Below are 56284 nucleotides of genomic sequence, written 5' to 3'. Positions count from 1 at the left end.
TCCGCATGGTAGCGAAAGCGGCGTTCGCGAAATGTCTTTTCATCTCTTTCCCCTCCAAACCTTGAAAAGAACCGGCCGCACCATCGCGCTCGAAGTGCGCCGTCACGGCTTTCCGGAAAAAGCTGCCCCGCGCCGCGAAGGAATATCCGCAGCGTCAAGCAACCCCGACGTAATCTCATGCTGTGAAGGTCGGCCTCCTGTCCGCTCCACAGGCAGGCAAGATTTCCTAGTCCGGTCACCACGTCAACGCGTCAGCAGCAGGCAAAACCATCAAGCATGATAGAAACGGGCGCACGCGATATGATGTAATCTATCAAACCATCAAAGGCTTTCAGGAACCCAGAGATGGGCAGGAAGGAAACGCTGTCCCGGCGTCTCCGCCATGCCATGTTCGATAGTGTGAACCATGGTTGCGATGAGATCGGCGCACAATTCGCGTAGCGGGGTCTGGAACACGCCGCTGATGCTGCCTTCCAGCAGTGCCTGGCGGGACACGGGGGTCAGTTCGTTGACAAGGCAGACAATGGGTTCCTGCCGCTTTTCGTGTTGAAGCGCCTCGATCACCCCTTCCATGCCGCCGCCCACGCAATAGATGCCGACGAGATCCCTGTGCTTGGCAATAGAGTCCATCACGAGCTCATAGGTTACGCGTCGCGTTTCCAGCGTGATCAGGGCATCCATAACCTCAAATTCCGGCGCATATTCACGCATGTAGCTGCGAAAACCGGTTTCGCGCAGCGAATGACCATGAAACCGGTGACCACCAAGCAGCAGAAGCACCTTGCCCTTGCTGCGCGCCAGTCGTGAGATCATCCACGCCGCTGTGCGTCCCACCTTCATGCTGTTGACACCGAGATAAGCTTCCCGCACGCCCTGGGCAAAATCGGAAAGCAGCGAGAATGTCGGAATGCCCTTGATCTTCAATGCCTCGACGGCGGCCGTGACATCGTGGTGGTCCGGCCCGGTAGCGGCCACCGCCTGTACCCGGCCCTTCATGCCCATAAGCAGCGCCGCAAGCTCCGCCGGCTCACCGGATTGCGCAAATTCGATGCGCAGATTGACGTGGCGATCCCGGATGTTGCGCGCCGCAAGCTCCAGCTCATCGGCAAAGGTCTGATAAAAGGCATGCCGCTCCTTGCGCAGAATGATGCCAAGGCCATAGGAAGGCATATCCGCCAGCATACGCTGACGAATGATGTTGGTGGCATGAAAGCCGATCTTCTCCGCGGCCTCGAACACACGCCGCGAGGTTTCCTCCCGCACCGGCAGGCGGCCGTTCAGCACCCGGTCGACCGTGGCGACGCTGACGCCGGCGGCCTTTGCAACATCGGTAATGGTCGGACGTTTCATGCGGGTGCCCCGTAGACGGAAAGATTCCTGTCATATCTCGCAAAACATGTCACGGATTATGATGGAATCCAACATGTGCAGAGGGATAAGAGCGTGGAGTACTTTATCAGGGAATAATCGACCGGGGCCTGCATCGCAGGGCCGGCTTGCTTGGCCCAGCACGCCTCCTCCCCTCATCTCTGTGCTTGTCACAGAGACTCAGCCAGCCCAAGTCTTTGGGCTGAGGGATTGTTTTGCCGCGCAGACGCGTATCGGCTGGATTCCTGTGACAAGCACAGGAATGAGGGGGCTGGGATGTGTCAGAGCGAAAAAATCACCTGCCGAGTAACCTGAATGGCCACTGTCACACCAAGGAAGATGCGGCAGCGGGCATTCGTACCGGTTTACGGCGGCATTAGCACCGTTATCACGATACTGAAGCCGCTATCCCGTCAGACCCGCTCCAGCGCGACGGCGATACCCTGCCCGACGCCGATACACATGGTGGCGAGCGCCAGCCGCTTGCCCTTCAAGGAAAGTTCGAGCGCCGCCGTGCCGGCGATCCGAGCACCGGACATGCCGAGCGGATGGCCGAGCGCGATGGCACCGCCATTCGCATTTACCCGCGCATCGTCATCGGCAATGCCGAGCTGGCGCAGCGTCGCGAGGCCCTGGCTCGCGAAAGCCTCGTTCAGCTCGATCACATCGAGCTGTTCCTGCTTCAGCCCGAGCCGCGCCAAAAGCTTGGCGGAGGCCGGAGCCGGGCCGATGCCCATGACGCGCGGCGGCACGCCGGCAGCGGCGCCACCGAGGATACGGGCGATGGGAGTGAGGCCATATTTCTTCGCAGCCTCGGCTGACGCGATGATAAGCGCGGCCGCGCCATCATTGACGCCAGACGCATTGCCCGCCGTTACCGTAGCGCCCTCGCGCTTGTTCACCGGCTTCAGCTTAGCCAGTGCTTCGAGGCTTGTGGCCCGGGGATGTTCATCCTTCGAGACGACAAGTGGATCGCCCTTGCGCTGGGGGATCGTTACCGAAACGATCTCCCTGTCGAGACGGCCATTGGCCTGCGCATCCGCCGCCTTCTGCTGACTGCGTACGGCGAAGGCATCCTGATCCTCGCGCGAGACCTGATAATCGACCGCGACATTGTCACCGGTTTCCGGCATGGAATCGACGCCATATTGCGCCTTCATCAGCGGGTTGACGAAACGCCAGCCGATGGTGGTGTCGTAGATTTCGGCATTGCGCGAAAAAGCGCTCTCCGCCTTGGGCAGAACGAAGGGCGCTCGGCTCATGCTTTCGACGCCGCCGGCAATCATCAGCTCCGCCTCGCCCGATTTGACGGCCCGGGCGGCAGCAATGACGGCATCCATGCCGGAACCGCACAAACGATTGATGGTCGTTCCGGTTACCGACACCGGCAGGCCGGCGAGCAGCAACGACATGCGCGCCACGTTGCGGTTATCCTCACCCGCCTGATTGGCGCAGCCGAAGATCACATCCTCGACGGCTTCCCAGTCGATGGAAGGATTGCGTTCCATCAGCGCCTTCAGCGGCACCGCGCCGAGGTCATCCGCCCTTACGGAAGAAAGCGCACCGCCGAAACGGCCAATGGGTGTGCGGATGTAATCGCAGATATAGGCTTCGGTCATCGGTGTTTCCTCAAAGTTCCGGTGCAACGAGATCAGCAACCGTGCCATCCACATGAAGCGGCGCGCCGGTCATGGCCTGTAGCTCTTCAAACGTCATTGCCGGCAGTTTTTCACGCAGCACGAAGCGGCCATCAACCACGTCAATCACCGCGTGGCTGGTATAGATGCGGGTGATGCAGCCTACGCCGGTCAGCGGGAAGGCGCATTTCTCAACCAGCTTCGGCTCGCCATTCTTGGTCACATGTTCGGTAATGACGAAGACCTGCTTGGCGCCATGAACAAGATCCATGGCCCCACCGACGGCTGGCACACCCCTGGAGCCGACGCGCCAATTGGCGAGATCGCCATTCTGCGCCACCTGATAGGCCCCGAGGATCGCCACATCCAGATGTCCGCCACGCACCATGGCGAAGCTGTCGGCATGGTGGAAGAAGGCGGCGCCCGGTTTCAGCGTCACGGCCTTCTTGCCGGCATTGATGAGGTTCCAGTCCTCCTCGCCTTCCGGCGGCGCTTCGCCGAAATTCAGGATGCCATTTTCGGTATGGAAGATCGCCTGACGGCCGGGTGGCTGATAGCGCGCCACCATTTCGGGAAAACCGATGCCGAGATTGACGTAGGCGCCATCTTCGATGTCCTGTGCCGCGCGCCATGCGATCTGGGCGTTGGAAAGCTTGATGTCTTCGCGGGTGTCGATGGTCGTGGTCATGCGTAGGCTACTCCCGCGCGAATGAGGACTTCTTCCTGTTGCGGATCGGAAATTTCCACGACGCCGTTCACGAAAATACCCGGCGTCACGACATGCTCCGGATCGATCTCGCCGGCGGCGACGATCTTCGAGACCTGCGCAATGGTGGTTTTCGCGGCCATGCACATCAGCGGGTTAAAATTGCGCCCGGCCTTGTTGTAGGTGAGGTTGCCATAGGTGTCGCCAAGCTCGGCCTTGACGATGGCAAAATCGGCCTTCAGCCAGCGCTCCTGCACGTAGGAGCGGCCGTCGAATTCCGCGATTACCTTGCCTTCTGCCAGTTCCGTGCCGAAACCTGTCGGGGTGTAGAAGGCCGGAATACCGGAACCGCCAGCGCGAATGCGCTCGGCAAGCGTGCCCTGCGGCACCAGCTCCAGTTCGATTTCGCCGGCCAGATAGCGATCGGTGAAGGCGCGCGGATCCGAAGAGCGCGGGAAGGAGCAGATCATCTTCTTGACCATGCCCGCATCGATCATCGCGGCGATGCCGATGCGGCCGTTGCCGGCATTGTTGTTGATGACGGTAAGGTCCTTCGGTCCCTTGTCGATCAGTGCGTGGATCAGCTCGATCGGCGCGCCGGAGCCGCCAAAACCGCCGATCATGATCGTCGCACCATCGCCGATGCCAGCAAGCGCCTCTTCCGCGCTCTTGATTGTCTTGTCCATTCTCAAAACCTCCATCCAGCCGAGCGGATGGACCGGCAGGGCTGCTTGGCCATGAGGTAAAGCTGAAATTGCCTCGACGGCAAGGATTTTGTGCGTTATATGATTTTTGTTCGTATATCGCACAAATGGAGCCTAGCCATGGCCGTCAGTGAAAGAGACATGATGGGCGGTCTCGCCAAGGGATTGCGCGTAATCGAAGCCTTCAGCGCCGAGCGGCCGCGGCTTTCCATCTCCGATGCCGCCGAGATCGCCGGACTGGACCGCGCCACCACACGCCGCTGCCTGCTCACGCTATCGGAACTTGGTTATGCCGCCTATGACGGCAAATTCTTTACCGTCACGCCGAAGGTGCTGCGGCTCGGCACCGGCTGCCTCGCCACCATGCCGCTGCCGAAAATCGTACAACCGCTCATCGACCATCTCTCTGAGGAGATCGGCCAGAGCACCTCCGTCTCTATCCTGGACGAAACCGAAATCGTTTATGTCGCCCGCGCCGCCCAGCAGCGGGTTATGTCCATTGCGCTGATGCCGGGGTCGCGCCTGCCCGCCTATTGCACCTCGATGGGCCGTGTTCTTCTTTCCGCTCAGCCGCCCGAACGCCAGCGCGACATTCTCGAAGCCTCCCGGCTGGTTGCCCGTACGGAAAAGACCATCACCGATATTCAGGCCCTGCTCTCCGAAATCGAGGTGACCGGCCATCGCGGTTATGCGTTGATCGATCAGGAAGTCGAAATCGGCCTTCGCTCCATCGCCGTGCCGCTGAAAAGCGTGCGTGGCCAAACGGTTGCCGCGCTGAATGTCGGGCTCGCCGCCTCGGTCGCTTCGATGGATGATCTGGTGGAGCGATATTTGCCCGCACTTCTGTCCGTTCAGCGGGAACTGGCGAGAATGCTGGTCTGAAGCGGCATCTGCCGCACGCCGGTATCGCCCATCCTGCGCTGCTCGGCGAGCCGCCAGGCGCGCGGCGTCATGCCGGTTTCCCGCCTGAAGAAGCGGTTGAAATAAGCGGGATCGGCAAATCCAAGACCCTCCGCGATCATCTGTACGCTGGAAACGGTGAAGACCAGTTCCTGCTGGGCGATCTCGATCTGGCGCTTGGCAATCAGCCGCTGCAGGCTGAGCCCGGAAACGGAACGGACAAGCCGGTTGAGGTGCGTTTCCGAAAGGCCGAGCTTCCTCGCATAAAAACCGGCTTTCTGCGGCTCGCGGATATGGCGGGCGATCAGCGACAGCAACCGTTCGAAACGCTGCTCCGCCAGGCCCTCACCGCTTGTTTCCAGAAGCGGCCGCGCCGCCCGTGAAAGAAGCGCTACGACGGTCGCAAGCTGGCCTTCTATCATCGCGTCGCGACCGATCTCACGGGCCTCATATTCCGCGGAAATCCGTTCGAACCCGCTGCGCACTCCTTCTCCATCGGCAAAATCCTGCAAGGGCAGAAGCACCGGTTGGGAGAAATTCCGCAGCAGAAGCGCCTGCACCGATGCCGGCAGCGCGCCCTGCAGCATAGTGACGATCACGCCGCCGATATCGCGGGAAAAACGGAAGCCGTGTTCGAAACCGGGTGGCACGATGATGGCGACCGGCGGGCGGATCGGCTCGATGCGGCCATCCAGCAAGGCATCGCCCTCGCCGCCAAAAATGTACAAGATTTGCAAAAAAGCAGAATGGCGATGCAGGCCGATTTCAAAGCGATGCAGGCTGCTCCGCGAAAAAAGCGTTTCGCAATGGAAGCGAAAATCGCTGCCCTGCGCGGCTTCCTCACCATAGAGCCCTTCATTGGCAGTCACACGCATCTCATCCCCCTCCTGGACCCGATGGTCGGATTGTGCAATTTACGGACCGGAAAGTCCATTGAGCTTCCGGCAACGCTTGGTCAATTTCTTGACCGGAGACAAGTTCGGGAGGAAACAATGCGTACACAGGTCGTCATCATCGGCTCCGGTCCATCGGGGCTGTTGCTTGGCCAGCTTCTGGCGAAAGCCGGTGTCGAGACCGTCATTCTCGACCGCGTCAGCAAGGAATACATTCTCGGCCGCGTCCGCGCCGGCGTACTGGAAGAAGGCACGGTACAGCTCATGGAAAAGGCCGGCGCGGATAAGCGCCTGCGCCGCGAGGGTCTGCCGCATGACGGTTTTTCGCTGACCTTCGACGGTCGCGACCATCGTATCGATCTATTCGATCTGACCGGCGGCAAGCGTGTGACCGTCTATGGCCAAACGGAAGTGACCCATGACCTGATGGATGTGCGCGAAGCGGCCGGCCTCTCGACCATCTACGATGCATCTGATGTCGAGCCGCATGATTTCGATGGCGAAAGCCCTTATGTAACCTATCAGAAAGATGGCGTAACCCACCGGATCGATTGCGATTTCATTGCCGGCTGCGATGGTTTTCACGGGGTGAGCCGAAAATCCGTGCCGCAAGGCGCGATCAGGGAATTCGAGAAGGTCTACCCCTTCGGCTGGCTCGGCATTCTGGCCGAAGTGCCGCCGGTCAACCACGAACTCATCTACGCCAATCATCCGCGCGGTTTTGCGCTCTGCTCCATGCGCTCGCACACGCGCAGCCGTTATTACATTCAATGTTCGCTCGAGGACCGGCCTGAAGACTGGAGCGATGAACGTTTCTGGGATGAAATCCGCCGTCGCCTGCCGGAAAACCATGCGGATGCAATGGTGACCGGCCCCTCCTTTGAAAAATCGATCGCGCCGCTCCGTTCCTTTGTCAGTGAACCAATGCGGTTCGGACGGCTGTTTTTAGCGGGGGATGCCGCCCATATCGTGCCGCCAACGGGTGCCAAGGGCCTGAACCTTGCCGCCAGCGACGTACATTATCTGAGCGAGGCGCTGATCGAGTTTTATCGCGACAGGTCTGAGGCCGGCATCGACGCCTATTCGCAGAAGGCGCTTTCCCGCGTGTGGAAGGCGGTGCGCTTCTCCTGGTGGATGACGACGATGATGCATCGTTTTCCCGATACGGGGGATTTCGGCCAGCGCATTCAGGAGGCGGAACTGGATTATCTCGTCCAATCGCGCGCCGCTTCCACCGCGCTTGCGGAAAATTACGTAGGGCTTCCGTATTAGGGCTGCCCCAGACACGCGGCTTTTATCCCTACCGTTTCCACACCCGTCACCCCGGACCTGATCCGGGGTCCAGCTCGATCAAGTCATTGATCGCAAAAAGGACTCTTTTCACGGCGCAGACGCGCCGTGGCTGGATTCCGGCTCAAGGCCGGAATGACGGAGGAGAGGTTCTCAGACTTTTCCGACCCTCACCCTCATCTCAAGAACCAGCCTCCGCCCTCCCATCCAGCAACTCGCCCGCCGCCTCACGTATGGCCTGCATCAACAGCGAAAGCGGCAGCGAGGGCTGTGTATCGGCCCGCACCGTCAGTCCCACCGGGCCGCTGGTATCGCCGGTCTCGACCGGCAGAATTTCGAGGATGCCATCGGCCACATCCGCCGCCACCACACCCTCCGAGATGATCCAGATCGCGTCGCTGGTGCGCAGAAAGGCGCGACCGAAGGCGTCGGATACGGTTTCGATGCGGATCGGCAGGGCCGGAACGCCGTTGGCGATCAAAAACTGTTCCACGACAGGACCGATGACGGACTGTCGTGTGGGCATCAGCACCGGATATTCATGCAGGTGATCGAACACTGAAACACCGGGCGTCAGAAGCGGGTGGCCAGCCCGCACCACGAAGCGCACCCTTTCCGAATAGAGATGCTCGAAGGAAAACCCGGCCATCTTCTGCGGCGCCGCGAGACGGCCGACGACGAGATCGAGATCGCCGACCCGCAGCTGCTCCAGCAGAACAGCGTTTTCGCCCGTCACGATCTTCACCGGGCTGCCGGTCTTTTCCGCCAGAAAACCGGCCATCGCCTTCGGCATGATGCGGACCGAAACCGTGGGCAGAGCACCCACCCGCACCGGGGGACCGGCGCGCGCCGCCTCCTGCGAAACCGAATCGACCGCCTGTCGCAACGCCGTCATCGTCGCGCCGGCGTGGCGCAGGAAAACCTCGCCGTAGCGGCTGATGCGAATGCCGCGACCCTCGCGGTCGAATAGCGAGACACCCAGAATCTCTTCGAGTTCGCGGATCGTTTTTGTCACCGCCGGCTGGCTGACATGCAGGATTTCGGCGGCGCGGATAACGCTTTTCTGCCGCGCAACCTCCACGAAGGTCTGCAGGTGGCGGAACTTGATACGCTGGTCGACCATCGCTCGTATAATCCAGTGGTTATGATTTTCATCGATAATGTCATTTTACTTAACCGGAACCCGCTTGCAATATCCCCGGCAGGAGGAGCCATCATGCATTTTCTGCGCTGCGGCGAGACCGTGATCCATTATCGCGTCAAGGGATTGGACAGCGGCAAGCCGGTCATCGCCTTCATCAATTCGCTCGGTACGGATTTCCGCATCTGGGATGCGGTGATCGAGGTGCTTGGCGATGACTATGCCTACGTGCTGCACGACAAGCGTGGCCACGGGCTTTCCGATATCGGTCGCCCACCCTATTCGATCGACGACCATGCCGGTGACCTGATCGCGCTGCTCGATCATCTCGGCGTGAAAAGTGCCGTCATCTGGGGACTGTCCGTCGGCGGCCTGATTGCCCAGGGGCTTTATGCCCGCCGGCCCGATCTCGTCCGCGCACTCGTGCTCAGCAATACCGCTCACAAGATCGGCACGGCCGACATGTGGAACGCCCGCATCGACAAAATCTCTGCCGATGGCCTCGGCTCGCTGGTCGATCCCGTCATGGAGCGCTGGTTCACGCCCGCCTTCCGCACGCCTGACAATGCCGCCTATGCCGGCGCACGCAACATGCTGTCGCAACAGCCGGAAGCCGGTTACAGCGGCACTTGCGCCGCCATCCGCGACGCGGATTTTACCGCGGCCGCCGGGCGCATTGCCGTGCCGACCCTTTGTGTCGTGGGCGATCAGGACGGCTCGACACCGCCGGAACTCGTAAAATCGCTGGCGGACCTCATTCCCGCAAGCCGCTTTGTAACAATCGCCGGCTGCGGCCACATTCCCTGCCTTGAACAGCCACTCGCCTACGCGCAGGCCGCGTGCATTTTTCTCAAGACCTTGCCGGAGCATTGACCGATGGCGGACCAGAACAACAAGAACGAACGTTTCGAACAGGGCATGAAGACCCGTCGCTCCGTGCTGGGAGATGCCCATGTGGACCGCGCCCAGACCGTGACGACGGGCTTCGACCAGCCTTTTCAACAGCTCATTACCGAAGGCGCCTGGGGCACCGTCTGGTCCGGCAATCAATGGACGAAACGCGAGCGCTCGATGGTCACCATCGCCCTTCTTGCGGCGCTGGGCCAGGACGAAGAACTTGCCATGCATGTGCGCGCCACCGTCAATACCGGCGCAACCGAGGCGGATATTCGCGAGGCGCTGATGCACGTGGCGATCTATGCCGGCGTGCCTGCCGCCAATCATGCTTTCAAGATTGCCAAGCTTGCCCTGGCCAGCATGAAAGCCGATAGTTCCCTTGATAAAACTGGCGATGGGGAGGAGACGAAATGAGCAACCAGCCACCAGAAACCGGGCCTTTCTTCGCGCGCAACCGCGATATTCACCCGCTGGCCTATGCGCCCGGCTACAAGACCTCGATCCTGCGCTCGCCGCAACGCGCCCTGATTTCGCTTGAAGGAACCAAGAGCGAGATCACCGGTCCCGTTTTTGGCCATGGCATGCTGAATCCGCTGGATAACGATCTCATCCTCAACTATGCCCGCCCCGGTGAAATGCCTGTTGGACCGCGTATTCTCGTTCATGGCCGGGTGCTGGACGAGCGCGGTCGCGGCGTCGGCGGCGCGCTGGTGGAATTCTGGCAGGCCAATGCCGGCGGTCGCTACCGCCACAAGAAGGAAAGCTACCTCGCCGCCATCGATCCGAATTTCGGCGGCGTCGGCCGCACGATCACCGACGAGAACGGCTATTACTGGTTCAAGACCATCCAGCCGGGCGCCTATCCCTGGCCGAACGGCGTCAATGACTGGCGGCCGGCCCATATCCATTTCTCCATCTTCGGTCACGGTTTCGCGCAGCGCCTCATCACCCAGATGTATTTCGAGGGCGATCCGCTGATCTGGAAATGTCCGATCGTCAAAACCATTCCGGACGAGGATGCGATACGGCGACTGATCGCGCCGCTGGACATGAATGCGACGCTGCCGATGGACATGCTGGCCTATAAGTTCGATATCGTGCTGCGCGGCCGCCGCTCCACCCTTTTCGAAAACCGCATGGAGGGCAACTGATCATGGTTCAGCCGCTCAACTATTTCAAGGAAACCGCCTCACAGACGGCAGGGCCCTATGTGCATATCGGCTGCACACCAAATTTCGTCGGCATCGAAGGCGTGTTCGAGAAGGATCTCGGTTCCGGCCCGCTTTATAACGACAAGGCCCGCGGCGAGCGCATCAGCGTGCGCGGCACGGTCTATGACGGCGCCGGCATGCCGCTTAAGGATGCGCTGATCGAGATATGGCAAGCCGATACCGACGGCTATTACAACAGCCCGAGCGAAACGCGCGGCAAGGCCGATCCGAATTTCATCGGCTGGGGCCGCTCGCCCGGTGACATGGATACGGGCGAATTCGTCTTCGAAACCATCAAGCCCGGCTCGGTGCCGTTCCGCGACGGTCGGCCGATGGCGCCGCACATCACCTTCTGGATCGTCGCGCGTGGCATCAATATCGGCCTGCAGACCCGTATGTATTTCCCGGAAGAACAGGAGGCCAATGCCGCCGATCCCGTTCTCGCCCGCATCGAGCAGAAAAGCCGCATCGCCACGCTTGTCGCCAAAAAGGAAGAAGGCAACGTTTATCGTTTCGATATCCGTCTGCAGGGCGAAGGCGAAACCGTGTTTTTCGATATCTGACGCATATCGCGCAAAAGTGTGCAGCGGTTTTGCGACAACGATATGCGCAAAAGAAAGCGAGACGGACGATGAGCCTTTCCCCCTTCGAGCACCCTTTCCTCTCAGGCCTTTTCGGCGACAGCGAAATCGTCGAGCTGTTTTCGGCAAGGGCGGATATCGACGCCATGATCCGTTTCGAAGCGGCGCTGGCGGAGGCGGAGGCGGAGGCTGGCATCCTTGCGGATGAGGTGGCACAAGCGATTGTCTCAGGCCTGTCGGACTTTGCCGCCGACATCACCGCCCTTCGCCACGGCGTCGCAAAGGACGGCGTTGTGGTTCCCGAACTCATCCGGCAGATGCGGGCGGCGGTCGCCGGCAAGGCAGCGGACAAGGTGCATTTCGGCGCGACCAGCCAGGATGTCATCGATACCAGCCTGATGCTGCGGCTGAAAATGGCGGCGGAAATCATCGCCATGCGGCTCGGGCGTCTCGTCGATACGCTGGGAGATCTCGCCTCCCGCGACGGCCATAATCCGTTGACGGGCTATACCCGCATGCAGGCCGCGATCGGCATCACGGTCGCCGATCGGGCGGCAAGCTGGATTTCACCGCTGGAGCGCCATCTGCTGCGGCTCCAGAGCTTCGCGCAGACCGGTTTCGCCCTGCAATTCGGCGGCGCGGCCGGCACGCTCGAAAAGCTCGGTGACAATGCCGCAGCCGTGCGCATCGATCTGGCAAGGCGCCTCGGCCTTGCGGATCGGCCACAATGGCAAAGCCAGCGCGACGGCATCGCCGAATTTTCCGGTCTGCTTTCGCTGATCACGGGCACGCTCGGCAAGTTCGGGCAGGACATCGCGCTCATGGCCGAACTCGGCACGGAAATCCGCCTCTCCGGAGGCGGCGGTTCCTCGGCCATGCCGCACAAACAAAACCCGGTCAATGCCGAAACGCTGGTGACGCTCGCGCGCTTCAATGCCGTGCACATATCGGCGTTGCACCAGTCGCTTGTGCACGAACAGGAAAGGTCCGGTGCGGGCTGGATGCTGGAATGGCTGTCGCTCCCACAAATGGTGACGGCAACGGGAGCTTCGCTGTTGATCGCCGAGCGGTTGGCGGGGCAGATAGACAGGTTGGGCGCAGGCGACAACGAGCCTCAGGACGATCGGCATCTTCCATAGACCAGGGCTTCAAGGGACTGCCAGACGGGCGGCCGGTGGCGACATGGTGACGTGCGGAAAGCGCTTGCGCTCCTTTGCATTAGCCATTGATAAAAAAGACTTTATCGGGAATTTCAAAAAATAAAAAAACCGCGGTAACGCCACTTTTTAACCGGACATGGCGCTTGACACAAAAATGAACTAACTGGTACAAACATTAAGATTAACGAGACGCCGCCGGCAAGGGTTCGAAGCCCGCAGCGGCAAAAATCGACAAATGGAGGGCTTTGGCGCCGCACGGTTCCAGAGCGATGCGGACAAGGCGCAAAGCCTGTCCGGGCCCGAAGGGGTTGGGAGGAAGAATGTCTTACAGTCTCGATTTCTCAGCGGTCATAGACCGGCTGCCCGAGCTGCTTTTAGCCTGTCTGGCGACGATCGGCCTTGCCATTGCCGGCATGTCGCTTGCCACCGTCATCGGGGTTCTCGGGGTTGTCGCCCGACGCTCGCGTTTCAGGCTGCTGCGCGGCATCGTCATCGGCTTTGTGGAAGCCATCCGCAATACGCCGTTTCTGGTGCAGATATTCTTCATCTTCTTCGCCCTGCCGCAGATCGGCATCAAGCTCAATCCCACCGTCACCGCCATCATTGCGCTGGCCCTGAACGGTGGCGCCTACGCCATTGAAATCATTCGAGGCGGGGTCGATTCCATCCCCAAGGGCCAGGTGGAAGCGGGCCTCGCGCTCGGCCTGCACCGGGCGCAGATCTTCCGCCATATCATCCTGAAGCCGGCGTTGCGCGCGGTCTATCCGTCACTCACCAGCCAGTTCATCATGCTGACGCTGACGACGTCGGTCTGCACTTCGATCGCCGCTTATGAGCTGACTTCGGTCGCGCAGAAGATCGAGGCGGATACGTTCAGGTCCTTCGAGGTCTATTTCTCGATCACGCTGCTTTATCTCGTCATTTCCTCGCTGATGATGGCCGTCTTCTCGCTCATCTCCCGCCTTTCCTTCAGCTATCCGGTCAAGTGAGGAGAAAAGACAATGGCATCCATCGGTCCCAACGAACTCTTCTTCCTGCTGCAGGGCCTGAAATGGACCCTTGCGCTGACCATCATCGGCTTTATCGGCGGCGGCATTTTCGGCCTTTGCGTGGCGCTCGCCCGCGTTGCGGACAGCCCGGCAATCCAGCGGGCAAGCACGGCCTACATCGCCATCTTCCAGGGCACGCCGCTCCTGATGCAGCTTTTCGTCGTTTATTACGGCGTGGCGCTCGCCGGCCTCAATGTCGATGCCTGGATCGCCGTTGCCATCGCCTTCACGCTGCATGCCAGCGCCTTTCTGGGTGAAATCTGGCGCGGCGGCATCCAGGCTGTGCCGAAGGGCCAGACGGAAGCGGCCAATGCGCTCGGCCTGCATTACGTCTCACGCATGAAGGATGTGATCCTGCCGCAGGCGCTCAAGATTTCACTGCCGGCCACCATCGGTTTCCTCGTGCAGCTCATCAAGGGCACCTCGCTTGCGGCGATCGTGGGTTTCGTCGAGCTCTCCCGCGCCGGACAGATCGTCTCCAACCAGACGTTCCGCCCGCTCACCGTCTTCGCCCTCGTCGGCATCATCTATTTCCTGATCTGCTGGCCGCTCTCCCTGTGGGGCGCCGGCGTCGAAAAGCGGCTGCAGGCCGCGTCCCGTTAAACGTCAAAACCATCTCATCAGCTTTGTAAGGAGGAGCAAAAGATGAAAACCACCAGCATGAAATTCTCGCGTCGCGCCCTGCTCGCGCTCGCCGCGGCAACGGTTGCGCTGCCTTTCGTGACACCGGGCGATGCTTTCGCCGGGACCGTTGAAGAGGCAAAGGCCAAGGGCAAGGTCGTCATCGGCATTCAGGGTGACAATTCGCCCTGGGGCTTCGTGAATTCCAGCGGCGTGCAGGATGGTCTCGATGCCGATATCGGCAAGGCCTTCGCGGACTATCTCGGCGTGAAGGCCGAGTTCGTGCCGCTCGCCGTCGCAAACCGCATCCCGGCGCTGCTGACCGGCAAGGTCGACGTGCTCTTCGCCACCATGGCCATGACCGCCGAGCGCGCCAAGAGCATCCAGTATTCGAAGCCCTATGTCGGCAACGTGTTTTCCGTCTATGCCCCCAAGGACAAGAAGATCGCCGGTTACGATGATCTGACCGGCATCAATGTCGGCGTGCCGAAGTCGAGCGCCATGGACACGGCGATTACTGCCGGTGCCGGCTCCAAAGCCAATATCCTGCGCTTCGATGACGACGCCGCCAATATTCAGGCGCTGATATCGGGCCAGGTCGAAGCCGTGGGCGGCAACATGTTCTACGGCGACCGGCTGAACAAGGCCGCCGAGGGCAAGTACGAATCAAAGTTCGAACTGACGACCATGTATAACGGCGCCGGCACCCGCCCGGGCGAGAAGGACTGGAACGAAACCGTCAACGCCTTCCTCGACAAGATCAAGTCGGATGGTCAGCTCGCCAAGATTTACGACAAATGGATGAAGCGCGAAGTGCCGGCCTTCCCGGACAGCCTTCCCGACATCCCCTTCACCGTGAAGTAATCTGGAGGTTTCCATGCCGCAATCCGCCGCCGCACAGGTTCCGCTTATCGCCCTTGAAGGGGTCGGAAAGTGGTATGGAGCCTACCACGCGCTTAAAAATGTCAACATGACGGTTCGCAAGGGCGAGAAGATCGTTCTTTGCGGCCCGTCCGGTTCGGGCAAATCCACCCTCATTCGCTGCATCAACCATCTGGAGGAAATCCAGGAAGGCAAGATTACGGTGGAGGGAACCATGCTTTCGGATTCCAGCCGTGCCATAGATGCGGTTCGGCGCGAAGTGGGCATGGTGTTCCAGAGCTTCAATCTCTTCCCGCACAAGACCATCATGGAAAACTGCACGCTGGCGCCCATGCGGGTGAAAGGCCTGTCGAAGGCCGATGCGGAGGCGACGGCACGCAAATATCTGGAGCGCGTGCGCATTCTCAACCAGGCCGACAAGTACCCCGCCCAGCTTTCCGGCGGCCAGCAGCAGCGCGCGGCGATTGCGCGGGCGCTGTGTATGGAACCGAAGGCGATGCTGTTCGACGAACCGACCTCGGCCCTCGATCCGGAAATGGTGAAGGAAGTGCTCGACACCATGATCGGTCTTGCCCGCGACGGCATGACGATGATCTGCGTGACGCATGAAATGGGTTTCGCCCGGCAGGTGGCCGACCGCGTGGTCTTCATGTCGGAAGGCGAGATCATCGAGGAAGGCCCCCCGGAGGAATTCTTCCGCGATCCCAAGCACCAGCGTACCCGCACGTTCCTTGGCGAAATTCTCGCCCATCATTGAGGTCCGCGCTCCGCGGGGAACTCTTGGCGACCTCCCCCGCAGAGACAGCGTCATCCCCGGGACAGGCCCGGGGATCCATGGAGCCAGCGGATGACAGATCCCCGGGATCAGGCCCGAGGATGACGACGGCGAGGTTTCAACACCTCGCCAGCAACCCGAAGGCAGGCGATGCCCGCCGCCGAACAGATGAACGACCCGAGATCATGACAGACAAAACCGCATTCAAGGTCGGCCTGATAGGCGCCGATATCCAGCTATCCAAGTCACCCGCGCTGCATATGCGCGAGGGAGCAGCCCATGGTCTCGACTATTCTTATGAGCTGGTGGATGTCTCCGCCCGCAAATTGCCCTTAAGCGCCCTTCCCGATCTGCTCGATGAGCTGGAGGCGCGCGGTTTTGCCGGCACCAATATCACCCATCCGTTCAAACAGGCCGTCATCGCGCATCTGCACGAACTTTCTGACGACGCCCGCATGCTTGGAGCGGTCAATACCGTCGTCTTCCGCGACGGCCGCCGCATTGGCCATAACACGGACTGGTACGGCTTTTACGAAAGCTTCGTGCGCGGCCTGCCGGATGCAAAGCGTGATCGGGCGCTGCTGGTCGGCGCAGGCGGCGCCGGCGTTGCTGTCGCCCATGCCGCCCTGAAGCTCGATATTATGAGACTCGATATTTTCGATCGCGATTTGCCCCGGGCCGAGCGCCTGGCGAGCGAACTCAACGACCGGTTCGGAGAAGGGCGCGCCTTTGCCGTTGGCGACCCGGCCGCTTCCCTGCCCTTTGCCGATGGCCTGATCCACGCCACGCCAATGGGCATGCCCGCCCATCCCGGCATGCCGGTTTCGGCCGACCTGATCGAACAACGACACTGGGTGGCCGACATCGTCTACATGCCGCTCGTGACCGAGTTGCTGGCGACGGCGGCGAAAAAGGGCTGTCGCACCCTGCCCGGCGGCGGCATGACGGTATTTCAGGCCGTTGGCGCATTCCGCCTCTTCTGCGGCCGCGAGCCGGACGCTGCGCGCATGACCGCACATTTCACCGAGCTGTGCATGGCGGAGGGGGTGGCATGAGCCTTTTCACAATCCTCAACGGCCCGAACCTCAACCTGCTCGGCCAGCGCCAGCCGGAAATCTACGGCTATGAAACGCTCGCCGATATCGAGTCCCGTTGCCGCGGGATCGCAGAAACCGCCGGCCACGAACTGTTTTTTGCCCAGAGCAACCGGGAATATGAGCTGATCGACTGGGTTCACGAAGCCCGCGGCAAATCCGCAGGCATCGTCATCAATCCCGGCGCCTTTACCCATACGTCGGTGGCCATCCTCGATGCGCTCAATGCCTTTGAGGGGCCGGTGATCGAAGTCCACATTTCCAACATCCACAAACGCGAGGTCTTCCGGCACCACTCCTATGTCTCGACCCGCGCCGAAGGCGTGATCGCCGGCCTCGGCATCGAAGGTTATGACGTGGCGCTGCGCCACCTCATCGGCCGTCTTTCGCGCTCGTCGTGATATGGGCGGGCGTCAGCACATAACGCAGCACCATGTCGCTGACATGCCGCGACAATGTCTGCTGTCCCGCATCGGTGAACAGGCTGTCGCCGAAGATGAACGAGAACGTCGTGACGTTCGAAACGTTGAAAAAGGACAGCGCGCTGATCTGCCAGTGCAATTCCAGCGCATCGATGCCCTCGCGGAAGACGCCGCTCTGCTGGCCTCGCAGCAGCACGCTTTCCAGCGCATCGATGGCCGGACGGTTGAGCTGGCGGATCGTTTCGGAGGACTGCATGTGCCGGCCGTGATGGATGTTCTCGATCATCACCATGCGAATGAAAGCGGGATTGCGCCGGTGGTGATCGAAGGTGAACCGACAGAGCTTGTCGAGCGCCGCAGCCGGTTCCAGATCATCGAGCTCCAGATCGCTCTCGCCGCCGCGAACCTTGGCATAAGCCTCCTCCAGAACGCGCTGGTAAAGGCTCTCCTTGTCGGTGAAATAATAATAGATCATGCGCTTGGACGTGCGCGTGCGCGCCGCTATTTCATCGATGCGGGCGCCGGAGAGGCCATTTTGCGAAAACTCTTCCATGGCCACCGAAAGAATGTCGCGGCGAACCCCTTCCGGATCACGCTTCGCCTGCCGGCTTTCTCGGGTCGCGTTCAAAGTCGCAGTTTTGGTCATCATCCATTCCATCGGTGGGGCGGCGGCCTGCGGTCACGCCCTGCTTATTAACCAATCAGTACATAAGGCTGAAAAGGAAGGCAATATGGCGAGCTATGACACAGCAGGACACGGCATGCCAATGCGCACATCCATTGCAACCGTATCGATCAGTGGCGAATTCCCCGAAAAGCTGGCGGCGATCGCCAAGGCCGGCTTTTCCGGCGTGGAGATTTTCGAAAACGATTTCCTGACCTATGACGCCTCCCCGCGCGAGGTAAAGGCACTGGCTGCCGACCACGGACTTGATATCACCCTGTTTCAGCCGTTCCGCGACTTCGAGGGCATGCCGGAGCCGCACCGCGCCCGCGCCTTCGAGAGAGCGCAGCGGAAATTCGACATCATGGGCGAACTCGGCACAGATCTGATGCTGATCTGCTCGAATGTCTCGCCGGTCTCGCTCGGCGGCATAGACCGCGCCGCCGCCGACTTCCATCAGCTGGGCGAACTCGCCGCAAAACATGGCGTGCGCGTGGGTTACGAGGCGTTGGCCTGGGGCCGTCACATCAGCGATCACCGCGATGCCTGGGAAGTGGTGCGCCGTGCCGACCACGCCAATGTCGGCATCATTCTCGACAGTTTCCACACGCTGTCGCGCAAGATCGATCCCAATTCCATCCGTTCCATTCCCGGCGACAAGATTTTCATCGTCCAGCTGGCCGATGCGCCGCTGATCGACATGGACCTGCTCTACTGGAGCCGCCATTTCCGCAACATGCCGGGAGAAGGCGATCTGCCTGTCGTGGATTTCATGCGCGCCGTGGCTGCAACCGGTTATAGCGGCCCGCTGTCGCTCGAAATCTTCAATGACCAGTTCCGCGGCGGCTCGGCCCGGCTGCTCGCGGAGGACGGCCACCGCTCGCTCGTCAACCTGATGGATCAGGTGCGCCGTCTTGAGCCGGATATCAGAATCGACGTGCCCGCCATGCCGGACCGGGTTGAGACGCGGGGCGTGGAGTTCGTGGAATTCACCACGGCGCCGGAAGAAAAGATCAATCTGGAGGCGCTGCTCGCCACGCTCGGTTTCGAGAAAACCGCACATCACCGCAATCGCGATGTCGACCTCTACACCCAGGGCGATATCCGCATCGTCATCAATACCAGTGATGGCGGCGACAGTTTCGCCGGGGCGTCCTATTCCATCCACGGCACCAATGCGTATGCATTCGGCCTGAAGGTCGATGACGCCAAAGCGGCGCTGGCGCGTGCTGAAGCGCTGGGTGCGCCCACCTTCGCCGAGCCGCGCAAGACGGGCGAAGTCGCCGTCCCGGCCATTCAGGGCGTGGGCAACGGTGTCATTTATTTCCTCGACGATTCGCCGGCGCTTGCTTCCATCTGGGACAATGAGTTTGCGACAGTCGGCGACAATAAACGAGCTGGCGATGCCGGGCTGAAGAGGATCGATCATCTTGCGCAAACAACGCATTACGATGAAATGCTGACGTGGCTTCTGTTTTACACCTCGTTGTTTTCCTCCCGCCGCACACCGATGATCGATGTGGTCGATCCGGGCGGGCTGGTGCGCAGCCAGGCGATTGAAAGCGTACCCTCACCGCATTTCCGCCTGACCATGAACGGCGCCGACAATCGCAAGACCTTCGCCGGCAAATTCCTCGCTGAAGGTTTCGGCACCAGCATCCAGCACATCGCCTTCGCCACCGACGATATTTTCGCCACGGCCAGGGCGATGCAGGCGCGCGGTTTTCAGGCCCTGCCGATCTCGCGCAATTATTACGACGATCTGGAGGCCCGTTTCGGTCTGGAGCCGGAATTTTCCGATGCGCTGCGAGCGGCGAGCATCCTTTATGACCGCGACGACAATGGCGAATATTTCCAGATCTACAGCCGCACCTTCGGCGAAGGTTTCTTCTTCGAAATCATCGAAAGGCGCGGGGCTTACGGCGGTTATGGTGCCATGAACGCCCCCTTCCGCATCGCCGCGCAACGACGCCTTGCGCCGCCGGTTGGCATGCCGAAGGAATAGGTCTCGGCAGCGAAATCCGAACAGGCTGCAGCCGGCAGGAATGCCGCTGCGGCCTGTTCTCATTTATTCCAATATCGTTATCTCGTAATCGCGTGGAATGGCGGAGGTCGCCATAAACCACTCCGACGCCCGCGTCCGCTGCTGATGAAAATCAAAGGCGGCACGATCGGCAAAAAGCTCCTCAACCCGCCAGATCAGGGGATCGTCTGTCTCGGATACTTCGAAGGAAATGCAGCCGGGTTCCTCTCTCGTCAGACGAAGATGTTCAGGAAGGTGGCGCCGGACCAGATCGACATCATGCTTGGACAAGCATCGTAGAAAACCCCTCAGCCTGACTGCGCCCGCCCTATTCTTCATGCACGGCATTCCCATTCCTCTTCGTTCTTCTCAGCGTTTTCAGTGGCGCTACAGGCGGAATACACGCCTCTTTGCGAAGCATTGTGCAGGAACACGCGCTCAAAATCGGTGCATATGCGTATTTGTAGAGCAGTACACAAAAATTGTTCAACACTATGGACATGATTGTTCTGTTTTGTTAGCTTTTTCCATAAAACAAGGGCGGGGGAGAATAAGGTTTCATGCGCATTGTCGAATTGGCATCCGGCGTTTCGCGTCGGGTGGCTGCCATGGATTTGACCGGTACGGCTGCGGCGGCACTGCGGCTATTAATGCGGGGCATCGCTTGTCGCGCGGCTCCCTGTGAAAAAGCATCCTGAAGATGCGATCTCACCCGACATTTTCGATATTCCCGCCTGGCGTTGCGCGTAGCTCGCCTGCCCATCGCCCTTTTCCTTTTCCAGACCACCGCGCCGCTTCACCGGCGCAGGCCACGCCGGAGACACTGACATGACTGCCGCAAACGCAAACGCCCTGCTGTCCGTCGAAGGCCTGAGCGTCGAGTTTGGCAACAGCCGCGTCGTGGACGATATTTCCTTTCGCGTCGAGCCCGGCCGCACGGTGGCGATCGTCGGCGAATCCGGATCGGGAAAATCGGTCACGTCGCTCTCCACCATGCGCCTTGCGGACATGATGGGCGCGACCTATCCGACAGGCAAAATCCTGTTTGAAGGCAGGGACTTGCTAAAGGCCTCTCAGAAAGAGATGCGCTCGATCCGCGGCAAGGAGATCGCCATGATCTTCCAGGAGCCGATGACCTCGCTCAACCCCGTCTTCACCATCGGCGACCAGATCTGCGAAGTGCTTGTGCTGCATGAGAAGATGGGTAAGCAGGCAGCGATGGCAGAAGCACAGAAGCTTCTCGAAATGGTGCGCCTGCCCGATGCAGCCGAGCTTCTGAAGCGATACCCGCACCAGCTTTCCGGCGGCATGCGCCAGCGTGTGATGATTGCCATGGCGCTCGCCTGTCGCCCGAAGCTTCTCATTGCCGACGAACCGACGACGGCGCTCGACGTGACAATTCAGGCGCAGATCCTCAACATCATGCGCGACCTGCAAAAGAAGCTCGGCATGGGCATGGTCTTCATCACCCATGACATGGGCGTGGTGGCGGAAATGGCCGATGACGTCGTCGTCATGTGGAAGGGCAAAAAGGTCGAGGAAGGTCCGGTCAAGGATATCTTCGCCAATCCGCAGCACCCTTACACGCGCGCCCTGCTTTCCGCCGTTCCGCGCCTTGGCAGCATGGAAGGTGAAGCCTTTCCGAAGCGCCTGCCGCTCACCGTGCTGCAGGATGGCCAGCCGGTCGTGATCGGTGAAGAGCGCGTGCAAAATACCGCGAAATACGACCAGAAACCGCTTCTGTCGGTCAAGGACCTGTTCGTGCGCTTCGATATCCGCAAGAACCTGTTCGGCAAGGCAACGCACCGGTGCAGCGCCGTGCAGAAGGTCAGTTTCGATATTCATGCCGGCGAAACGCTGGCGCTGGTGGGAGAATCCGGCTCTGGCAAATCCACCATCGGCCGCACCATCCAGCAGTTGCAGTCGGCCATCTCGGGCGAAATAACCTTCAACGGCCGCAGCTTTGCACAGATGTCGGCGGCGGAACGCTTCCGCATGCGTCAGGAAGTGCAATATATCTTCCAGGACCCCTTCGCCTCGCTCGATCCACGCAAGACGGTCGGTTTTTCGATTGCCGAGCCGATCAACACCCATGGTTTGATCAATGATCAGAAGGCCGTAAAGCGGCGGGTGGATGAATTGCTGGAGCGTGTGGGCCTCTCCTCCGAGCACGCCGCGCGGTATCCGCACGAGTTCTCCGGTGGCCAGCGCCAGCGCGTCTGCATTGCCCGCGCGCTTGCTTCCGATCCGAAGCTCATCATTGCGGACGAGGCGCTGTCGGCGCTCGATGTTTCCATTCAGGCGCAGATCATCAATCTGTTCATGGATTTGCAGGCCGAGCGCGGGCTCGCCTATCTCTTCATCAGCCATGACATGGCTGTCGTGGAAAAGATGAGCCATCGCGTCGCCGTGCTTTATCTCGGCCAGATCATGGAAATGGGCAGCCGCCGGCAGGTCTTCGAAACGCCGACGCATGATTACACCCGCCGCCTGCTGTCGGCCGTGCCGGTCGCCGATCCGACCATCGAGCGCCGCATTGCCATGATCGAGGGCGAAATTCCCAATCCCGTGCGCCGTGTCGGCGATGAGCCGGCCATTCTCGCCCATGAGGAAATCAATCCGGGCCACTTCATCGCGAAGAGCGCCTGAATAACAACCAGAACCACAACCATCTGAAGAGGAACAGGTAGATGACAATGATCAAGAAGGGGATGACGACAACGTTCGTCGCGCTTGCCATGGCCGCAACGGCCTTGACCGCCGCACCGGCTCTTGCCGCCGGCAAGATGACCATTTCCAGCCCGCAGGATCCGGGCAGCTGGGATCCGATCGACACCTTCCTCGTTCAATGGGCCGCTGTCGCCACCAACATCTTCGATGGCCTCACCTATCGCGGCCCGGACCTGAAGGTCGTGCCCGGCCTCGCCGAATCCTGGGAAGAGCTGGATGAAGGCAAGCGCATCCGCTTCAAGCTGCGCCAGAACGTCAAGTTCCACAATGGCGAGCCCTTTAACGCCGCCGCCGTCAAGTTCACCTTCGAGCGCCTTCTTGGCGAACAGGGTGCCAAGGGCCCGCAGCGCTCCAACTATGTTTCCATCGAAAGCGTTGATGTCATCGACGACTACACCGTCGACATGAAGCTGAAGGCGCCGGATCCGGTTCTGCTCACCAAGCTTGCCGGTTATGGCGGCATGATCGTGCCGCCGAAATACATTCAGGAAAAGGGTGAGGACAACTTCAACCTCAACCCAATCGGCACCGGCGCGTTCAAATTCGTATCCTATGCACCGAAGACCAACATCAAGCTTGAAGCCAACCCGGATTACTGGGGCGGCGCACCGAAGCTTTCCGAACTGGAATACCGCTTCATTTCAGAGCCGGCGACCGCCGTTGCCGAATTGCAGGCAGGCCGCGTCGATCTCGTCATTCCGCCCACCATCCCGATCGGCATGATCCCGGTCATCGAAGGCGATTCCAAGCTTCAGATCGTCAGCGTCCCCGGCCCGACCGTCGATGCGCTGCGTTTCAACACCCGCGACGGCATCACCGCCGATCCGAAGGTGCGCAAGGCCATCATCATGGCCGTCGACCGCGGCACCATCGTCAAGTCGATCCTTGCCGGCCAAGCATCGGAAATCGCAAGCTTCCAGAGCGCGCTGTCCTTCGGTTACGATCCGGAACTGAAGCCGCTGCCTTACGATCCTGAAGGCGCCAAGAAGCTTCTCGCGGAAGCCGGCGTCAAGCCGGGTGCGGCGCTCCAGATCGATATCCGCGGCAATGACGCGACGATGAACGAAGTGGCGCAGGTCATTTCCAGCTACCTCTCCATGGTTGGCATCACCGCTACCATCAAGCCCTATGAAACCAACGTTCTCCTGAACGACATCATTCCACAGGGCAAGACCGGCGCGATGTTCCAGCAGAAATGGGGCGGCTGGACCTTCGATTACGATAACACCGCCTATTCCATGTATCACTCGGGTGAAAAGTGGAACCCCTATGACAAGGACGAAAAGCTGGACAAGCTCCTGGAATCCCAGCGTCCGCTGACGGACCGCGCCGAGCGCGAAAAGATTCTCAAGGAAATCGGCAGCTACACCGCCGAACGCGCGCTGGAAATCCCGCTTTACAACACCAATGCCATTTACGGCATCAACAAGCGGGTCAAGGGTTTCGTGGCACCGCCGGATAACCGCCTGAAGCTGACCGACGTTACCGTCGAATAATCGGGCTGGTTTCTGATCAACACACCTTGCCCGCCGCAATGCGGGCAAGGCCGGGTTTCTCTTCAAGGTAAAAAACGTGGCCGGTTTCCTCATCAAGCGATTGCTGCAGGCGATTTTTGTCGTCATTGCCATCACCCTTCTCGTTTCTTTCGCCATCCGCCTGACGGGTGACCCCGCCGTCACCATGTTCCAGGGCGGCGGCAGCATGACGGAAGATGATCTGGCGCGCATCCGTGCGGCGCTCGGCACCGACCGGCCGTTCTTCGTGCAATATTTCAGCTTCCTGAAGGGCCTTCTGACGCTCGATTTCGGCCGCAGCTTCACCGGCAGCACGCCGGTCTCGCGCCTGATCGCCGATGCCCTGCCCGCCACGCTGCTCTTGGCCTTCATCTCCATGGCGGTGTCGATTGCGCTGTCCATCCCGCTCGGCATCAAGGCCGCAACATCGCGCGGGAAGACGGCCGATCAGGTGATCCGCATCTTCTCGCTTATCGGCCTTTCCTTCCCGAATTTCTGGCTGGCCACCATGCTGGTGCTGCTGTTCTCCATCACGCTCGGCTGGCTGCCGCCAAGCGGCATGGGCGGTTTTGCGAGCTACATCATGCCCGCGGTCACCATGGGTGTGATCCTTACTGCCACCAATGTACGCCTTGTGCGCACGGCAATGCTCGATACGCTGCGTTCTCAATACGTCATGGTGGCGCGCGCCAAGGGGCTCAGTGAAAGCAAGGTTCTCTACAAACATGCGCTGCGCAACTGCGCCATTCCGCTCATCACCTATTTCGGCCTGCAATTTGGCGGGCTGCTGGGCGGTATCGTCGTTATCGAGCGTGTCTTCAACTGGCCGGGCCTCGGCACGCTCGCCTTCGACGCGGTCGGCGCGCGCGATTATCCCGTGCTTCAGGCCGTCATCACCGTGCTGTCGCTGATGATCGTCGGCATCAACCTTCTGGTCGATATCGCCTATGGGCTTGTCGATCCGCGCATCCGCACGGAGTAAGTGACGATGGCTGCCAAAACCTCGCGTCTCGCGCGCTTCACCAATCTCGAATTCGTCCTCGGCGCGTCGCTGACGACAATCATCTGCCTTGCCGTCATCTTTTCCGATGTGCTGTTTCCTGGCGGGGCCGACAAGATCGACCTGATGGCGCGCCTTGCCAAACCCTTCGCCAATGCCGCCCATCCCCTCGGCACCGATCCGCTCGGGCGGGATGTGCTGGCGCGTGTCGTCGCCGGTGGCAAGATTTCGCTGCTGGTCGGTTTCACCTCGGTCATCGGCGCGGTCATCTTCGGCGTCGCGGTTGGGCTTGTCGCCGGTTATTATCGCGGCTTCTGGGATATGCTGGTCATGCGCTTTGCCGATATCCAGCTCGCCATGCCCTTCATCCTGCTCGCCATCACCTTCATCGCCATTGTCGGCGGCAGTCTCACCAACACCATCATCCTGCTGATTGTCTCGCAATGGGTGCAATATGCCCGTCTCGTGCGCGGATCGGTGCTGACGCTCAGGGAGCGGGAATTCATCCTTTCCGCGCGCGCCATCGGCGTGAAAGACTGGCGCATCATCCTTCAGCACCTGCTGCCGAACCTCATCGGCCCTGTCATCGTGCTGATGACGCTCAACGTCGCCAACAACATCCTGCTGGAAAGCAGCCTCACCTTCCTCGGTCTCGGCGTTGATCCGACAATTCCGAGCTGGGGCGGCATGCTGGCGGATGGGCGTACCTATCTGCAGACGGCATGGTGGGTTAGCGTCTTTCCCGGCCTTGCGATTCTTCTGACCGTGCTTGGCCTCAACCTTCTCGGCGACTGGCTGCGCGACAGCCTCGACCCAACAGGCAGAACCTCGAGGTAACCGTGATGAGCCAGATTTTCGACAAGACCTTCGAACGCACGCTGGACGCGCTTGTCGCCAAAGCCGAGCCCGGCCAGTCCTTCGAGGCATGGACCTTCGATGACGCCAAAAGCCGCCGTGAGACTGAAGAGAGGCTGAAGAAAAAAGGCATCTGCGCCCGCATCCGCAGCGCCTACAAGCCGCTTCTCTTCACCTTTCTGGAAGAGATCAATCTGGATGGCGTCGACGCCATCGAAGTGCGTTACCCCGTACACGAAAACGCCCCCGCCAACCGTTTCCGGCTGGAGGCCTATCCGCTGGCCGCGCTGGTGGGCGATGCGAAGCTGGATTTCATCGCCCGCGAGGACGACAGTTTCCATTATGAGGTGAGGCTGAGCCGCCGTGGCAAGACGGAAACTCTGAAGGTTCTGGCTCCGAACCGGGTTCATACCGATATCGTCGGCGAAACCAATGTCTCGCCAACCGGCTGGTTCCGGCTTGCCGGTGATGCCTCGGGCGAGCGACTGGAGACGGATTACGAACAGCTTTTTGAAGCGGCAATCAGTGCCGTCGCCAACCACGGCTGGGGCGGTGAAGAGCCCTATTTCGAGGAACTGAACATCCGTGTTACCCATCCGGCAGAAGATCTGCCTCTTTCCGTTGGTGATGAGGTCGTCAGCCTCCGCGAAGCGCTGCACGAGGATTTCTATTTCTCGCTGCTGGAGTTCTTTCAGAAAAAATCCGGCCGCCCGCTGGGTGACCGTGGCCTCAAGCCCGGCCAGATCGTACCGGAAATCGTCAAAAGCGAAGGCGAGATCACCCTTCACATCGAGACGCGCCCGCTCACAACCGCCTTCCTCGATGGCGGCGAGCAACCGATCGATGAGGCGCGCGAACCGGTTGCGGCAGGCCAGCTCGCAGGGCTGCTTGAGGAAATCGGCGGCGAGGCATTCCAGGCGCGCTCCCGCTCCGGCCGCGTCCTTTCCGCCCGTTATGTCGCCGGCAGCGATGCCGCGGTGATGATCAGCGGCGGCCAGCACCCCAACGAGACGACGGGCATCGTCGGCGCCATCCGCGGCGCCCGCAAACTCGCTGATCGCAAGGGCGCGCATTTCACCATCTCGCCGCTGGAAAATCCTGACGGTTACGCCCTGCATCAGCGTCTGCGCGTCGATAATCCGCGCCACATGCATCATGCGGCGCGGTACACCGCCCTTGGCGATGACCTCGAATATCGCACGCCGGAAAATTCGGCTGCGCATCTGAACGAGAAGGAAATCCGCTTCAAGGCGCAGGAAATGAGCGGCGCCAGCCTGCATGTGAACCTGCACGGTTATCCCTCGCATGAGTGGACCAGACCACTATCCGGTTATGTGCCGCGCAATTTCGCCATGTGGACGCTGCCGAAGGGTTTCTTCCTCATCATCCGCCACCATGCGGACTGGGAAAGCCGAGCGGAAGCCCTGCTGGACAAGGTAACCCGCCATCTCGGCGCCATTCCCGGCCTGCTCGACTACAATAACCGCCAGATCGCGCTTTATGAAATCCACGCCGGCGAAACCGGTTTCCGCATCATCAACGGCTTTCCGTGCCTGTCGTCCATCGATGACCGCCACACCGTGCCGATGACGCTGATCACCGAATATCCCGACGAAACCATCTATGGCACGGATTTCATCACCGGCCACACCGCGCAAATGGAAACGGTGCTGTCCGCCTACGATGCCTGGCAGGAAATCCTGTCGCCGCAAGTGGCCTGATACGGCAACCGCCCCGGGCGGGCGGTTCACTTCCCCGGCGTTGCCGCAGCCAGTTTCTGATCGCGCTGTTTTTGCAGCAGCTTCTTGCCCTTGCTGAGAATATGCAGGTTGGCGGCATCAAGCTTGTTATATCCCGCCTGGATAATATCGAGATCGGCCACATGGCCGATGGCGGCCAGCTTGTACATCACGTCGCCAACGGCCACGTCGATGGTCGGTGCAGGTGATGACACGGCGTCCTTGACGGCCGCTTCCACATCCTCCATCGCACCACCCATGGCATGATAAAGCGTCAGCGCCTTGCGCAGAAATGCTTCACGACGCTCGATCCGGTTGTTGAGCCTGTTTTCTCCAACGCGATTGCGCATCAGCTCAACAGCTTTATTCTGATATTCGCCCATCAAGACACCAAATAACGTTCTAAATATGCTTGGGAAGACTACGAAAAATCCCCTTAGAACTGGTTAAAGCTCTGGTTGCGGGACGGCCGGTCGCGCGGTTGCAGGCGACATTTGCCCCGAACTGTTTGACCGCGAAGACCAAGGCCGATGCGGAGCTGAAAAAGGGGCAGGCGCCGGGCTGATTTCCCGATCCGATATGGGCAAGGCGTCAAAGACGCAGTATTGATAACCGTCAGGTTATTTATTACCCCCCTTATTTCATTTTACTTTGATATTCTTAATCATCAATCTGGCAGCCTGGACCGGTGGATGGGAGCCACAGGCGAATTTGGAGGAAACCATGAAATTTCGGATCACCGTGGCGATAGCGGCCATCTGTTTCAGCTCTGCCGCTTATGCAGAAACAATCAAGGTGGGCGTTGTCGGCCCGTTCTCCGGCCCGTTTGCGCTGCAGGGCAAGAACTTCAAGGCCGGCATCGATGCCTGGTTTGCCCTTCACGGTAACAAGGTCGGCAATGACACGGTCGAGGTCGTCTATCGCGATGTGCCGCAGGCCGATCCGGCGCAATCCAAGGCACTGGCGCAGGAGCTGGTGGTGAAGGAAGGCGTGCAATATCTTGCCGGCTTCTATTTTACCCCTGACGCCATGGCCGTCACACCCCTGCTGAAGCAGGGCAACGTGCCGATGGTGGTCATGAATGCCGCCACCTCGGCCATCGTGACCAAGAGCCCCTATGTGGTGCGCACGTCGTTCACCACCTGGCAGACTTCCACCCCCATCGCCAAGGTGGCCTTTGACGGCGGCGTGAAGAAGGTCATCTCACTGGTCAGCGATTATGGCCCGGGCGTCGATGCCGAAAATGCTTTCAAGGCGGCCTTCACCGCTGCCGGCGGCGAAGTGGTTGAAACCATCCGCATGCCGCTTTCCACCAATGATTTCAGTCCCATCATGCAACGTGTGAAGGATTCCGGCGCACAGGGTGTTTTCGCCTTCCTGCCATCGGGCCCGACCACGCTCGGTTTCGTCAAGGCCTTCAACGACAACGGCCTGAAATCCGCAGGCGTCAAGCTCTTCGCGCCGGGTGATCTGACGCAGGAATCCGACCTGCCGGCGCTCGGGGAAGCCGCACTCGGCATGCAGACGACCTTCCATTATGCCATCTCGCATGATTCACCCGAGAACAAGACCTTCGTGGAAGCCGCAACCAAGGCAATCGGCAATCCGAAGGAACTCTCCTTCCCTTCCGTCGGCGCCTTTGACGGCATGTATGTCATCAGCAAGATGATCGAGGCCACTGGCGGCAAGCAGGATGCGGAAAAGGCGGTTGAGGCAGTCAAGGGCCTTTCCTGGACAAGCCCGCGCGGCCCGGTCAGCATCGACCCGGAAAGCCGCCACATCACGCAGAACATCTATCTGCGCGAAGTAGCCAAGGCCGATGACGGCAGCTATTACAACAAGGAAGTCCAGACCTTCGAAAAACAGGGCGATCCGGGTCTCGCCGCCGCGAAGTAACGGCCAGACAGGACAATATTGCCGGGCCGCCAGTGGCGGCCCGTTTCCGGCCCGGACGGGCATTGCAGCACCGGGAGGAGTTTCTTCATCATGCAGACGGTCTTCAGCATCCTCATCGATGCGCTTGCCTATGGCATGGTCCTGTTCATCATCTCCATCGGCCTTTCGGTCACCATGGGGCTGATGCGTGTGGTCAATCTGGCGCACGGCGCTTTCGCCATGATCGGCGGTTATCTCGCCTCCTATGCCGCCCACGGACTGGGTCTCGGTTATGCGGCTGCGATCCTCGTCGCCATCGTCGGCACCATCGTCATCGCCATACCGCTCGAACGTTTCCTTTATCGCCGCATCTATGGCGCGCCGGAACTGACACAGGTGCTGATGACCATCGGCATCACCTTCTGCATCATTGGCATCGCAAACTTCGTTTTCGGCCCGACGCTGAAGACCATTCCGCTGCCGCAGCAGCTGGCCGGCCCCACCGATCTTGGCTTCCGCACCATCGCCACCCACCGCATCTTCGCCATTGCCTGCGGTCTTGCCGTGGCCGGCGCGCTGTGGTTCACCTTTGAAAAGACCGCCTTCGGCATCAAGCTGCGCGCGGCGGTCGATAATGCCGCCATGGCCGCAGCCCTCGGCGTGCGCACCGAAATCATCTATGCCGTCAGCTTCGCCATCGCCGTCGGACTAGCCGCCATGGGCGGCGTCATCGGCGCGGAACTGCTGCCGGTGGAACCCTATTATGCCCTGCGCTACATGGTCACCTTTCTGGTCGTAGTTTCCGTTGGTGGCGCGGGCTCCATTCCCGGAGCGTTGATCGCCTGTCTGCTGCTCGGCGCCATCGATACGACCGGGCGATATCTTGCGCCCGAATATGGCGAATTCTTCTTTTATCTGGCGGTCATCGTGATCATCACGCTGTTCCCGCGCGGCCTTCTTGGAAGGGCGAAATGAGATGGCGGTGCTCATGAACGACGTGACTGAAACGGCAGACATTCCGAAGGCGCGCTCACCACTGCGCGCGCTCGCGGGGCCGCTCCTCATCATCGCCGCCGCTGTTGCCGGTTATTACCTGTTTCCGGATAATCTGGCACTTCTGACACGCATCATAGCCATTGCGCTTCTGGTGCTGTCGATCGATCTCGTCACCGGTTATTGCGGCGTCGCCACGCTTGGCCATGCCGCCCTCTTCGGCGCCGGCGCTTATGCCGCCGGCATCGCCGCCGCCCATTTCGAAATCACCGACCCGCTTCTCATGACCGCCATCGGCGCGGCTGCGGGCGGCGTGGCCGGGCTGCTTTCCGGCGCGGTGCTGCTGCGTGCCCACGGGCTTCCACAGCTTGTGCTATCCATCGCCGTCATCCACCTGTTCCACGAGGCGGCGAACAAGGCTTCAGGCTGGACCGGCGGCAGCGACGGTCTTGCCGGCGTTTCGCCGGACGCGCTGTTCGGCACCTTCGAATTCGACCTCTTCGGCCGCACCGCCTATATCTATGGTGTCTGCCTGCTGCTTGTCGTCTTCCTCGCCCTAAAGGTGGTCGTCAATTCACCCTTCGGCATGTTGTGCCGCGGCGTCAAACAGGACAGCATCCGCATTCAGGCCATGGGCGGCGCCGTCAATGGCACAATCCTGAAGATGTTCGTTATCTCAGGCATCGTCGCCGGCATTGGTGGTGCGCTCAACGCCATCTCCACGCAGGTCGTCGGCCTGGACAGCCTCAGCTTCACGCTATCGGCCGAGGGGCTGGTCATGCTGGTGCTCGGTGGCGCGGGTTCCCTTTACGGCGCGCTGATCGGCACCGTCACCTTCATGTGGTTTGAAGACGTGGTTTCCGCCGCCAACCCGTTTCACTGGCTCACCATTGTCGGCCTGCTGCTGATCGCCGTCGTGCTCTTCGCGCCGCGCGGCCTTTATGGCGCAGGCGAACAGATCATCGCGCGTCTCCGGGGAGGTCGCAAATGAGCGCCATTTTCGAAGTCTCCGGCCTGCAGAAAAATTTCGGCGGCCTCGTCGTCACCAACAACGTCTCGCTGTCGCTTTCGCCGGGAGACCGGACGGTACTCATCGGCCCCAATGGCGCCGGCAAGACGACCTTTGTCAATCTCGTCACCGGCAATATCAAACCGTCAGCCGGCACGGTGCGCATCGCCGGCGAGGATGTGACGGGCCTCAGCGCCAGCCAGCGCGTGAAACGCGGGCTCGTACGTTCCTTCCAGGTTACCAGGCTGTTTCAGGACATGACGCCAGAGGAGCACGTGGCGCTCGCCATTCTCCAGCGTGAAGGCAAGACCGGCCGGATTTTCGGCCGTTACCGTGCCATGCCTGCCGTGATGGGCGAAGCCCGCGACATTCTCGGCACGCTTGGCCTCACGGCCCTCGCTGAAACAAAGGTGCGCGAAATCGCTTATGGCCAGCAGCGGCTGATCGAGATCGCGCTTGCCATGGCGCTTCGCCCGAAAATCCTCTTGCTCGACGAACCGGCCGCCGGCGTGCCTTCCACGGAAACCGCGCGCATCGAACAGGCGCTTGACCGGCTGCCATCCGACCTCGCGATCCTGATGATCGAACACGACATGGATCTGGTCTTCCGTTTTGCCAAGCGCGTCGTCGTTTTGGCCGCCGGCGCCGTCATTTTCGACGGCTCGCCTGATGATGTCACCAGCAATGCGGAAGTCCGCCAAGCCTATCTGGGAAGTTACGCCGATGCCCGCAGCGCCGCTTGAAATCGTCAACCTCACGGCCGGTTATGGCCCGACAAGGGTCATCGAGGGCCTGTCGCTTTCCGTGCCATCGGGCTCGCGTTTCGCCGTGCTCGGCCGCAACGGCGTCGGCAAGACGAGCCTCTTCGCCACGCTGGCCGGCCAGACGAAGCGTTTTTCCGGCGATATCCGCATCGGGGGGCAGGAGATTGGCACCCTGCCAAGTGCTGCGCGCGCCAAGGCCGGCCTCGGTTACGTGCCTCAGACCCGTGACGTGTTTCCGACGCTGACGGTGGAGGAAAACCTGTTCGTGGGCCTCAAGGGGCGACCGAAATCGGCGATCGAGGAAGCCTACACGCTGTTTCCGCGCCTCAAGGAGCGCCGCCGCAATCTCGGCTCGCAACTTTCCGGTGGCGAACAGCAGATGCTGTCCACCGCCCGCACCATTCTCGGCCAGCCGCGGGTACTGCTGCTCGATGAACCGCTCGAAGGCCTCGCCCCCGTCATCTGCGAAGAGCTGATGGCCGCCTTCTCCAAGCTTGCCCAATCCGGCGAAATGACCATTCTTCTCGTCGAACAACGCATCCAGATGGCCATCGACTTCGCCGACCACGCCATCATCATGGAACGCGGCCGCATCGTCTGGGACGGACCGTCGAGCGAACTGGTGGAGAACCCGGATATTATCGATACGCATCTAGGCGTGGGTGGGCTGCACTAAGCCAACGTATCGCCATTGCGCGTTCATATATAATCTCCGTCATACCGGCCTTGAGCCGGCATCCAGGCACCCCAAGTCTTTGGGGTGAAGAGACCCTTCGCGCCGCGCCGACGCGCGTCGGCTGGATTCCGGCTCGAGGCCGGTATGACGGAGGGTGACCGATCATACAAAGCCCCCGCCGTCTCATCTGCCCTTCCTCCGAAAAACCCAATGGAATAAAAATTCCATTGCAGTTAAAGTGCACACGATTTCAATCTGCACCAGGGAACGACAATGACGGCAATCGAGGCGCCAGACTCCGTAAAGGCTTTTGAGGAGCGGCTGCTCCAGGTGGCGGAGGGTTTGCCGAAACGATTGCGGCAATGTGCCGATTATGTCGCCTCCAATCAGGATCGAATCGCCGTTTCCACCGTCGCCGAAATGGCTGAAGGCGCCGGCGTGCAACCCTCGGCCTTCATGCGTTTCTGCCAGATCATGGGTTTTTCCGGATTTTCGGAAATGCAGCGCCTGTTCCGTGATTCCTATGTCGGCGGCTGGCCGGATTATGCCACGCGGCTCGATCATCTGCGCGAAAAGGGCGATGAAAGCGCGTCCGGCCTGCTTGCCGAATTCGTGGAAGCCGGCCGCTCGTCGCTTGAAATGCTGCTGAAATCGGTCGACACCCGACAGCTCGATGAGGCGGTTTCCGTGCTGGCCAAGGCGCGCACCGTGCATATCGTCGGCCTGCGGCGGTCCTTCCCCATTGCCAGCTATCTGGCCTATGCCTTCGAGAAGATGAAGGTGCCGGCGGTTCTGCATAGCGCCGTGGGCGGGCTCGGCAATATCAGTGCGATTTCCCGCGACGACGCGCTGATCGCAATCACCTTTTCCCCCTACTCCACCGAGACGCTGGAACTGGCGGAAACGGCCCGCGCCAAGGGCGTTCCGGTTGTCGCCATGTCCGATTCCGCCGTCAATCCGCTAAGGAAATCCGGCGCAACGCTGCTGACGGTTACAGAGATCGATTTCGGCGCTTTCCGCTCCCTTTCGGCCACGCTCTGTCTCGCCATCACGCTGGCCGTGGCTGTGGGAACACGCAAGACGGCCTGAATATTTTTATTGAAAACGGAAAAAATAGAATTTATGATCCAAATTCATGAAACGGACATTCCACGACGGTCCTTCTCGTGACGGACAAGTGAGCGGAGGAGGCTCACCGGAGCGGGGATGGCGATAGCTGGCGGCATGGTTGCCTGATCCGCTCGACACACATGAGGCAGACCGCGCCAGCGTGCGGTGCTAAGGAGGAACCTTTTGAAAAAACTTGATCTCATCACGATCGGGCGCTCGTCTGTTGACCTTTATGGGTCGCAGGTCGGTGGCCGTCTGGAGGACATGGCCTCCTTTGCCAAATATATTGGCGGCTCTCCCACGAACATTGCAGCCGGTGCTGCGCGGCTTGGCCTTAACAGCGCCGTCATCACCCGTGTCGGCGACGAGCACATGGGCCGCTTCATCCGCGAACAGCTGGTGCGCGAAGGCGTTGACGTGCGTGGCGTGAAAACCGACCCGGAGCGCCTGACCGCGCTGGTGCTGCTCGGCATTCGTGACCAGAACCAGTTCCCGCTGATTTTCTATCGCGAAAACTGCGCCGACATGGCGCTGAGCGAAGACGATATCGATCCCGCCTTCATTGCCGAGGCGGCCTGCGTCTGCGCCACCGGCACGCATCTGTCGCATCCAAGAACGGAAGCGGCCGTGCTGAAAGCCCTGAAACTTGCCCGCGAAAATGGTGCAAAAACCGCGCTCGATATCGATTACCGCCCCAATCTCTGGGGTGTGGCCGGCCATGGCGATGGCGAGAGCCGTTTCGTGGAATCGCAGAAGGTCACCGCCAAGCTGCAATCCACCCTGCATCTCTTCGATCTGATCGTCGGCACGGAAGAAGAATTCCACATTGCCGGCGGCTCGACAGATACGCTGGCCGCACTGAATGCCGTGCGCAAGGTTTCGAATGCCACGCTCGTTTGCAAGCGCGGCCCGATGGGTGCTTCGGTCTTCACCCGCGATATTCCTGCAAGCCTCGATGACGGGCAGACGGGCGAAGGTTTCCCGATCGAGGTCTTCAATGTTCTGGGCGCTGGTGACGGCTTCATGGCCGGGCTGTTCCGCGGCTGGCTGCGCGGCGAAGACTGGCCGACGACGCTGAAATACGCCAATGCCTGCGGCGCTTTCGCCGTCTCCCGCCATGGCTGCACGCCTGCCTATCCAAGCTGGGAAGAGCTGCAATATTTCTTCAAGGCCGGCATTCGCAACAAGGCGCTGCGCAAGGACGAGGCGCTGGAGCAGGTGCACTGGTCCACCAACCGCAAGGGCGATTGGGAGACGATGCGCGTCTTCGCTTTCGACCATCGCATGCAGCTGGAAGCGATCGCCGACGAGCTTGGCGTCAAGCATGAGCAGATCGGCGCCTTCAAGAAGCTTTGCCTCCAGGCCGCGCAAAAAGTTTCCGGTGGTGAGCCGGGCTATGGCATTCTCTGCGACGGACGCCTTGGACGTGACGCGCTGTTTGCCGCCAGCGGCTCCGGCCTCTGGATCGGCCGTCCGGTGGAATGGCCGGGCTCGCGCCCGCTGACACTGGAACCCGATCTCGGCAAGGACTTTGGCGGGCTCTCCGAATGGCCGCTCGAAAATGTCGTCAAGGTACTTTGTTTCTATCACCCCAACGACACGGATGAGATGCGCGCTGCGCAGGAAGAGACCGTGATACGGCTGTTCGAGGCCGCACGGCGCAACCGCTTGGAAATGCTGCTGGAGATCATTCCCTCCAAGGTCGGCCCGACCGACGATCTGACCGCCGCCCGCATCATCGAGCGTTTCTACGAGATCGGCGTTTACCCGGACTGGTGGAAGCTGGAGCCGATGAAAACCACCGCGGCATGGAAGAATGCCTGCGACGCCGTTAACCGCAACGACCCTTACGTGAGGGGCATCGTCGTTCTCGGTCTCGACGCACCGCAGAGTGAGCTGGAAGAAAGCTTCCGCCTTGCGGCTGGTTTCGATCTGGTCAAAGGTTTCGCGGTTGGCCGCACGATTTTTGCCGACGCCGCCCGCGGCTGGCTTTCCGGCAAGATGACCGACGAGGAAGCGGTCAAGGATATGGCGCAGCGCTATACCAGCCTGTGCCGTATTTGGGATGAGGCGCGCGCCAAAAAGGGAGAGGCAGCGTGAAGACAGTAAGATTGACGGCTGCGCAGGCCATGGTTCGTTACCTGGCAGCGCAGATGAATGAACATGGCGAAACCTATATCGCCGGCATGTGGGCGATTTTCGGCCATGGCAATGTCGCCGGCATCGGCGAAGCGCTTTACGGCATCAGGGACGAGCTGCCGACCTATCGCGGCCAGAACGAGCAGTCCATGGCTCATGCGGCCATCGCCTATTCCAAGCAGCTGCGCCGCCGCCGCGCCATGGCGGTCACCTCGTCCATCGGCCCGGGTGCCGCCAATATGGTGACGGCGGCAGCGCTGGCGCATGTCAACCGCCTGCCCGTCCTGCTCATCCCCGGCGATGTCTTCGCCAATCGTGGCCCGGACCCCGTGCTGCAACAGCTCGAAGATTTCGGCGATGGCACCATGACGGTGAATGACTGCTTCCGTCCTGTCAGCCGCTATTTCGACCGCATCATGCGCCCGGAACAGTTGCTCACCGCCCTCCCCCGCGCCATGCGCACCATGACGGACCCTGCCGATTGCGGCCCCGTCACGCTCGCCTTCTGCCAGGATGTACAGGCGGAAGCCTATGATTATCCCGAAAGCTTCTTCGAAAAGCGGGTCTGGCGCCAGCGCCGCCCCGAGCCCGACGTGGTGGAATTCGAAGAGGCCGTCGCGGCGCTGAAGGCCGCGAAGAACCCCATCATCGTTGCTGGCGGCGGCGTTCATTTCGCCGGCGCAACGCAGACGCTGAAGCGCTTTGCCGAAACCCACTCCATCCCCGTCGTCGAAACGCAGGCTGGTAAATCAGCATTGGCTTGGGATCACGATCTCAATTTCGGCCCCGTTGGCGTTACCGGTGCCGAAAGCGCCAACATCATCAGCGAAAAGGCCGATCTGGTCTTTGGTGTCGGCACCCGTTTTCAGGACTTCACCACCGGCTCCTGGGCGCTGTTCAAGAACCCGAACCGCAAGATCCTGGCGCTCAACGTCCAGCCCTATGACAGCGCCAAGCATGATGCGATCAGCCTGACGGCGGATGCCAAAATCGGGCTTGAAAAACTCTCCGCAGCCCTCGGCGCTCACCGTTTTGCAGCGCCGGATGCCGGCCTGAAGGCAGCATGGTTCGAAAAGGCCGATGCCGATACGGCGGCTCCGGGCGAGGAACACGCAAACAGTCTCCCCACGGACATGCAGGTGATCGGTGCTGTCCAGCGCCAGTCGCAGGACAATACCGTTGTCATGTGCGCCGCAGGCACCATGCCGGGCGAGTTGCACCAGCTCTGGAAATCCAAGCTGCCGCTTTCCTATCACATGGAATACGGCTTCTCCTGCATGGGTTACGAGGTCGCCGGCGGTCTCGGCATCAAGATGGCGGAACCGGACCGGGACGTGATCGTCATGGTCGGCGATGGCTCCTATATGATGATGAATTCCGAGCTTGCCACATCGGTCGCCATGGGCGTGAAGATCACGCTCGTCATTACCGACAACAGGGGTTACGGCTGCATCAACCGTCTGCAGATGGAAACCGGCGGCGCGGAGTTCAACAACCTCTACGCCCATACCAACGTCAATCCCATCGCCATCGACTTCGTCGCCCATGCCGGCTCGATGGGCGCGGATGCACGCAAGGTTTCGACCATAACCGAACTGGAAGAGGCCCTCGCCGCCGCCCGCGCCTCCACCCGCACGACTGTCATCGTCATCGATACCGACCCCTATCCGACCCCGAGAGCCGGTGGCCACTGGTGGGATGTCGCGGTGCCTGAAGTCTCAGACCGCGCCGAAATCGGCCCGGCGCGCGCCCGCTATGAAAACCATGTCAAGGAAAGACAGTAAGATGATCCGTTACGGCACCAACCCCATCGCCTGGTCCAATGACGACGACCGCACGCTGGGCGCCCATATCAGCCTGGAACAATGCCTTGATGAAACCGCCAAGATCGGTTTCGACGGCATCGAAAAGGGTCACAAATTCCCGACCGACCCGGAAGGCCTGAAGGGCGTGCTTTCGCCGCGCGGCCTCTCCTTCGTCTCGGGCTGGCATTCGCTGAACCTTCTGACCGACGATATCGAATCCGAAAAGAAGGCGATGCAGCCCGCGCTTGACCTTCTGAAGGCCATGGGCTCGAAGGTCATCATCGTCTGCGAGACCTCCAACGCCATCCACGGCGATGACGGAAAGGCGCTGGTGGACCGTCCGCGCCTTGCGGCCGATGACTGGGCGAAATTCGGCGCAGGCGTGGAAGCGCTGGCCGCCTTTGCCGCAGAACAGGGCGTCACCCTCGTTTATCACCACCACATGGGCACGGTGGTCGAGAGCGAGGACGAGATCGACCTTCTGATGAAGCACACCGGTCCGAAGACGCATCTGCTGCTCGATACCGGCCATTGCCTGTTCGGCGGCGGCGACCCCGTTCGCGTCGCGCAGAAATACATGGGCCGCGTTGGCCATATCCATGCCAAGAACGTGCGCCCGGTCATTGCCGATCAGGTCCGCAATGAGCGGCTCTCCTTCCTCGAAGGCGTTCGCCGCGGTGTCTTCACCGTGCCGGGCGATAGCGAAGGCGGCGTCAACTTCCCGCCCGTGCTGAAAGTGGCGGCCGAGCATGGCTATAGCGGCTGGCTGGTGATCGAGGCCGAGCAGGATCCTGGCGTGCGCAACCCGTTCGAATATCAGAGCCTCGGGCTGAAATCGCTGAAGGCGTTTGCGCGCGAAGCGGGGCTGGATAAGGCTGAGGCTGCTTGAGCTGAGCCAAGGAAGGCGGGTGACCTATCCCACCCGTCATACCGGCCTTGAGCCGGTATCCAGCCAGCCCAAGTCATTGGACTGAAAAAGTCTTCACGCCGCGCAGACGCGCGTCAGCTGGATTCCGGATCAAGGCCGGAATGACGGCAGGGCGCGAAACTACCGAACGACATGTTTGTGCTACACACGAAAAAGGAACGACACCATGACCTCACTTCTGCGCAAGCCGGTCGCGACAAGCGGCAAGGTGCACGATATCACGCCCCAAAGCGCGGATTGGGGTTATGTCGGTTTCGGTCTTTACCGACTGAAGCCGGGCGAGACGGCAGCCGAAAGCACCGGCGACACGGAAGTCATCCTCGTCCTTGTCGAAGGCAAGGCAACGATTTCCGCTGGCGGCAAGGATTTCGGTGAACTTGGCGACCGCATGAATGTGTTCGAGCGCAAGCCGCCGCATTGCGTTTATGTTCCGGCCGGTTCCGAATGGTCGCTGACGGCCACAACGGATTGCACCGTCGGCGTCTGCACTGCTCCCGGCGAAAAAGGCAGCCGCGAGGCGCAGCAGATCGGACCTGACGGCGTGCAGCTGACGGAACGCGGCAAGGGCGCCAACACGCGCTACATCTTCCCCATCGCCATGGAAGAACGCGACGTCGCCGACAGCCTGCTGGTAACGGAAGTCTTCACACCCTCGGGCAACTGGTCTTCCTATCCGCCGCACCGGCATGACGAGGATAACTACCCCGACATGACCTATCTCGAAGAGACCTATTATCATCGCCTCAACCCGGCGCAGGGTTTCGGTTTCCAGCGCGTCTTCACCGAAGACGGTTCGCTTGATGAGACCATGGCAGTATCCGATGGGGATGTCGTGCTGGTGCCAAAGGGCCACCACCCCTGCGGCGCGCCCTATGGTTACGAGATGTATTATCTGAACGTGATGGCGGGGCCGATGCGCAAATGGCGCTTCAAGAACCACCCGGATCATGACTGGATTTTCAAGCGCGATAATCCGTAAGGCATTTCAGACAAACATCGCCGCCTCCTCATCCCTGTGACAGGCACAGGAATGAGGGAGTGCGCGAAGACACGTCTTGAGACTGTCTTGGCACACAACAAACGCAATTAACGAATTGTATTAATTCAAATAATTTCGGGAGGAGAACACCATGACCGCTCTTGGCGTGGGCCTTATCGGCACCGGTTACATGGGCAAATGCCACGCGCTGGCGTGGAATAACGTCACGAGCGTCTTCGGCGACGTGGAACGCCCCCGCCTCGTGACGCTGGCGGAAGTCAACCCCGAGCTTGCCGCGAAGAAAGCCGCAGAGTTCGGTTTTGCCCGCTCGACAGGCAACTGGCGCGACCTGCTTTCCGACCCCGAGATCGACGTGATCTCCGTCACAACGCCCAACGCCTTCCACCCGGAAATGGCGATTGCCGCGCTTGAGGCCGGCAAGCATGTCTGGTGTGAAAAGCCGATGGCGCCCGCCTTTGCTGACGCGGTGAAGATGCGTGATGCCGCCCGCCGATCCGGCAAGGCGGCGGCGATGGGTTACAACTACATCCAGAACCCCGTCATCCGCCACATCCGCCGCCTGATCGACGAAGGTGCGATCGGCAGGGTCTATCATGTACGTGCCGAAATGGACGAGGACTTCATGGCCGATGCCACCCAGCCCTTCTACTGGAAGAGCGAGGCGTCTTCCGGTTACGGCGCGCTGGACGATTTCGCCGTGCACCCGCTATCGCTGCTTTACGCCCTGTTCGGCCACGCACAAAGCGCCATTACCGACATGGTCAAACCTTACGAGACCCGTCCGCTTGCCGGCGGCGGCGAACGCGCGGTTGAGACGCATGATCTCGCGAGCGTTCTCCTGAAACTTGAAGGCGGCATTTCCGCCGTGCTCATCGCCAACCGTTCCGCCTGGGGCCGCAAGGGGCGCATCGCCATCCAGATTTATGGCTCTACCGGCTCGATCCTGTTCGATCAGGAACGGATGAACGAGTTCCAGCTTTATACCACGGATGGACGCCCGGAAGAGCAGGGTTTCCGAACCATCCTCACCGCCCCCCACCACAAGCCCTACGACCGCTTCATCCCCGCCCCCGGCCACGGTCTCGGCTTCAATGACCTGAAGGTCATCGAATGCCGGGAGCTGATCGCGGCGATCGAAGGGAAAAAGGCGCATATCATCGACTTCGAGGAAGGGTTGAAGATCGAGCGCAGCATTCACGCCATGGCACGGTCTTTTGCCGAAGGGCGATGGGTGACGGCGGAGGAAATTGCGGAGTAGGACGGCGTGCACGTACGAGGCCGACCGCCGTCGTCACAAACTTCTCTTCCGTCATGCCGGACTAGATCCGGCATCCAGCCACGGCGCGTCTGCGCCGTGAGAAACAAGTCTTATGCGATCAAAGACTTTATCGCGCTGGACCCCGGATCAAGTCCGGGGTGACGGTGCGCGGGATTTGCGAGGGGGCAAAGCCATTCGCCCCACCAGAGGACATTGGTCAAGGCTTGCCAACAGGCCTTACCCATTGACCGGCGTCTCCGGCACCGGCGTCAGCACCTTGCCATCCCTGAACCAGCCGAGAATATTGTCAGCCACCAGATCGGCCATCGCATTGCGCGTCGGGATGGACGCAGAAGCGACATGCGGCAACAGGGAAACATTCGGCAGCGACAGGAAGGCCTCCGGCACCTTCGGTTCGGCATAAAACACGTCGAGACCAGCAGCACCCAGCGCACCGTTTTTGAGCGCCTCAAGAAGCGCGTCCTCATCGACGCTGGAGCCACGACCGACATTGATGAAAACGCCCTCAGGCCCGAGCGCGGTCAGGATGTCGGCATTGATCGCCTTGTGCGTCTCCGGCGTGCCCGGCACGATGCAGATCAGCGTATCGACGGCCTCAGCCATCTCCTTCAGCGAAGCGTAATAGGTGTAGGAGAGTTCGTCGCGCTTGCTGCGGGTGTGATAGCCGATCTCCACCTTAAAGGGTTCAAGGCGCTTCGCGATTTCCTGGCCGATGCGGCCCATGCCGAAAAGGCCGACCTTGCGGCCGCGCAGCGAAAACGGCGACAGCGCGAACGGGCCTTCGCCGACCCACTTGCCAGCCCGTAGCCAGGTTTCGGCCTGATAGAGACGTCGCACGGTATTGATCAACAGAGCAATCGTCGTATCGGCCACTTCGTCATTCAGCACATCAGGCGTGTTGGTCACCACGATGCCACGCGTGGCGGCGTGTTTGGCATCAACGCCATCGTAACCCACGCCGAAATTGGCGATGATCTCGAGCTTCGGCAGCGCGTCGATCCATTTGGCGTTGACGGCGCCGGAAACGGCAATGGCGTTGATGCGCTCCGCCGCGCCAGCGGGCAGAACCGGCTCTGCGCCGGCGGGTGCCGTGACAATCTCGACCTCGCCTTCGAGGCGTTCGAGAACGCGCGGATTGATCTTGCCGGGAACGAGAACGACGGCCTTTTTGTCAGACATAAGCGGATATTCCTCCTGATAACATTCCAATAGCCGGAGAGGGTTGCGGGCAAACTACCCGCCATCCGGCTCCATCGGACCGCGATCTTTTCAAACAACGGCTGCCGTGAAAAGGCCAATAAGCGGAAGCTATGGGGGCAGAGCGACGTTTCATGCCGATTTTTTTAAGCGCCCGGCAGCATCATGCAGCCTTTGCTGCGGCACTTGCAAGGTTGTCATGCCGGAGTTGATCCGGCATCCAGCCAGCCCAAGTCATTGGGCTGAATGACTGTTTTTCACCGCGTAGACACGCGGCGGCCGGGATTCCGGCTCAAGGCCGGAATGACGGAGGGAGGAAACACCGTAGACGGCGAGGAGCACGTAACCTCCCGTATCCAGGCCTGCGAGGGCGTTACGCTCACACCCGCGGCCGCACCGGCCCGGTCGATTGCCGGATACGCATTTCCGGCTTGATGAGGTGAATGCCGTCAGGTTCATGGCTGCCCGCCAGCCTGTCCAGCAGTGCGCGGGCCGCCAGGCGCCCGACCTCGGCCTGGCCGTTGGAAACGGTGGTCAGCGCCGGGGTGGCGATGGCCGCTTCCTCCAGGTCGTCGTAGCCCGTTACCGAGATATCGACACCCGGCACCAGACCGGCGCGGGAAATACCGTTCATGAGGCCGATGGCGACGAGATCGTTCCAGCACACGGCCGCAGTCGGCTTCTGCGGCAGCGACAGGAAATGCACCGCCGCCTCGAAACCGCCCTGCTTGGAGCGCGGGCCGGGAATGCGCAGGTTCGGGTCGACCTCGATGCCGGCCTTGCGCAGCGCATTGACGTAACCCTGGTAACGGTCACGGCCCGTGGAAGTCTGGTCAGTGCCGCCGACCATGGCGATGGTGCGGTGGCCGAGGCTGATCAGATGGTTGGTGGCGAGCGAAATGCCGTAGCTGTCGTCGCCGCGATAGGTCGGCATATCAACGCCATCCATGGAACGGGCCACCAGAATGGCAGGCATGCCGTTTTCTTCGGCGAGCGTCATGTCCTCGATCGGCGTGCCGATGGCCGGCGACATGATGATGCCGTCGGAGCCGAGCTGCAGCAGCGTTTCGATGAAGGTGCGCTGCTTTTCAACCGAATCATAATGGTTGGACAGGATGAAGGTCTGGCGGCTGCGGTCCAGCTCGCTTTCAATGGCCTTCAGGATTTCGCCATAGAAGGGGTTCATCACGTCATGGAACACGACACCAACAATGCCGGAGCGCGAGGTGCGCAGGCTGGCGGCACGGCGGTTGTAGATGTAGCCCAGCGCCCGCGCCTGTTCCTTGATCTTGTCACGCGTGTCGGCGGCGACCAGCGGACTGTCGCGCAATGCAAGGGAAATGGTGGCGGTTGAAAGGCCGAGACTTTCGGCGATGGTAGACAGTTTGACCTTTTGGGCCACGGCATTCCTCCCCAAACGCGTGTCAGTGACGGATGGCTCCGTTTAAATCGCAATTAAACAATTTAAACAAAATCCGCAACCCGTTTAAGGAATAACCGCAAAACAGATGGTTCTTTTAAAAATTTCAGCAAAAATTATTGAAGATTGGCGTCTATGGCTTTCAAGAGTTTAACAATGTTGCGAATATCCTTGGCCGAAAGGCCTTCGACAGCTTTCGCGCCACAATTGGCGATGGAAACGTTGATGTGCTCGACGCTTTTCAGGCCCGCTTCGGTCAGCTTCACCAGCGTCACACGGCCGTCCCCGTCGTCACCGCTGCGTTCCACGAAACCCTGGGCTTCCATGCGGCCAATGGTGCGCGTCATGGTCGGCGCCTTGACACCCAGCTTCTGGGCGATTTGCCCCGGCGTCAGGCTGCCTTCCTGCGCCAGCGCCAGGATGACGCCGTCCTGTCCGGCATAAAGCCCGCTTTCGGCGAGGCTGTGGCTGAGCGCGGTACGCATGGAGCGGGCGGCCTGGGTTATCGATTGCGCCAACTCCTCCGGGTTGAAGTTTTCATCCCTCTTTTTGGCGTCCTTGACCTTCTTGCCGCCCTTATCCTTCTTGGCGCTTTTGTCCTTGTTCCCGGATTTGTCCTTGCTCATACGCGAGTGCCTTTTACCCTGTGGCGGAACCGATATATGTTGCTGGAAATCCTTACCGAATGCTCGCGCGGACTGCCAGATGCCAAACTCATACACGCATTATCACGACGAAAACGTAACAGACCCTCATCTTCACGCAACAGGCGCAATTTCCGTGCTGCCGCTCGGCGCGCATGAACAGCATGGCCCCCACCTGCCCTTCGAGACCGATACTCTGATTGCTGAAGGCATCGTCGCCCGCCTTGCCGCCGCCTTGCCCGGTCATCTGCCCGTCTCCTTCCTGCCAGCGGAGCCGGTCGGATATTCCATCGAACACATGAATGTGCCGGGCACGAAGACGCTGCGATACGATGAGGCCATCGAGCGCTGGCTCGGCATCGCCGAGTTGGAACATAAAAGAGGTGTGCGCAAATTCGTGATGCTGAACGCCCATGGCGGCAATTCACCGCTGATGACCATCGTCGCCACCGAGGCCCGCGCCCGTTTCGGCATGCTGGCGGTCGCCACAAGCTGGACCCGTTTTGGCGTACCGGCCGATATCGTGAAGCCGGAGGACAAGGCGGTCGATATTCACGGCGGCGATATCGAGACATCCGTCATGCTGGCACTTCACCCCGAATGCGTGGCAATGGAAAAGGCCGCGAATTTCCCCTCCCGCCAGAGCGATTTCGCCAGCCGCTTCAAACACCTGCGCGCCTATGGCCCACACGCATTCGGCTGGCTGATGAGCGACCTCAACCCCGATGGCGTTGCCGGAAACGCCGCCGCCGCGACAGCGGAAAAGGGCGAAAGGCTGATTTCCCACGCCGTAAAAGGCCTTGTCGAACTGCTTGAAGATATCCATGCTTTTGACATAACGTTATTTCATAACAAAATTTTAGTGAGATGACCGGATTCGGCCAAAATCTCTTTGAACTGCCGGAGCGTCGCGCCTATATGGACGACGACACATCTTCCTGAGGCCATCGGGCCTCTCTCCACGCGGGGTTTTCCATGACCGAAACAGCAACAGCCAAGCCCATTCCAGTCACCGTCCTGACGGGTTATCTCGGCGCCGGCAAGACGACGCTTCTCAACCGCATTCTCTCCGAGAACCACGGCAAGAAATACGCTGTCATCGTCAATGAATTCGGCGAGATCGGCATCGACAACGATCTGATCGTCGAATCCGACGAGGAAATCTACGAAATGAACAATGGCTGCGTGTGCTGCACGGTGCGTGGTGACCTGATCCGCGTCGTGGAAGGCCTGATGCGCCGCCCCGGCCGCTTCGACGGTATCATCGTTGAGACGACGGGCCTTGCCGATCCGGTGCCCGTCGCCCAGACTTTCTTCATGGATGACGACGTGCGCGCCAAGACCGAGCTTGATGCGGTCGTCGCCCTTGTTGATGCCAAGCACCTGCCGCTGCGCCTGAAGGACAGCCGCGAGGCCGAAGACCAGATCGCCTTTGCCGATGTCGTTGTCGTCAACAAGACCGATCTCGTTTCGCCGGAGGAAGTTGCCCGCATCGAGGATATCGTGCGCGCCATCAATCCTTCCGCCCGCATCTACAAGACCACCCGTTCCGGCGTCGATCTCGCCCGGGTTCTCGATCAGGGCGCCTTCAATCTGGAACGCGCGCTGGAAAACGACCCGCATTTCCTAGAGCACGGCCATGACGACCACGTCTGCGGCCCTGATTGCGATCATCATCATCACGATCACGACCATCATCATCATGACCATGACCATGACCATCATGACCATGACCACGGGCATCATCACCACGATCACGACCATGGCCACGATCATCACCACCATGGCGCGGTATCCCCAATCCATGACGTGACGGTACAGTCGGTTTCGCTGCGCGGCGGCGAGATGAACCCCGAGCGGTTCTTCCCGTGGATCCAGAAGGTCACCCAGACCGACGGCCCGAACATTCTGCGCCTCAAGGGTATCATCGCCTTCAAGGGCGATGCCGAGCGTTACGTGGTGCAGGGCGTGCACATGATCATCGAGGGCGATCACCAGCGCCCGTGGAAGGAAGATGAAAAACGCGAAAGCCGCCTCGTCTTCATCGGCCGCGAGCTGGACCGCGAGAAGCTGGAAAAGAGTTTTAACGCCTGCCTCGCCACGGCTTGATCTTATCCTTCCGTCACCCCGGTCCTCAGCCGGGGTACGGCTGCGCTCGTCATCCGCCCGACGCGCGTTCTTCGACACCGTATACGGCAGTTGAAATCATTGACGCTCCGGTGCTCTCGGCTCACCCCCTCTGTCCTGCCGGACATCTCCCCCTCAAGGGGGGAGATCGGCAAGACGCGCTTTTCTCACTTCATTCTCGACCGTCGCGAGGTGCGAAACCTCGCCACGGAACGATCTCCCCCCTTGAGGGGGAGATGTCCGGCAGGACAGAGGGGTGAGCCCGGAGCACGGGAGTATCAGTGATTTTCAACCGCTGTGCAGGGCTGATTCCTCTACCAAAAAGAATTCTATCTCCTTGATTTCGCGAATCGTCCGAACGTAAAAGCGGTTCCGCTTTTGCCGGAAATGCTCTAGAACCATGCCAGCCGGCGGGAATGACGCCCCGCCAATCAGACACAGATACGAAAGACCAATACCCCATGCCGACTGTTGCCCCGCTTGATATCGAAGGCCACGTGGTCTCGACCCATTTTCTCGGCGACATTCCCCTGTTTGCCACCGCCGCCGGCACCATTCACCGGCTCGATGGCGGCGAGAAGGTGACTGAGGCGCATGACGGGCTTTTGACCTGCATTCGTGACCCCTACAGCGCCACGCTGCTTTCCGGCGGCGAAGACGGGCGTGTGCTGCGCATCGGCCATGATGGCAGCCTCAGCGAAATTGCCAACGTGCCGCGCAAATGGGTGGGCGTCGTTGCCGGCGGGCCACAGAAGGCGGTTGCTTATGGTGTCGGCAAATCCAGCTTCGTGCGGCTGCCGGACGGTACGGTCAAGGAATTCAAGGAAGAGCGCACGGTGGAGGCGATCGCGTTTGCGCCCAAGGGCCTGCGCATTGCCGTTGCCCGGTATAACGGCGTGACATTGCATTGGGTCGCCACAGCAGGCGACCCGGTGGATCTCGAATGGAAGGGCGCGCATACCGGCATCACCTTCTCGCCCGACGGCAAGTTCCTCGTCACCACCATGCAGGAAAATGCCCTGCACGGCTGGAAGATGGAAGCCACCAAGGGCGGCATGGAGGCCCGCCATATGCGCATGACGGGTTATCCCGGCAAGGTCAAATCCGTTTCCTGGTCGGCAAAGGGCAAATGGCTCGCCTCATCGGGCGCACCGGCCGCCATCGTCTGGCCCTTCTCCGGCAAGGATGGTCCGATGGGCAAGGCCCCGGAGGAACTCGGCACCCGCGCCAACATCATGGTCACCAATGTCGCCTTCCACCCCGTGGAAGATGTGCTCGCCATCGGGTTCATCGACGGCATGATCCTCGGCGTGCGCCTTGCGGACGGCAAGGAAGCCCTGCTGCGTCGTCCCGGCAAGGGTGCGATCACATCCATGGACTGGAGCGCCACCGGCAAGCTGCTCGCCTTCGCTTCAGAAGCGGGTGATTGCGGGATTATAGACATTTCGGCTTGAGGGCTGGCCGCCCGCGAGGCGGCCGCTTATCCCACGGCCAATCTCGCTGCCTCATTCCTGTGCCTGTCACAGGAATCCAGCCAGCCCAAGTCCCTGGGCTGAAAGGAGCCTCCCGTCGCGCAGACGCGCGTCGACCGGAATCCTGTGACAGGCACAGGAACGAGGGTCGTCCGCTATCTCGCCGCCAAGCCTTTGTGCAGGATTGCTGCCCCCTGCAATACCCTGCAATACCCTACTCTCCCACCTGCCGCCGCGTGAGGAACAAGAGCAGCAAAGCCGCGCCTGCACCGACCGAGGCGAGCCGGATCGAGGCCCCGAAGCTGGCATATTGCGATACGAACCCCATTAGCGGCACCGCAAACAGCGCAGCGAGAAAAATCGAATTCATATAGAGCGCCGTTGCCCGCGCCGTGCGTCCACGGGCAAAGCCCTGCACGAAGGTCAGACAGGTGCCGGCGAAAAGGCCGTAATAGGCACCCTCCATCGCAGCCCCCACCAGCATTGCGGGCAGGGTCGTGACCGAAGCGATGATGTTGAAGGCGATTATCGCCGTTATCGCCGCGCCGCTCAGCAGCAGCCGTGCGCTGATCCAGCGCATGATGCGCGGCGCAAGAAGAATAAGCAGAACTTCCATGGCGCATTTGACGCTGAGCGACAGGCCCGGCGCATAGTCCGGCAACCCCACTTCACGCACCAGAAACACCGGCAATGCCGAAGCGCAGAGCGCATGGGCGAAAGACATGCAGAAACTGGCCGCGGCGGCGAGAAGCAGCGGCATATTGCGCCGTGTGTCGCCCTCGCCCTGCGGCCGCCGTTCCATCGGGCTTGTCTGGTTCAACGGCACAACGACGAGCGCAAGACCGCCCCAGATGACGGCCATCAGCATGGCATTCACGAATACCGCCTTCGCGCCCGCAAGGTCGAAGATCAGATAGGCGGCGGCGGGGACCAGCATCCATGCCAGCGACACCATCGTCCGCAGGAAGGCATTATAGGCGGCCGTGTCCAGCCCCTTCACCCGGCCATGATACCGGCCGTAACTGAAAATGAGCGTGCTTGCGGCGTTGGAAAGCCCCATGCCGGTCGCCGTTACGGCCATCAGCAGCGCCATATGCCCAAAGCTTGCCGCCGCGGCCGCGACAAGAGCGCCGCACACCGAAAGCAACAAAAGCGGCTTCACCCGCATCCCGGCATCAACGCGCTCACCATAAACGCGGCTTGCGACAATCGAAGCCAGCGCCGCCGTCACACTGTAAAATCCGACGGTGGCCGGCGGATGACCAAGCACCTGAATGATGTAGAAGCCGATAAATGGCACAACGGCGGCATTGGTGCTGCCGGCAATGAAGACCAGCAACGCGATCATATAGGCCTGGCGATCAAAAGCGCCCGGCAAAGTGCTTTTTTGTTGCATGGGAATCGTCTGAAGGCTGGCAAGCGGGGGTGGCACCCACCATCACATCAAAACGCTCCGCTGTTCAAGCCTGAGCTCAACACTGCATGCCGTTTCGTCGCTGGAAGAAGACGAGACCTCTTCTCTCCACTCAGGATTTCTATCGCCCACGGGCTGGACCTGCTTCAGCGGAAAGCAAGTGTCGTTCGATTAAGGGCACCCGCCCGGAGATGTTCTCGCCACCGGGCAGATTATGGATTGATACTGCTTGACTGTCGCCCCGACGCGTTCGGCAGGGACGAACAACCGCCAATCAGAACTTCACGCCGAGACCGACGTTAACGACGTGGTCGCTGAGCTTTCCATCGGCAGAGAGGTTCTGGATAGTGTAGGTCTTCTTGCCGAAATCGTTGTAGCGATATTCGAGACGGCCGAATATGTTGTCGGTGAAGGCGTAATCGATACCCGCACCAATCGTCCAGCCATTCAGCGTCTCGCTCGTGTTGCCGAAAGGCGTCTTGATCTTGCTGTTTGTGGCGGTGTAACCGCCGGCGGTGTAGATCAGGGCGCGGTCGATGGCATAGCCGGCGCGCAGACGTGCCGAACCGTTCAAGCCCGAGGAAACCTTGCTGAGCTCGATCGTCTTTTTGCCCCAGGCGTAACCGAGGTCGCCCTCGACACCGAGAACGACTGACGGCGCCACTTCCGCATTATAACCGGCAAAGCCCGCGAAGCGACCGCCATCAAAACTATGCTTTTCGGTGTCACCGTCTTCCGTGGCTTTCAAACGGTTCCAGCCATAGCCACCGGAAACACCGGCGTAAAAACCATCCCAGGAAAAGGCAGGCGCAACGTCGCTGACAGCAGGCGCCGCCGGAATGTCGCTAACGGCATCAGCAGCAATGGCTGCGCCGGAAAGAACGCCAAGTGCGGCGAAGACGAGAAATGATTGTTTCAACATAAATTGCTCCTTCAAAACTGCCCTACCCGCCACGAAGCGGGCCTCGAATATACCCGCCGCCGAAATCACGGTCACAAACGACGAGTCGGGGACACGTTCTAATTGAAGCATCCAAACGTTAAAAACAAGTAACAATGACGCCAAAGCCAGAGAATAGCAAATTATATTGTATATTTCTACATTATAACTTCTTATTTCATTTGAAGTAAAATTAGAATATATAAACATAAATACACCGGATGCACGCATCTTTCTAAGGCACGTCAAGGATCGGCGAGCGCGACGACGCAGCTGGATCATCCTCCAAAAAAAGGGAGCCCGAGGGCCCCCTTCAGTCATGCGATGCGCCGTTTGTTCTTGCCGGAAATACCATGCGTCACACACACGCAACTCTGGGTTCGTTACCGGCTTATGCGCTTCGCGCATCGTCTGCGTCGAAAATCCCTGATGATCTTCGAGCTGTCCCGTCAGAGCGGGATGGCGAAAGACAATGGTTTCGCCATCCCTTTCTTCATTCCTTAGTGCCGGCGCTTCTTGCCGCCGTCATTCTTGTTGTCGATGACATCGACGGACGTCTTGTTGCCATTCAGCACGCCGTTCAGGATGCCGGTCTTGTTGCCATTCAAAATCCCGTTATTGGACAGGATGCCACTGACACCGAGATCGATGCTCGGCGAAACCACGACAAGGGCGCCGCCCTTGTTGCTGTTGCCGGACAGGATGCCACCCAGAAGACCGCCCGCATTGGCCTGACCAACGGAAGCGACAGTAAGAATAGCGGCTACACAAGCGAACTTTGCAATCATTTCTCTCTCCTCTTTTGTTTGATCACGCCATCTGGCGTAACTGAACTGTATATTTAGAGGATTCTAATTCAAGCAAAGGCTAATATTACAATAAACGATTAACACTAATACTGGCGATTTTAATCAAATACTACATATCTCGCCTCCGCCCTTTCGCTCCTTTTCCTAACAGTATCGGCAGGCACCTTTGGCGAAGACAGTAAACCCGGGCAGGAAACTTTATTAACCATCCAAATATAAGATATTGCTTAATTAGCGACCGGAGATGCAAATGCGGCTGGGGGGATATATCGCGCTTGTTCTCGGGCTTGCCTGCGCCTGCCGCGGGTGGGCGGGAGAAAAGGCCGATGAGCACACCATCACCTACAAATCCGGCATCTCCTATGACAGCAATTATTTCGCCGACACCAATCGGTTGAGCGCCATTTCGCTGCGTGCAGGCCTCGGGCTCACGGGCAAGATCGCGCTTGAAGGGGCGGAACTGCGTTACTCGCTTGAGCAGGAAGAGGTTCGCCTTCCCCGTTACCGTTTTGCCAATGAGCATAACACCATCGCGTCGCTGGGTTTGACCAGACGCATTTCCGAAAAGCTGGAATGGGCTCTTGAGTTGCGCGGCACCCGCAGCGATGCCGGCGATATTTTCCTGCACCTGCCGGAAGAAAATATCGGATACAGGCAACTGGATCACAAGCTTGAAGCCTCCTCCCAGCTTGGCATCCTTGCCCTTGGCGGCAAGAACAAGCTGACGGCCAGCCTTGCCAGCCTGATGAAAGGCGAGGCGCGATTCCGCCCGGCCTATTTCATCCCCACGCGTCTGGAGGCCAATGAGGCGCTCCTGTCGCTGAAGGCGGAACATGAACGGCCACTCGCCGGCGGTGAGGCTGGCATCACGATCGCCTATGACCGCATTCTCGTGCCGGAAGGGCAGCAGGAAAAATATGAGCGGTTTCCGGCCCATACGCTGCGCGGCTCGCTTGCTTACGGCTACAGGTTCTCGAACCGTCTCGCGGTGCTTGCCGAAGCTGGGCTGACCTCCATTTCCGGAGACGAGATCAGCGACAAGGTGAAGCGCACCCGGCCTTATCTCCGGGCGGAAGCCGAGCTGAAGGCCACGGACCGCATCGCCTTCGGCGTGGGCTTCTCGCAGGATTACGCCCTGTTCGACCCCGACGACCCGATCGCCGAATTTCACCGTCGCTGGCAGTTCGTCGTGAAAAGCAGGCTGGCCGAGAAGGTCGGCCTGGACCTCGCGCTGCAGCAGGTCCACAAGGACTGGATCTATTACAATTACGATACCAGCGAGCGCCGGCTGGTCGCCACCCTCTCTTTCGAGACCGGCAAGAACAGCAAGCTGGAGGTGGAGTTCAACCGCCTGCTGCATGACGAGCGCGATACCGACCTTGCCTATGATGGCTCGAGCGTCACCTCGCGTTTCACCGGCACCTTCTGAACTTCGTCTCAACCTGCGCGAAGGTTCGGACGCATCGGGTCGAAATTCGGTCCCAATTTCTGCTAGAGTCAGACCTTCCAGATTCGACGGCAGGACAGACCGGATAATGTACAGACGATTTTTGCTTCTCGCGGCCGGCCTCGCCTGCATCCCCGTCGCCGCCTCCGCCCATCCGCATATCTTTGCCGAAGCCCGGATGGAAATCGTCGAGGGACCGAACCGGACCATCCAGGAAGTGCGCAACATCTGGCGTTTCGACGAGATGTTCTCAGCAAGCGTTGTGATGGATTACGACAAGAACAGCGATCTGAAACTCGACAAGGACGAGCTGGCCGAAATCGGCAACACCGTGCTGGAATCGCTGGCCGAATATTCCTACTACACCTTCATCACCGCTGACGGGAAACCGGTGGAGTTCGGTAAACCCGACGCCATTCATGTGGATTACAAGGACCAGCAGATTCTGATGTTCTTTTCCGTGAAACCGCTCAAACCTCTGGCGGTAAAGGGCAGGCTCAGCTTTGGCGCGTGGGATCCGACGATGTACACGGCGATCGATTTCGCCAAGGACGGCGATATCGCCACCGAGGGCAAGGATTTGAAGGCCTGCAAGCAGCATGTGGTGCGCCCTGATCCGGACGAGGTGATCTCCCAGAACCAGAATACGCTCACCGATGCCTTTTTCAACGATCCCACCGGTACAGACATGACCAAGCTCTTTGCCACGCGGCTGGAGGTCACATGCTGAGCCGCCGGGTCGGCCTGCTTGCCGTCGTCATCGGCTTCATTGCCGTGGCCGGCGCGGCCCATGCGCAATCGCCGCTCGGCATAGGCTCGGCCGAACCGTCCTTTTCCGTCGGCGGGCCTTTCGCCCCGTTGATGCAGTGGATCAACGTGCACCAGCAGATGTTCTACCGGGCGCTGACCGGCGCGCTGAAGGCGATGCGCGAGGACAGCTGGGCGCTCGGTTCGCTGATCGGCCTCTCCTTTGCTTATGGCGTGTTCCATGCGGCCGGTCCCGGCCACGGCAAGGCGGTCATCTCCTCCTACATGATCGCCAATGAAACACAGCTGAGACGTGGCATCGTCATCTCCTTCGTCTCGGCGCTCATTCAGGGCGCTGTCGCGATCGGCCTTGTCGGCGCGGCCTGGCTGGTGCTGCGCGGCACCTCAATTACCATGACGAAAGCGACACAGGCGATGGAAATCGCCAGTTTCGCCATGGTCGCCCTGTTCGGCGCATGGCTGCTGGTGCGAAAACTCTGGTCGCTGCGAATCCGGCGCGAGCCGGCCACCGTTTTCGCTGTGGCGGGTGAGGCACCGGCAGCAAGAACCACCGGCATGGGCACGGGGCTGCGGTTTCAGGGCAAACCGGTTTTTGCCGATCACGCCCATGACGGCTCGGGCGACCTCTGCACCGCCTGCGGCAAATCCCATGCGCCCGATCCGATGCTGCTGAGGGCAAAGAACTTCAGTCTTCACGAGGCATGGTCAGCCATCATCGCTGTAGGGCTCAGGCCTTGCTCGGGGGCTATCATCGTCATGAGCTTCGCGCTTTTGAACGGGCTTTATCTTGGCGGTGTGCTCTCCGTCCTTGCCATGTCGCTCGGCACCGCCATCACGGTCTCGGTCCTCGCCATCATGGCCGTCTCCGCCAAGGGTCTGGCCGTGCGTTTCGCCGGCCCCGGCAGCCGCAGGGCGGCCGGCATCAGCCACGCGATCGAAATCGCCGGTGCGCTCTTCGTCTTGCTGATGGGCCTGATGCTGCTCGGGGCGTCGCTTCAGTTCTGATCGTTATGGCGGCGCTGGTAACGCGCCCGCAGCCAGAACAGCAGGAAAAAACAGAGCACCGCCACCGTGCCGAAGGCGGCCGCCAGCCAGGGCGAATAATCCCCGAGCCACAACATGATTTTAGGCATGATGAAGAATATCAGCCCGAAGCCGAGGATGATGAGCACCGCGGCAATGGCAGGCGACCAATCCTTTCTGGCGGTTGGCGTCTCGGGCTTTGGCTTTTCAGGCGTTGGCATGGGCAAGCTCCGCGCGAATATCCTCAAGCTTGCGCTTCTGCGTGCCGTCAGCTGTAAAATTGTCCGGTGAAAGCCAGGCCTCGAAGGCCCTGCCGATCAGTGGCCATTCGCCGTCGATCATGGAAAACCACGCCGTATCGCGATTTTGCCCCTTCGAGATCATATGCTGGCGGAAGACGCCTTCGAAGGTGAAGCCATAACGCTTCGCCGTCGTCTTGGAGGGCTCGTTTTCGTTGTGGCATTTCCACTCGTAACGGCGATACCCCAGATCCTCGAACACATGCTTCGCCATAAGGTAATGCGCCTCGGTGGCAAGCGGGGAACGTTTCATTTTCGCCCCATGGGCGACGGAGCCGACTTCTACCACGCCATTGGCGGGATCGGGCCGCATGTAACTCGCCATGCCGACGATTTCGCCCGTTGTGTTTTCGACAAAGACCAGCGTCACCCAGTTAAGCTTTTCGCCAGCGCCAACAAGCCAGTCGCCAAAGGCATCCGCATCGGGAAAGGCGCTTTGCGGGAAATATCTGAGCAGCGCATTGGTGCCCTCGCCGCCAAGCGCAGCCCAGAGTTTCTCCAGATGTTTGTCGCGATCGAACGGTTCCGCCGTTACATAGCGGCCCTTCAGCACCACCGGCTGCGGCGCCGGACATCCCTTGAATTCACTCAGATCGCGCATTCTCTTCCCCATTTGCTGGGAGAAGGATTAGGGCAAGCGGGGCGGGATGACAACAGTGGATGTGGGGGTGGGATGCGGTGATCTCGGCGGGGCGCTTATCGTCCTCGGTGGGCGTGGCTCCCCCCCTTCTGCCCTGCCGGGCATCTCCCCCTCAAGGGGGGAGATCAGCGGGAGGCCCTACCGCCGCTTCAATCGCAAATGTCGAAAGAGGTGAGATGTAGCCGCTTGTCGATCTCCCCCCTTGAGGGGGAGATGCCCGGCAGGGCAGAAGGGGGGTGAGCCACACGCTCAAACCTTCACGCCCAAGCCCAAACGCCAACCTACACCTTCGCCGCCACCACCGTCGCCTCGATGTGATCCACCAGCGCATCCGGCAACCCAAGCCGCCCGGCAAGAAGATCGAGATACCCCCGCTCCGCCCGCGTATCGGCCTCTATGGCAAGCCGCGAGGCGGTATAAAGCTCCACCTTCTGCTCTTCCGTGCGGGCAGCGGCCACCAGCGCGTCGATGTCGAGCGGATCGGCCAGTTCCTTTTCGAGGAAACGCTCGGCTTCGCTATCAAGGCCGGAAACCTGCACCTTGTCCATGATATTGGCGCGCTCTTTCTCATCGATATGCCCGTCGGCCTTGGCCGCCGCGATCATGGCCTGGATGAGCTTCAGCGCGAAATCATTGGAAAGCGCCGGCGA

At 60.4% G+C, this 56284-nt stretch carries 55 protein-coding genes (2 of these 55 cut by a window edge); 36 read left to right on the top strand and 19 right to left on the bottom strand.

Features of this window, described 5'->3' with window-relative positions; all coding sequences use genetic code 11:
• From FHW77_RS03620 to FHW77_RS03600, 5 genes are all read right to left on the bottom strand, one after another.
• Positions 1-43, bottom strand: the 5' end (the start) of a protein-coding gene (locus FHW77_RS03620) for a hypothetical protein (RefSeq protein WP_152625431.1). The gene continues 140 nt to the left of window position 1, outside the view; only the first 43 of its 183 coding nucleotides appear in the window; its start codon is at positions 41-43; its stop codon lies beyond the left edge, outside the window.
• Between the two features lie 278 nt (positions 44-321).
• The gene (locus tag FHW77_RS03615; RefSeq protein WP_004445104.1) at positions 322-1350 is read right to left on the bottom strand and encodes a LacI family DNA-binding transcriptional regulator; all 1029 of its coding nucleotides are present in this window, start codon (positions 1348-1350) and stop codon (positions 322-324) included.
• A gap of 431 nt (positions 1351-1781) precedes the next feature.
• Positions 1782-2987, bottom strand: a complete 1206-nt coding sequence (gene pcaF / locus FHW77_RS03610; RefSeq protein WP_004445106.1) for a 3-oxoadipyl-CoA thiolase — start codon at positions 2985-2987, stop codon at positions 1782-1784.
• Between the two features lie 10 nt (positions 2988-2997).
• Positions 2998-3693, bottom strand: coding sequence for a CoA transferase subunit B (locus FHW77_RS03605; RefSeq protein WP_004445107.1), 696 nt, complete (start codon positions 3691-3693; stop codon positions 2998-3000).
• Positions 3690-4397, bottom strand: coding sequence for a 3-oxoacid CoA-transferase subunit A (locus FHW77_RS03600; protein WP_004445108.1), 708 nt, complete (start codon positions 4395-4397; stop codon positions 3690-3692). The genes FHW77_RS03605 and FHW77_RS03600 overlap by 4 nt, the downstream gene beginning before the upstream one ends.
• 138 nt (positions 4398-4535) lie before the next feature.
• On the opposite strand from FHW77_RS03600, the gene FHW77_RS03595 reads away from it, so the two are divergent.
• Complete coding sequence (locus FHW77_RS03595; protein ID WP_004445109.1) at positions 4536-5297, top strand: IclR family transcriptional regulator; 762 nt, start codon at positions 4536-4538, stop codon at positions 5295-5297.
• Here the strand turns inward: FHW77_RS03595 and FHW77_RS03590 are convergent.
• The gene (locus FHW77_RS03590) at positions 5267-6190 is read right to left on the bottom strand and encodes a helix-turn-helix domain-containing protein (RefSeq protein ID WP_004445110.1); all 924 of its coding nucleotides are present in this window, start codon (positions 6188-6190) and stop codon (positions 5267-5269) included. The two genes, FHW77_RS03595 and FHW77_RS03590, sit on opposite strands and share 31 nt — an antisense overlap.
• Positions 6191-6307: 117 nt before the next feature.
• On the opposite strand from FHW77_RS03590, the gene pobA reads away from it, so the two are divergent.
• A complete protein-coding gene (gene pobA / locus FHW77_RS03585; RefSeq protein ID WP_004445111.1) occupies positions 6308-7480 on the top strand; it encodes a 4-hydroxybenzoate 3-monooxygenase in 1173 nt (390 codons plus the stop codon).
• Between the two features lie 199 nt (positions 7481-7679).
• Here the strand turns inward: pobA and pcaQ are convergent, their stop codons facing one another.
• Positions 7680-8621, bottom strand: a complete 942-nt coding sequence (pcaQ, locus tag FHW77_RS03580; protein ID WP_004445112.1) for a pca operon transcription factor PcaQ — start codon at positions 8619-8621, stop codon at positions 7680-7682.
• A gap of 93 nt (positions 8622-8714) precedes the next feature.
• Between pcaQ and pcaD the strand changes: the two genes are divergently transcribed.
• The 11 genes from pcaD (at position 8715) to aroQ (ending at position 17310) form a co-directional block, all read left to right on the top strand.
• On the top strand, positions 8715-9512 hold the full coding sequence (gene pcaD, locus FHW77_RS03575; protein WP_004445113.1) for a 3-oxoadipate enol-lactonase: 798 nt from the start codon (positions 8715-8717) through the stop codon (positions 9510-9512).
• 3 nt (positions 9513-9515) lie between these two features.
• Positions 9516-9950, top strand: a complete 435-nt coding sequence (pcaC, locus tag FHW77_RS03570; RefSeq protein ID WP_004445114.1) for a 4-carboxymuconolactone decarboxylase — start codon at positions 9516-9518, stop codon at positions 9948-9950.
• Positions 9947-10687: a protocatechuate 3,4-dioxygenase subunit beta gene (pcaH, locus tag FHW77_RS03565; RefSeq protein WP_004445116.1), complete on the top strand. Its 741-nt coding sequence runs from the start codon at positions 9947-9949 to the stop codon at positions 10685-10687. Before pcaC ends, pcaH begins: the two co-directional genes overlap by 4 nt.
• A 2-nt stretch (positions 10688-10689) precedes the next feature.
• A complete protein-coding gene (pcaG, locus tag FHW77_RS03560; RefSeq protein WP_004445117.1) occupies positions 10690-11310 on the top strand; it encodes a protocatechuate 3,4-dioxygenase subunit alpha in 621 nt (206 codons plus the stop codon).
• A gap of 68 nt (positions 11311-11378) precedes the next feature.
• Entirely contained in the window at positions 11379-12467 is a 1089-nt protein-coding gene (locus FHW77_RS03555; RefSeq protein ID WP_004445119.1) for a 3-carboxy-cis,cis-muconate cycloisomerase, read from the top strand.
• 341 nt (positions 12468-12808) lie between these two features.
• Entirely contained in the window at positions 12809-13477 is a 669-nt protein-coding gene (locus FHW77_RS03550; protein WP_004445120.1) for an amino acid ABC transporter permease, read from the top strand.
• A 12-nt stretch (positions 13478-13489) separates the two neighbouring features.
• Positions 13490-14140 (top strand): amino acid ABC transporter permease, encoded by a 651-nt coding sequence (locus FHW77_RS03545; RefSeq protein WP_004445121.1) that lies wholly within the window; start codon positions 13490-13492, stop codon positions 14138-14140.
• A 42-nt stretch (positions 14141-14182) separates the two neighbouring features.
• Positions 14183-15022: a transporter substrate-binding domain-containing protein gene (locus FHW77_RS03540; RefSeq protein WP_004445123.1), complete on the top strand. Its 840-nt coding sequence runs from the start codon at positions 14183-14185 to the stop codon at positions 15020-15022.
• Positions 15023-15035: 13 nt separating this feature from the next.
• Entirely contained in the window at positions 15036-15797 is a 762-nt protein-coding gene (locus FHW77_RS03535; RefSeq protein WP_004445125.1) for an amino acid ABC transporter ATP-binding protein, read from the top strand.
• A 203-nt stretch (positions 15798-16000) separates the two neighbouring features.
• On the top strand, positions 16001-16870 hold the full coding sequence (locus FHW77_RS03530) for a shikimate dehydrogenase (protein ID WP_044459384.1): 870 nt from the start codon (positions 16001-16003) through the stop codon (positions 16868-16870).
• Positions 16867-17310 carry a type II 3-dehydroquinate dehydratase gene (gene aroQ / locus FHW77_RS03525; protein ID WP_004445128.1) on the top strand — a complete coding sequence of 148 codons (444 nt, stop codon included), beginning with the start codon at positions 16867-16869 and terminating at the stop codon, positions 17308-17310. The genes FHW77_RS03530 and aroQ overlap by 4 nt, the downstream gene beginning before the upstream one ends.
• On the opposite strand, the gene FHW77_RS03520 is transcribed toward aroQ, so the two are convergent.
• On the bottom strand, positions 17282-17977 hold the full coding sequence (locus FHW77_RS03520; protein ID WP_004445131.1) for a TetR/AcrR family transcriptional regulator: 696 nt from the start codon (positions 17975-17977) through the stop codon (positions 17282-17284). The two genes, aroQ and FHW77_RS03520, sit on opposite strands and share 29 nt — an antisense overlap.
• Before the next feature lie 121 nt (positions 17978-18098).
• Between FHW77_RS03520 and FHW77_RS03515 the strand changes: the two genes are divergently transcribed.
• Positions 18099-20000, top strand: coding sequence for a bifunctional sugar phosphate isomerase/epimerase/4-hydroxyphenylpyruvate dioxygenase family protein (locus FHW77_RS03515; RefSeq protein ID WP_004445133.1), 1902 nt, complete (start codon positions 18099-18101; stop codon positions 19998-20000).
• 63 nt (positions 20001-20063) lie between these two features.
• Here FHW77_RS03515 and FHW77_RS03510 read toward each other — a convergent pair whose 3' ends face one another.
• On the bottom strand, positions 20064-20372 hold the full coding sequence (locus FHW77_RS03510) for a putative quinol monooxygenase (RefSeq protein WP_044459248.1): 309 nt from the start codon (positions 20370-20372) through the stop codon (positions 20064-20066).
• A 474-nt stretch (positions 20373-20846) separates the two neighbouring features.
• Here FHW77_RS03510 and FHW77_RS03505 point away from each other — a divergent pair, with 474 nt between their 5' ends.
• The 5 genes from FHW77_RS03505 to FHW77_RS03485 all read left to right on the top strand — a co-directional run bounded on the left by FHW77_RS03505 (position 20847) and on the right by FHW77_RS03485 (position 27838).
• Positions 20847-22667 carry an ABC transporter ATP-binding protein gene (locus tag FHW77_RS03505; protein ID WP_004445135.1) on the top strand — a complete coding sequence of 607 codons (1821 nt, stop codon included), beginning with the start codon at positions 20847-20849 and terminating at the stop codon, positions 22665-22667.
• Between the two features lie 41 nt (positions 22668-22708).
• Positions 22709-24244 carry an ABC transporter substrate-binding protein gene (locus FHW77_RS03500; protein WP_004445136.1) on the top strand — a complete coding sequence of 512 codons (1536 nt, stop codon included), beginning with the start codon at positions 22709-22711 and terminating at the stop codon, positions 24242-24244.
• 76 nt (positions 24245-24320) lie between these two features.
• Entirely contained in the window at positions 24321-25244 is a 924-nt protein-coding gene (locus FHW77_RS03495; protein WP_004445138.1) for an ABC transporter permease, read from the top strand.
• Positions 25245-25250: 6 nt separating this feature from the next.
• The gene (locus FHW77_RS03490; RefSeq protein WP_004445140.1) at positions 25251-26099 is read left to right on the top strand and encodes an ABC transporter permease; all 849 of its coding nucleotides are present in this window, start codon (positions 25251-25253) and stop codon (positions 26097-26099) included.
• Between the two features lie 5 nt (positions 26100-26104).
• Positions 26105-27838 carry a M14 family metallopeptidase gene (locus FHW77_RS03485; protein WP_004445142.1) on the top strand — a complete coding sequence of 578 codons (1734 nt, stop codon included), beginning with the start codon at positions 26105-26107 and terminating at the stop codon, positions 27836-27838.
• Between the two features lie 26 nt (positions 27839-27864).
• Here FHW77_RS03485 and FHW77_RS03480 read toward each other — a convergent pair whose 3' ends face one another.
• Complete coding sequence (locus FHW77_RS03480) at positions 27865-28239, bottom strand: hypothetical protein (protein WP_004445144.1); 375 nt, start codon at positions 28237-28239, stop codon at positions 27865-27867.
• Positions 28240-28579: 340 nt separating this feature from the next.
• On the opposite strand from FHW77_RS03480, the gene FHW77_RS03475 reads away from it, so the two are divergent.
• The 11 genes from FHW77_RS03475 (at position 28580) to FHW77_RS03425 (ending at position 41413) form a co-directional block, all read left to right on the top strand.
• Complete coding sequence (locus FHW77_RS03475) at positions 28580-29752, top strand: ABC transporter substrate-binding protein (RefSeq protein WP_004445145.1); 1173 nt, start codon at positions 28580-28582, stop codon at positions 29750-29752.
• A gap of 90 nt (positions 29753-29842) precedes the next feature.
• Positions 29843-30706 carry a branched-chain amino acid ABC transporter permease gene (locus FHW77_RS03470; protein ID WP_004445147.1) on the top strand — a complete coding sequence of 288 codons (864 nt, stop codon included), beginning with the start codon at positions 29843-29845 and terminating at the stop codon, positions 30704-30706.
• 1 nt (position 30707) lies between these two features.
• The gene (locus FHW77_RS03465; RefSeq protein WP_004445148.1) at positions 30708-31715 is read left to right on the top strand and encodes a branched-chain amino acid ABC transporter permease; all 1008 of its coding nucleotides are present in this window, start codon (positions 30708-30710) and stop codon (positions 31713-31715) included.
• Positions 31712-32476 carry an ABC transporter ATP-binding protein gene (locus FHW77_RS03460; RefSeq protein WP_004445150.1) on the top strand — a complete coding sequence of 255 codons (765 nt, stop codon included), beginning with the start codon at positions 31712-31714 and terminating at the stop codon, positions 32474-32476. The genes FHW77_RS03465 and FHW77_RS03460 overlap by 4 nt, the downstream gene beginning before the upstream one ends.
• Positions 32457-33173, top strand: a complete 717-nt coding sequence (locus FHW77_RS03455; protein ID WP_004445152.1) for an ABC transporter ATP-binding protein — start codon at positions 32457-32459, stop codon at positions 33171-33173. Before FHW77_RS03460 ends, FHW77_RS03455 begins: the two co-directional genes overlap by 20 nt.
• A gap of 273 nt (positions 33174-33446) precedes the next feature.
• Positions 33447-34262, top strand: coding sequence for a MurR/RpiR family transcriptional regulator (locus tag FHW77_RS03450; protein WP_004445154.1), 816 nt, complete (start codon positions 33447-33449; stop codon positions 34260-34262).
• 204 nt (positions 34263-34466) lie between these two features.
• Positions 34467-36383 (top strand): bifunctional 5-dehydro-2-deoxygluconokinase/5-dehydro-2-deoxyphosphogluconate aldolase, encoded by a 1917-nt coding sequence (locus tag FHW77_RS03445; RefSeq protein WP_004445155.1) that lies wholly within the window; start codon positions 34467-34469, stop codon positions 36381-36383.
• Complete coding sequence (gene iolD / locus FHW77_RS03440) at positions 36380-38206, top strand: 3D-(3,5/4)-trihydroxycyclohexane-1,2-dione acylhydrolase (decyclizing) (protein WP_004445157.1); 1827 nt, start codon at positions 36380-36382, stop codon at positions 38204-38206. Before FHW77_RS03445 ends, iolD begins: the two co-directional genes overlap by 4 nt.
• A 1-nt stretch (position 38207) precedes the next feature.
• Complete coding sequence (gene iolE, locus FHW77_RS03435; protein WP_004445158.1) at positions 38208-39116, top strand: myo-inosose-2 dehydratase; 909 nt, start codon at positions 38208-38210, stop codon at positions 39114-39116.
• Positions 39117-39321: 205 nt separating this feature from the next.
• A complete protein-coding gene (gene iolB / locus FHW77_RS03430; protein ID WP_004445159.1) occupies positions 39322-40134 on the top strand; it encodes a 5-deoxy-glucuronate isomerase in 813 nt (270 codons plus the stop codon).
• Positions 40135-40285: 151 nt separating this feature from the next.
• Positions 40286-41413 carry a Gfo/Idh/MocA family protein gene (locus tag FHW77_RS03425; protein WP_004445160.1) on the top strand — a complete coding sequence of 376 codons (1128 nt, stop codon included), beginning with the start codon at positions 40286-40288 and terminating at the stop codon, positions 41411-41413.
• A 237-nt stretch (positions 41414-41650) separates the two neighbouring features.
• Here the strand turns inward: FHW77_RS03425 and FHW77_RS03420 are convergent, their stop codons facing one another.
• The 3 genes from FHW77_RS03420 to FHW77_RS03410 all read right to left on the bottom strand — a co-directional run bounded on the left by FHW77_RS03420 (position 41651) and on the right by FHW77_RS03410 (position 44677).
• Positions 41651-42613 carry a 2-hydroxyacid dehydrogenase gene (locus FHW77_RS03420; protein WP_004445161.1) on the bottom strand — a complete coding sequence of 321 codons (963 nt, stop codon included), beginning with the start codon at positions 42611-42613 and terminating at the stop codon, positions 41651-41653.
• Positions 42614-43010: 397 nt separating this feature from the next.
• The gene (locus tag FHW77_RS03415; RefSeq protein WP_003505469.1) at positions 43011-44033 is read right to left on the bottom strand and encodes a LacI family DNA-binding transcriptional regulator; all 1023 of its coding nucleotides are present in this window, start codon (positions 44031-44033) and stop codon (positions 43011-43013) included.
• A 134-nt stretch (positions 44034-44167) separates the two neighbouring features.
• Positions 44168-44677 (bottom strand): MarR family winged helix-turn-helix transcriptional regulator, encoded by a 510-nt coding sequence (locus FHW77_RS03410; protein WP_004445162.1) that lies wholly within the window; start codon positions 44675-44677, stop codon positions 44168-44170.
• Positions 44678-44756: 79 nt separating this feature from the next.
• Here FHW77_RS03410 and FHW77_RS03405 point away from each other — a divergent pair, with 79 nt between their 5' ends.
• The 3 genes from FHW77_RS03405 to FHW77_RS03395 all read left to right on the top strand — a co-directional run bounded on the left by FHW77_RS03405 (position 44757) and on the right by FHW77_RS03395 (position 48276).
• The gene (locus tag FHW77_RS03405) at positions 44757-45566 is read left to right on the top strand and encodes a creatininase family protein (RefSeq protein ID WP_004445163.1); all 810 of its coding nucleotides are present in this window, start codon (positions 44757-44759) and stop codon (positions 45564-45566) included.
• A 104-nt stretch (positions 45567-45670) separates the two neighbouring features.
• Positions 45671-46804 carry a CobW family GTP-binding protein gene (locus FHW77_RS03400; RefSeq protein ID WP_004445164.1) on the top strand — a complete coding sequence of 378 codons (1134 nt, stop codon included), beginning with the start codon at positions 45671-45673 and terminating at the stop codon, positions 46802-46804.
• 479 nt (positions 46805-47283) lie between these two features.
• Positions 47284-48276 carry a WD40 repeat domain-containing protein gene (locus tag FHW77_RS03395; protein WP_004445165.1) on the top strand — a complete coding sequence of 331 codons (993 nt, stop codon included), beginning with the start codon at positions 47284-47286 and terminating at the stop codon, positions 48274-48276.
• Between the two features lie 232 nt (positions 48277-48508).
• Here FHW77_RS03395 and FHW77_RS03390 read toward each other — a convergent pair whose 3' ends face one another.
• The 3 genes from FHW77_RS03390 to FHW77_RS03380 form a co-directional block, all read right to left on the bottom strand.
• Positions 48509-49690 carry an MFS transporter gene (locus tag FHW77_RS03390; protein WP_182590349.1) on the bottom strand — a complete coding sequence of 394 codons (1182 nt, stop codon included), beginning with the start codon at positions 49688-49690 and terminating at the stop codon, positions 48509-48511.
• A gap of 292 nt (positions 49691-49982) precedes the next feature.
• Positions 49983-50630, bottom strand: coding sequence for an outer membrane protein (locus FHW77_RS03385; RefSeq protein ID WP_004445168.1), 648 nt, complete (start codon positions 50628-50630; stop codon positions 49983-49985).
• 518 nt (positions 50631-51148) lie between these two features.
• Entirely contained in the window at positions 51149-51436 is a 288-nt protein-coding gene (locus FHW77_RS03380; RefSeq protein ID WP_004433441.1) for a hypothetical protein, read from the bottom strand.
• A 271-nt stretch (positions 51437-51707) separates the two neighbouring features.
• On the opposite strand from FHW77_RS03380, the gene FHW77_RS03375 reads away from it, so the two are divergent.
• The 3 genes from FHW77_RS03375 (at position 51708) to FHW77_RS03365 (ending at position 54677) form a co-directional block, all read left to right on the top strand.
• The gene (locus FHW77_RS03375; protein ID WP_004445171.1) at positions 51708-52886 is read left to right on the top strand and encodes a hypothetical protein; all 1179 of its coding nucleotides are present in this window, start codon (positions 51708-51710) and stop codon (positions 52884-52886) included.
• A gap of 106 nt (positions 52887-52992) precedes the next feature.
• A complete protein-coding gene (locus FHW77_RS03370; RefSeq protein ID WP_004445173.1) occupies positions 52993-53634 on the top strand; it encodes a DUF1007 family protein in 642 nt (213 codons plus the stop codon).
• Complete coding sequence (locus tag FHW77_RS03365) at positions 53628-54677, top strand: nickel/cobalt transporter (RefSeq protein WP_004445176.1); 1050 nt, start codon at positions 53628-53630, stop codon at positions 54675-54677. The genes FHW77_RS03370 and FHW77_RS03365 overlap by 7 nt, the downstream gene beginning before the upstream one ends.
• Here FHW77_RS03365 and FHW77_RS03360 read toward each other — a convergent pair.
• The 3 genes from FHW77_RS03360 to FHW77_RS03350 all read right to left on the bottom strand — a co-directional run.
• Complete coding sequence (locus tag FHW77_RS03360) at positions 54668-54916, bottom strand: hypothetical protein (protein ID WP_004445178.1); 249 nt, start codon at positions 54914-54916, stop codon at positions 54668-54670. The genes FHW77_RS03365 and FHW77_RS03360 overlap by 10 nt on opposite strands.
• A complete protein-coding gene (locus tag FHW77_RS03355; protein WP_004445180.1) occupies positions 54903-55595 on the bottom strand; it encodes a GNAT family N-acetyltransferase in 693 nt (230 codons plus the stop codon). The genes FHW77_RS03360 and FHW77_RS03355 overlap by 14 nt, the downstream gene beginning before the upstream one ends.
• Before the next feature lie 320 nt (positions 55596-55915).
• Positions 55916-56284 carry the 3' portion of a tellurite resistance TerB family protein gene (locus FHW77_RS03350; protein ID WP_004445183.1) on the bottom strand. Its footprint extends 327 nt past the window's final position, so the window shows 369 of its 696 coding nt (coding positions 328-696); its start codon lies off the right edge, out of view; the stop codon is at positions 55916-55918.

This window comes from Agrobacterium sp. RC10-4-1, assembly GCF_014138475.1.
Taxonomy (GTDB): Bacteria; Pseudomonadota; Alphaproteobacteria; order Rhizobiales; family Rhizobiaceae; genus Agrobacterium; species Agrobacterium pusense.
This window is presented reverse-complemented; position numbering and strand designations above follow the sequence as displayed.

Excerpts from the sequence above, each read along its gene's own strand:
- FHW77_RS03615 (WP_004445104.1), bottom strand. The coding sequence starts at position 1,350 with ATGAAACGTCCGACCATTACCGATGTTGCAAAGGCCGCCGGCGTCAGC.
- FHW77_RS03600 (WP_004445108.1), bottom strand. The coding sequence starts at position 4,397 with ATGGACAAGACAATCAAGAGCGCGGAAGAGGCGCTTGCTGGCATCGGC.
- FHW77_RS03555 (WP_004445119.1), top strand. The coding sequence starts at position 11,379 with ATGAGCCTTTCCCCCTTCGAGCACCCTTTCCTCTCAGGCCTTTTCGGC.
- pobA (WP_004445111.1), top strand. The coding sequence starts at position 6,308 with ATGCGTACACAGGTCGTCATCATCGGCTCCGGTCCATCGGGGCTGTTG.
- FHW77_RS03595 (WP_004445109.1), top strand. The coding sequence starts at position 4,536 with ATGGCCGTCAGTGAAAGAGACATGATGGGCGGTCTCGCCAAGGGATTG.
- FHW77_RS03490 (WP_004445140.1), top strand. The coding sequence starts at position 25,251 with ATGGCTGCCAAAACCTCGCGTCTCGCGCGCTTCACCAATCTCGAATTC.
- FHW77_RS03460 (WP_004445150.1), top strand. The coding sequence starts at position 31,712 with ATGAGCGCCATTTTCGAAGTCTCCGGCCTGCAGAAAAATTTCGGCGGC.
- FHW77_RS03370 (WP_004445173.1), top strand. The coding sequence starts at position 52,993 with ATGTACAGACGATTTTTGCTTCTCGCGGCCGGCCTCGCCTGCATCCCC.
- FHW77_RS03405 (WP_004445163.1), top strand. The coding sequence starts at position 44,757 with ATGCCAAACTCATACACGCATTATCACGACGAAAACGTAACAGACCCT.
- iolE (WP_004445158.1), top strand. The coding sequence starts at position 38,208 with ATGATCCGTTACGGCACCAACCCCATCGCCTGGTCCAATGACGACGAC.
- FHW77_RS03375 (WP_004445171.1), top strand. The coding sequence starts at position 51,708 with ATGCGGCTGGGGGGATATATCGCGCTTGTTCTCGGGCTTGCCTGCGCC.
- pcaG (WP_004445117.1), top strand. The coding sequence starts at position 10,690 with ATGGTTCAGCCGCTCAACTATTTCAAGGAAACCGCCTCACAGACGGCA.
- FHW77_RS03450 (WP_004445154.1), top strand. The coding sequence starts at position 33,447 with ATGACGGCAATCGAGGCGCCAGACTCCGTAAAGGCTTTTGAGGAGCGG.
- FHW77_RS03465 (WP_004445148.1), top strand. The coding sequence starts at position 30,708 with ATGGCGGTGCTCATGAACGACGTGACTGAAACGGCAGACATTCCGAAG.
- FHW77_RS03420 (WP_004445161.1), bottom strand. The coding sequence starts at position 42,613 with ATGTCTGACAAAAAGGCCGTCGTTCTCGTTCCCGGCAAGATCAATCCG.
- FHW77_RS03605 (WP_004445107.1), bottom strand. The coding sequence starts at position 3,693 with ATGACCACGACCATCGACACCCGCGAAGACATCAAGCTTTCCAACGCC.
- FHW77_RS03510 (WP_044459248.1), bottom strand. The coding sequence starts at position 20,372 with ATGGGAATGCCGTGCATGAAGAATAGGGCGGGCGCAGTCAGGCTGAGG.
- FHW77_RS03500 (WP_004445136.1), top strand. The coding sequence starts at position 22,709 with ATGACAATGATCAAGAAGGGGATGACGACAACGTTCGTCGCGCTTGCC.
- FHW77_RS03540 (WP_004445123.1), top strand. The coding sequence starts at position 14,183 with ATGAAAACCACCAGCATGAAATTCTCGCGTCGCGCCCTGCTCGCGCTC.
- FHW77_RS03545 (WP_004445121.1), top strand. The coding sequence starts at position 13,490 with ATGGCATCCATCGGTCCCAACGAACTCTTCTTCCTGCTGCAGGGCCTG.
- FHW77_RS03470 (WP_004445147.1), top strand. The coding sequence starts at position 29,843 with ATGCAGACGGTCTTCAGCATCCTCATCGATGCGCTTGCCTATGGCATG.
- FHW77_RS03425 (WP_004445160.1), top strand. The coding sequence starts at position 40,286 with ATGACCGCTCTTGGCGTGGGCCTTATCGGCACCGGTTACATGGGCAAA.
- pcaF (WP_004445106.1), bottom strand. The coding sequence starts at position 2,987 with ATGACCGAAGCCTATATCTGCGATTACATCCGCACACCCATTGGCCGT.
- pcaQ (WP_004445112.1), bottom strand. The coding sequence starts at position 8,621 with ATGGTCGACCAGCGTATCAAGTTCCGCCACCTGCAGACCTTCGTGGAG.
- FHW77_RS03385 (WP_004445168.1), bottom strand. The coding sequence starts at position 50,630 with ATGTTGAAACAATCATTTCTCGTCTTCGCCGCACTTGGCGTTCTTTCC.
- FHW77_RS03455 (WP_004445152.1), top strand. The coding sequence starts at position 32,457 with ATGCCCGCAGCGCCGCTTGAAATCGTCAACCTCACGGCCGGTTATGGC.
- FHW77_RS03380 (WP_004433441.1), bottom strand. The coding sequence starts at position 51,436 with ATGATTGCAAAGTTCGCTTGTGTAGCCGCTATTCTTACTGTCGCTTCC.
- FHW77_RS03355 (WP_004445180.1), bottom strand. The coding sequence starts at position 55,595 with ATGCGCGATCTGAGTGAATTCAAGGGATGTCCGGCGCCGCAGCCGGTG.
- pcaC (WP_004445114.1), top strand. The coding sequence starts at position 9,516 with ATGGCGGACCAGAACAACAAGAACGAACGTTTCGAACAGGGCATGAAG.
- FHW77_RS03360 (WP_004445178.1), bottom strand. The coding sequence starts at position 54,916 with ATGCCAACGCCTGAAAAGCCAAAGCCCGAGACGCCAACCGCCAGAAAG.
- pcaH (WP_004445116.1), top strand. The coding sequence starts at position 9,947 with ATGAGCAACCAGCCACCAGAAACCGGGCCTTTCTTCGCGCGCAACCGC.
- iolB (WP_004445159.1), top strand. The coding sequence starts at position 39,322 with ATGACCTCACTTCTGCGCAAGCCGGTCGCGACAAGCGGCAAGGTGCAC.
- FHW77_RS03530 (WP_044459384.1), top strand. The coding sequence starts at position 16,001 with ATGACAGACAAAACCGCATTCAAGGTCGGCCTGATAGGCGCCGATATC.
- FHW77_RS03475 (WP_004445145.1), top strand. The coding sequence starts at position 28,580 with ATGAAATTTCGGATCACCGTGGCGATAGCGGCCATCTGTTTCAGCTCT.
- FHW77_RS03520 (WP_004445131.1), bottom strand. The coding sequence starts at position 17,977 with ATGACCAAAACTGCGACTTTGAACGCGACCCGAGAAAGCCGGCAGGCG.
- FHW77_RS03485 (WP_004445142.1), top strand. The coding sequence starts at position 26,105 with ATGAGCCAGATTTTCGACAAGACCTTCGAACGCACGCTGGACGCGCTT.
- FHW77_RS03395 (WP_004445165.1), top strand. The coding sequence starts at position 47,284 with ATGCCGACTGTTGCCCCGCTTGATATCGAAGGCCACGTGGTCTCGACC.
- FHW77_RS03480 (WP_004445144.1), bottom strand. The coding sequence starts at position 28,239 with ATGGGCGAATATCAGAATAAAGCTGTTGAGCTGATGCGCAATCGCGTT.
- FHW77_RS03590 (WP_004445110.1), bottom strand. The coding sequence starts at position 6,190 with ATGCGTGTGACTGCCAATGAAGGGCTCTATGGTGAGGAAGCCGCGCAG.
- FHW77_RS03505 (WP_004445135.1), top strand. The coding sequence starts at position 20,847 with ATGACTGCCGCAAACGCAAACGCCCTGCTGTCCGTCGAAGGCCTGAGC.
- FHW77_RS03390 (WP_182590349.1), bottom strand. The coding sequence starts at position 49,690 with ATGCAACAAAAAAGCACTTTGCCGGGCGCTTTTGATCGCCAGGCCTAT.
- FHW77_RS03535 (WP_004445125.1), top strand. The coding sequence starts at position 15,036 with ATGCCGCAATCCGCCGCCGCACAGGTTCCGCTTATCGCCCTTGAAGGG.
- FHW77_RS03365 (WP_004445176.1), top strand. The coding sequence starts at position 53,628 with ATGCTGAGCCGCCGGGTCGGCCTGCTTGCCGTCGTCATCGGCTTCATT.
- FHW77_RS03515 (WP_004445133.1), top strand. The coding sequence starts at position 18,099 with ATGCGCACATCCATTGCAACCGTATCGATCAGTGGCGAATTCCCCGAA.
- FHW77_RS03400 (WP_004445164.1), top strand. The coding sequence starts at position 45,671 with ATGACCGAAACAGCAACAGCCAAGCCCATTCCAGTCACCGTCCTGACG.
- FHW77_RS03550 (WP_004445120.1), top strand. The coding sequence starts at position 12,809 with ATGTCTTACAGTCTCGATTTCTCAGCGGTCATAGACCGGCTGCCCGAG.
- aroQ (WP_004445128.1), top strand. The coding sequence starts at position 16,867 with ATGAGCCTTTTCACAATCCTCAACGGCCCGAACCTCAACCTGCTCGGC.
- pcaD (WP_004445113.1), top strand. The coding sequence starts at position 8,715 with ATGCATTTTCTGCGCTGCGGCGAGACCGTGATCCATTATCGCGTCAAG.
- FHW77_RS03410 (WP_004445162.1), bottom strand. The coding sequence starts at position 44,677 with ATGAGCAAGGACAAATCCGGGAACAAGGACAAAAGCGCCAAGAAGGAT.